General features: G+C 53.7%; 54 protein-coding genes and 1 tRNA gene (2 of these 55 cut by a window edge). 34 read left to right on the plus strand and 21 right to left on the minus strand.

Annotation, left to right across the window (positions count from 1 at the left end):
• The 5 genes from ABLW18_RS00590 to ABLW18_RS00610 form a co-directional block, all read left to right on the plus strand.
• A protein-coding gene (locus ABLW18_RS00590) for a substrate-binding domain-containing protein (RefSeq protein ID WP_347822962.1) crosses the window boundary here: on the plus strand, nt 1-59 show its final stretch. It extends 880 nt beyond the left edge of the window; only the last 59 of its 939 coding nucleotides appear in the window; the start codon falls outside the window, past its left edge; its stop codon occupies nt 57-59.
• A gap of 90 nt (nt 60-149) precedes the next feature.
• Nucleotides 150-1223: an ABC transporter permease gene (locus ABLW18_RS00595; RefSeq protein WP_347822963.1), complete on the plus strand. Its 1074-nt coding sequence runs from the start codon at nt 150-152 to the stop codon at nt 1221-1223.
• 15 nt (nt 1224-1238) lie between these two features.
• A complete protein-coding gene (locus tag ABLW18_RS00600; RefSeq protein ID WP_347822964.1) occupies nt 1239-2021 on the plus strand; it encodes an ATP-binding cassette domain-containing protein in 783 nt (260 codons plus the stop codon).
• On the plus strand, nt 2018-2221 hold the full coding sequence (locus ABLW18_RS00605) for a hypothetical protein (protein WP_347822965.1): 204 nt from the start codon (nt 2018-2020) through the stop codon (nt 2219-2221). Before ABLW18_RS00600 ends, ABLW18_RS00605 begins: the two co-directional genes overlap by 4 nt.
• A gap of 13 nt (nt 2222-2234) precedes the next feature.
• Nucleotides 2235-3233: a LacI family DNA-binding transcriptional regulator gene (locus tag ABLW18_RS00610; RefSeq protein WP_347822966.1), complete on the plus strand. Its 999-nt coding sequence runs from the start codon at nt 2235-2237 to the stop codon at nt 3231-3233.
• Between the two features lie 21 nt (nt 3234-3254).
• On the opposite strand, the gene ABLW18_RS00615 is transcribed toward ABLW18_RS00610, so the two are convergent.
• From ABLW18_RS00615 to ABLW18_RS00630, 4 genes are all read right to left on the minus strand, one after another.
• Entirely contained in the window at nt 3255-4409 is a 1155-nt protein-coding gene (locus ABLW18_RS00615) for a Gfo/Idh/MocA family oxidoreductase (RefSeq protein ID WP_347822967.1), read from the minus strand.
• An 11-nt stretch (nt 4410-4420) separates the two neighbouring features.
• A complete protein-coding gene (locus ABLW18_RS00620) occupies nt 4421-5308 on the minus strand; it encodes a TIM barrel protein (protein WP_347822968.1) in 888 nt (295 codons plus the stop codon).
• Between the two features lie 16 nt (nt 5309-5324).
• On the minus strand, nt 5325-6425 hold the full coding sequence (locus ABLW18_RS00625; RefSeq protein WP_347822969.1) for a Gfo/Idh/MocA family oxidoreductase: 1101 nt from the start codon (nt 6423-6425) through the stop codon (nt 5325-5327).
• Nucleotides 6426-6566: 141 nt separating this feature from the next.
• On the minus strand, nt 6567-7220 hold the full coding sequence (locus tag ABLW18_RS00630) for an alpha/beta hydrolase (RefSeq protein ID WP_347822970.1): 654 nt from the start codon (nt 7218-7220) through the stop codon (nt 6567-6569).
• Between the two features lie 180 nt (nt 7221-7400).
• Between ABLW18_RS00630 and ABLW18_RS00635 the strand changes: the two genes are divergently transcribed.
• The 8 genes from ABLW18_RS00635 to ABLW18_RS00670 all read left to right on the plus strand — a co-directional run bounded on the left by ABLW18_RS00635 (nt 7401) and on the right by ABLW18_RS00670 (nt 14781).
• Nucleotides 7401-7859 (plus strand): Rrf2 family transcriptional regulator, encoded by a 459-nt coding sequence (locus ABLW18_RS00635; protein WP_347822971.1) that lies wholly within the window; start codon nt 7401-7403, stop codon nt 7857-7859.
• Nucleotides 7859-8905, plus strand: coding sequence for a cysteine desulfurase family protein (locus ABLW18_RS00640; protein WP_347822972.1), 1047 nt, complete (start codon nt 7859-7861; stop codon nt 8903-8905). The genes ABLW18_RS00635 and ABLW18_RS00640 overlap by 1 nt, the downstream gene beginning before the upstream one ends.
• A 5-nt stretch (nt 8906-8910) precedes the next feature.
• Nucleotides 8911-10422, plus strand: a complete 1512-nt coding sequence (gene sufB, locus ABLW18_RS00645) for a Fe-S cluster assembly protein SufB (RefSeq protein WP_347822973.1) — start codon at nt 8911-8913, stop codon at nt 10420-10422.
• A gap of 61 nt (nt 10423-10483) precedes the next feature.
• Nucleotides 10484-11239 carry a Fe-S cluster assembly ATPase SufC gene (gene sufC, locus ABLW18_RS00650; RefSeq protein WP_347822974.1) on the plus strand — a complete coding sequence of 252 codons (756 nt, stop codon included), beginning with the start codon at nt 10484-10486 and terminating at the stop codon, nt 11237-11239.
• Nucleotides 11239-12504, plus strand: coding sequence for a SufD family Fe-S cluster assembly protein (locus ABLW18_RS00655; RefSeq protein WP_347822975.1), 1266 nt, complete (start codon nt 11239-11241; stop codon nt 12502-12504). The genes sufC and ABLW18_RS00655 overlap by 1 nt, the downstream gene beginning before the upstream one ends.
• A gap of 11 nt (nt 12505-12515) precedes the next feature.
• The gene (locus ABLW18_RS00660; protein ID WP_347822976.1) at nt 12516-12986 is read left to right on the plus strand and encodes a YIP1 family protein; all 471 of its coding nucleotides are present in this window, start codon (nt 12516-12518) and stop codon (nt 12984-12986) included.
• Nucleotides 12983-13561 (plus strand): hypothetical protein, encoded by a 579-nt coding sequence (locus ABLW18_RS00665; protein ID WP_347822977.1) that lies wholly within the window; start codon nt 12983-12985, stop codon nt 13559-13561. Before ABLW18_RS00660 ends, ABLW18_RS00665 begins: the two co-directional genes overlap by 4 nt.
• Nucleotides 13558-14781, plus strand: a complete 1224-nt coding sequence (locus ABLW18_RS00670) for a cysteine desulfurase (RefSeq protein ID WP_347822978.1) — start codon at nt 13558-13560, stop codon at nt 14779-14781. The genes ABLW18_RS00665 and ABLW18_RS00670 overlap by 4 nt, the downstream gene beginning before the upstream one ends.
• Nucleotides 14782-14827: 46 nt before the next feature.
• On the opposite strand, the gene ABLW18_RS00675 is transcribed toward ABLW18_RS00670, so the two are convergent.
• Nucleotides 14828-14901: transfer RNA gene (locus tag ABLW18_RS00675), tRNA-Gly, on the minus strand.
• A 58-nt stretch (nt 14902-14959) separates the two neighbouring features.
• Nucleotides 14960-16999, minus strand: a complete 2040-nt coding sequence (locus ABLW18_RS00680; RefSeq protein WP_347822979.1) for an ASKHA domain-containing protein — start codon at nt 16997-16999, stop codon at nt 14960-14962.
• 257 nt (nt 17000-17256) lie between these two features.
• Here ABLW18_RS00680 and guaB point away from each other — a divergent pair, with 257 nt between their 5' ends.
• The 5 genes from guaB to ABLW18_RS00705 all read left to right on the plus strand — a co-directional run bounded on the left by guaB (nt 17257) and on the right by ABLW18_RS00705 (nt 24575).
• The gene (gene guaB, locus ABLW18_RS00685; protein ID WP_347822980.1) at nt 17257-18708 is read left to right on the plus strand and encodes an IMP dehydrogenase; all 1452 of its coding nucleotides are present in this window, start codon (nt 17257-17259) and stop codon (nt 18706-18708) included.
• Nucleotides 18708-19865, plus strand: coding sequence for an RsmB/NOP family class I SAM-dependent RNA methyltransferase (locus ABLW18_RS00690; protein ID WP_347822981.1), 1158 nt, complete (start codon nt 18708-18710; stop codon nt 19863-19865). Before guaB ends, ABLW18_RS00690 begins: the two co-directional genes overlap by 1 nt.
• Nucleotides 19866-20380: 515 nt before the next feature.
• Nucleotides 20381-21469 (plus strand): recombinase RecA, encoded by a 1089-nt coding sequence (gene recA / locus ABLW18_RS00695; RefSeq protein ID WP_347822982.1) that lies wholly within the window; start codon nt 20381-20383, stop codon nt 21467-21469.
• Between the two features lie 147 nt (nt 21470-21616).
• A complete protein-coding gene (gene alaS, locus ABLW18_RS00700) occupies nt 21617-24277 on the plus strand; it encodes an alanine--tRNA ligase (RefSeq protein ID WP_347822983.1) in 2661 nt (886 codons plus the stop codon).
• A 7-nt stretch (nt 24278-24284) separates the two neighbouring features.
• Nucleotides 24285-24575, plus strand: a complete 291-nt coding sequence (locus ABLW18_RS00705; protein ID WP_347822984.1) for a DUF1330 domain-containing protein — start codon at nt 24285-24287, stop codon at nt 24573-24575.
• A gap of 74 nt (nt 24576-24649) precedes the next feature.
• Here ABLW18_RS00705 and typA read toward each other — a convergent pair whose 3' ends face one another.
• The 7 genes from typA to ABLW18_RS00740 all read right to left on the minus strand — a co-directional run bounded on the left by typA (nt 24650) and on the right by ABLW18_RS00740 (nt 32757).
• Entirely contained in the window at nt 24650-26467 is a 1818-nt protein-coding gene (typA, locus tag ABLW18_RS00710; RefSeq protein ID WP_347822985.1) for a translational GTPase TypA, read from the minus strand.
• A gap of 59 nt (nt 26468-26526) precedes the next feature.
• Nucleotides 26527-27861, minus strand: a complete 1335-nt coding sequence (locus tag ABLW18_RS00715) for a branched-chain amino acid ABC transporter permease (RefSeq protein WP_347822986.1) — start codon at nt 27859-27861, stop codon at nt 26527-26529.
• Nucleotides 27858-28871 carry a branched-chain amino acid ABC transporter permease gene (locus ABLW18_RS00720; protein ID WP_347822987.1) on the minus strand — a complete coding sequence of 338 codons (1014 nt, stop codon included), beginning with the start codon at nt 28869-28871 and terminating at the stop codon, nt 27858-27860. Before ABLW18_RS00720 ends, ABLW18_RS00715 begins: the two co-directional genes overlap by 4 nt.
• A gap of 3 nt (nt 28872-28874) precedes the next feature.
• Nucleotides 28875-29588 carry an ABC transporter ATP-binding protein gene (locus tag ABLW18_RS00725; protein ID WP_347822988.1) on the minus strand — a complete coding sequence of 238 codons (714 nt, stop codon included), beginning with the start codon at nt 29586-29588 and terminating at the stop codon, nt 28875-28877.
• A complete protein-coding gene (locus tag ABLW18_RS00730; RefSeq protein WP_347822989.1) occupies nt 29585-30364 on the minus strand; it encodes an ABC transporter ATP-binding protein in 780 nt (259 codons plus the stop codon). Before ABLW18_RS00730 ends, ABLW18_RS00725 begins: the two co-directional genes overlap by 4 nt.
• Before the next feature lie 75 nt (nt 30365-30439).
• Nucleotides 30440-31621 (minus strand): ABC transporter substrate-binding protein, encoded by a 1182-nt coding sequence (locus ABLW18_RS00735; RefSeq protein ID WP_347822990.1) that lies wholly within the window; start codon nt 31619-31621, stop codon nt 30440-30442.
• Between the two features lie 131 nt (nt 31622-31752).
• Nucleotides 31753-32757: a GlxA family transcriptional regulator gene (locus ABLW18_RS00740; RefSeq protein WP_347822991.1), complete on the minus strand. Its 1005-nt coding sequence runs from the start codon at nt 32755-32757 to the stop codon at nt 31753-31755.
• A 171-nt stretch (nt 32758-32928) separates the two neighbouring features.
• Between ABLW18_RS00740 and ABLW18_RS00745 the strand changes: the two genes are divergently transcribed.
• Entirely contained in the window at nt 32929-34299 is a 1371-nt protein-coding gene (locus ABLW18_RS00745) for a 3-deoxy-7-phosphoheptulonate synthase class II (protein WP_347822992.1), read from the plus strand.
• 2 nt (nt 34300-34301) lie between these two features.
• Here the strand turns inward: ABLW18_RS00745 and ABLW18_RS00750 are convergent, their stop codons facing one another.
• On the minus strand, nt 34302-34919 hold the full coding sequence (locus ABLW18_RS00750) for a PAS domain-containing protein (protein WP_347822993.1): 618 nt from the start codon (nt 34917-34919) through the stop codon (nt 34302-34304).
• A gap of 164 nt (nt 34920-35083) precedes the next feature.
• Here ABLW18_RS00750 and ABLW18_RS00755 point away from each other — a divergent pair, with 164 nt between their 5' ends.
• The 3 genes from ABLW18_RS00755 to ABLW18_RS00765 are packed head-to-tail and all read left to right on the plus strand — an operon-like array spanning nt 35084 to nt 37134.
• Nucleotides 35084-35965, plus strand: a complete 882-nt coding sequence (locus ABLW18_RS00755) for a YicC/YloC family endoribonuclease (RefSeq protein ID WP_347822994.1) — start codon at nt 35084-35086, stop codon at nt 35963-35965.
• Nucleotides 35955-36611 carry a guanylate kinase gene (gmk, locus tag ABLW18_RS00760; protein ID WP_347822995.1) on the plus strand — a complete coding sequence of 219 codons (657 nt, stop codon included), beginning with the start codon at nt 35955-35957 and terminating at the stop codon, nt 36609-36611. Before ABLW18_RS00755 ends, gmk begins: the two co-directional genes overlap by 11 nt.
• Nucleotides 36601-37134 carry a gamma carbonic anhydrase family protein gene (locus ABLW18_RS00765; RefSeq protein WP_347822996.1) on the plus strand — a complete coding sequence of 178 codons (534 nt, stop codon included), beginning with the start codon at nt 36601-36603 and terminating at the stop codon, nt 37132-37134. The genes gmk and ABLW18_RS00765 overlap by 11 nt, the downstream gene beginning before the upstream one ends.
• Nucleotides 37135-37354: 220 nt before the next feature.
• Here the strand turns inward: ABLW18_RS00765 and tsf are convergent, their stop codons facing one another.
• The 3 genes from tsf to ABLW18_RS00780 form a co-directional block, all read right to left on the minus strand.
• A complete protein-coding gene (gene tsf / locus ABLW18_RS00770) occupies nt 37355-38230 on the minus strand; it encodes a translation elongation factor Ts (protein ID WP_347822997.1) in 876 nt (291 codons plus the stop codon).
• A gap of 73 nt (nt 38231-38303) precedes the next feature.
• Nucleotides 38304-39095 (minus strand): 30S ribosomal protein S2, encoded by a 792-nt coding sequence (gene rpsB / locus ABLW18_RS00775; RefSeq protein ID WP_347822998.1) that lies wholly within the window; start codon nt 39093-39095, stop codon nt 38304-38306.
• Nucleotides 39096-39378: 283 nt separating this feature from the next.
• The gene (locus ABLW18_RS00780; RefSeq protein WP_044049894.1) at nt 39379-39585 is read right to left on the minus strand and encodes a cold-shock protein; all 207 of its coding nucleotides are present in this window, start codon (nt 39583-39585) and stop codon (nt 39379-39381) included.
• Between the two features lie 260 nt (nt 39586-39845).
• Here ABLW18_RS00780 and ABLW18_RS00785 point away from each other — a divergent pair, with 260 nt between their 5' ends.
• From ABLW18_RS00785 to ABLW18_RS00810, 6 genes are all read left to right on the plus strand, one after another.
• A complete protein-coding gene (locus ABLW18_RS00785) occupies nt 39846-40739 on the plus strand; it encodes a PfkB family carbohydrate kinase (RefSeq protein WP_347822999.1) in 894 nt (297 codons plus the stop codon).
• Nucleotides 40740-41666 carry a pseudouridine-5'-phosphate glycosidase gene (locus ABLW18_RS00790; RefSeq protein ID WP_347823237.1) on the plus strand — a complete coding sequence of 309 codons (927 nt, stop codon included), beginning with the start codon at nt 40740-40742 and terminating at the stop codon, nt 41664-41666.
• Nucleotides 41667-41740: 74 nt separating this feature from the next.
• Nucleotides 41741-42439, plus strand: coding sequence for a DUF502 domain-containing protein (locus ABLW18_RS00795; RefSeq protein ID WP_347823000.1), 699 nt, complete (start codon nt 41741-41743; stop codon nt 42437-42439).
• A 32-nt stretch (nt 42440-42471) separates the two neighbouring features.
• Entirely contained in the window at nt 42472-43041 is a 570-nt protein-coding gene (locus ABLW18_RS00800; RefSeq protein WP_347823001.1) for a LysE family transporter, read from the plus strand.
• Between the two features lie 210 nt (nt 43042-43251).
• Nucleotides 43252-45072, plus strand: a complete 1821-nt coding sequence (locus ABLW18_RS00805; RefSeq protein ID WP_347823002.1) for an extracellular solute-binding protein — start codon at nt 43252-43254, stop codon at nt 45070-45072.
• Nucleotides 45073-45103: 31 nt separating this feature from the next.
• Nucleotides 45104-45763, plus strand: a complete 660-nt coding sequence (locus tag ABLW18_RS00810) for an aquaporin (RefSeq protein WP_347823003.1) — start codon at nt 45104-45106, stop codon at nt 45761-45763.
• Here ABLW18_RS00810 and ABLW18_RS00815 read toward each other — a convergent pair.
• Nucleotides 45760-46383: an XRE family transcriptional regulator gene (locus ABLW18_RS00815; protein WP_271486067.1), complete on the minus strand. Its 624-nt coding sequence runs from the start codon at nt 46381-46383 to the stop codon at nt 45760-45762. The genes ABLW18_RS00810 and ABLW18_RS00815 overlap by 4 nt on opposite strands.
• A 64-nt stretch (nt 46384-46447) precedes the next feature.
• On the opposite strand from ABLW18_RS00815, the gene ABLW18_RS00820 reads away from it, so the two are divergent.
• From ABLW18_RS00820 to ABLW18_RS00830, 3 genes are read left to right on the plus strand one after another with little or no spacing between them, the layout of a single operon-like run.
• Nucleotides 46448-47293, plus strand: a complete 846-nt coding sequence (locus tag ABLW18_RS00820; protein WP_347823004.1) for a class I adenylate-forming enzyme family protein — start codon at nt 46448-46450, stop codon at nt 47291-47293.
• Nucleotides 47280-47945, plus strand: coding sequence for a hypothetical protein (locus tag ABLW18_RS00825; protein ID WP_347823005.1), 666 nt, complete (start codon nt 47280-47282; stop codon nt 47943-47945). Before ABLW18_RS00820 ends, ABLW18_RS00825 begins: the two co-directional genes overlap by 14 nt.
• A complete protein-coding gene (locus tag ABLW18_RS00830) occupies nt 47942-48583 on the plus strand; it encodes a DsbA family oxidoreductase (RefSeq protein ID WP_271486063.1) in 642 nt (213 codons plus the stop codon). The genes ABLW18_RS00825 and ABLW18_RS00830 overlap by 4 nt, the downstream gene beginning before the upstream one ends.
• Here ABLW18_RS00830 and mfd read toward each other — a convergent pair.
• On the minus strand, nt 48580-52020 hold the full coding sequence (gene mfd, locus ABLW18_RS00835) for a transcription-repair coupling factor (protein WP_347823006.1): 3441 nt from the start codon (nt 52018-52020) through the stop codon (nt 48580-48582). The two genes, ABLW18_RS00830 and mfd, sit on opposite strands and share 4 nt — an antisense overlap.
• Nucleotides 52021-52046: 26 nt before the next feature.
• The gene (locus ABLW18_RS00840; RefSeq protein WP_347823007.1) at nt 52047-52532 is read right to left on the minus strand and encodes a hypothetical protein; all 486 of its coding nucleotides are present in this window, start codon (nt 52530-52532) and stop codon (nt 52047-52049) included.
• A 97-nt stretch (nt 52533-52629) separates the two neighbouring features.
• Between ABLW18_RS00840 and hemB the strand changes: the two genes are divergently transcribed.
• From hemB to ABLW18_RS00855, 3 genes are all read left to right on the plus strand, one after another.
• Nucleotides 52630-53640 carry a porphobilinogen synthase gene (gene hemB, locus ABLW18_RS00845; protein WP_347823008.1) on the plus strand — a complete coding sequence of 337 codons (1011 nt, stop codon included), beginning with the start codon at nt 52630-52632 and terminating at the stop codon, nt 53638-53640.
• An 87-nt stretch (nt 53641-53727) separates the two neighbouring features.
• Nucleotides 53728-54285: a YSC84-related protein gene (locus tag ABLW18_RS00850; protein WP_347823009.1), complete on the plus strand. Its 558-nt coding sequence runs from the start codon at nt 53728-53730 to the stop codon at nt 54283-54285.
• Nucleotides 54286-54355: 70 nt separating this feature from the next.
• Entirely contained in the window at nt 54356-56833 is a 2478-nt protein-coding gene (locus ABLW18_RS00855) for a penicillin acylase family protein (RefSeq protein ID WP_347823010.1), read from the plus strand.
• Here the strand turns inward: ABLW18_RS00855 and hflX are convergent.
• Nucleotides 56793-57671: the 3' portion of a GTPase HflX gene (gene hflX, locus ABLW18_RS00860; protein ID WP_347823011.1), read on the minus strand. Its footprint extends 426 nt past the window's final position; 879 of the gene's 1305 nt are visible here — the last part of the coding sequence; the start codon falls outside the window, past its right edge — the gene reads right to left on this strand; its stop codon occupies nt 56793-56795. The genes ABLW18_RS00855 and hflX overlap by 41 nt on opposite strands.

The following is a 57671-nucleotide window of genomic DNA, read 5'->3' on the forward strand; positions in this document are numbered from 1 at the left end:
ACATTCCATTCGTACTGGTAACACCGGCGAATATGGGTGACTTCCTCGACAAAAACTAAGGTTTTGTGAGACGATAAACTCCGGTGGCGGCGCAGATCAAAATCTGCGCCGTCTTCACCATATTTGACCGTTCAACATGGGGCTTATTTATGTCAGACACCAGTCACGGCACCGGCGGACTTACATTCGACAAGACAAAGAAGTCTTGGCCAAGCGAATTGAATGTCCTGTTGGCATTGATCATTATCATAGTCATTTTTGAATTTTTGGGGCAGGTTCTGCCGTATATGAACGACCAAAGCTTTCTGTTCGATACCAAAGATCGGTTCGATTCCATATTCAACGAAGCACGTCTCAAGATCATTATCTTACAAGTTGCCATTATTGGCATCATTGCCCTCGGCGTATCGCAAGTGATTATTACCGGCGGTATTGACCTCAGCTCTGGGCCATTGGTGGCTGCGACGGCTATGATTGCCATGAGTTTTGGGCAGACGGAATTGGTCAATGGATTTGCCAACCCTAAAGCTTTGTTCGGCCCATGGGCTATGGATCTTCCGGTTGTTGTCCCGGTCGTGATTGGCCTGTCATTTGGGGCCTTTATCGGTGCCATTAATGGCACCTTTGTGTCCTATTTCAAAATCCCTCCCTTTATTGCCACTTTGGGCATGTTCTTGATCTGCCGCGGCATTGCGCTTTGGTGGTCCTCTGGAAATCCAATTTCTTTTCCAACGGCACAGTTTCAAGCGATCGGCGGTGGTATGATGCCGGTGTTTTGGTTTCTGTCTCTGGCCGTTATTTTTCATATCATCATGCGCTACACCGTGTATGGCAAACATACCTACGCAATTGGTTCCAACGAGGAAGCCGCGCGCATGTCGGGGATCAATGTCAAACGCCATAAAATTATGGTTTATATGATTGCGGCTATGTTGGCGGCCTTTGCCGGGATAGTGTTGAGCGCCAAAGCCTCCACCGCACAGGCCGGTATGGGTGAATTTTATGAGCTCTTCGCGATTGCTATGGCGGTAATTGGTGGCATCAGCCTCTCCGGTGGGCGGGGATCTATCATTGGTACGGTGCTTGGGGCCATGGTTCTGGGTGTTATACGCTCTGGCTTTACCTACATCAAATTGGACGGATCCTATCAGTTGATGGCCATGGGGGGAATCATCATCGCGGCGGTGATTTTAGACCAATATCGCCAACGCAATAAAGTTTAGTCAGGAGATCATAAAATGAGCGAAGACATTGTTCTAAAAGCGACAGACCTGACCAAACACTACGGAGGGGTCCATGCGCTAGAAGGCGCAAATTTTGAACTGCGCAAAGGTGAGCATGTCGCCATCATGGGGGACAACGGCGCTGGAAAATCCACCTTCGTGCGCCAGATCACCGGGGTTGAGCAACGCACGCGTGGTACCGTGGTGTTCGATGGCACAGAGGTGAATTTTTCCGGCCCAATCGAGGCGCGGGAATCTGGCATTGAAACGGTGTTTCAAACTTTGGCTTTGGCCGATCACTTGGATGTGCCCGACAATCTCTTTTTGGGACGGGAAAAAACAAAATGGAATTGGCTCGGTCCATTCCGCTTCCTGGACTATAAAGCCATGCGCCAAGACACACTCGCGGCCTTGGAAAAAACGGGAGTCAAAATCCCAAATATTCATAACACCATTGAGAAAATGTCTGGAGGGCAAAGGCAATGTGTAGCGATTGCCCGTACAGCCTCCTTTCATTCCAAATTGACCATCATGGACGAGCCGACCGCCGCGCTTGGCGTGCAAGAAACTGAGCAGGTGGAAAATATCATACGCCAATTAAAAGCGCAGGGTGAACCTTTGATCCTTGTCAGTCACAACATGCGGCAGGTTTTTGATTTGGCGGACCGCATCGTGGTGTTTCGCCGCGGACGGATTTGCGCGAATTTGGATATAAAAACCGGTGATTATACCGGTGAGGACGTTGTGTCTTATATCACTGGTGCGAAAACAGGTGCCGAATATGAGGGTGCAGCTTGAAAAAACTGTTCAATCTGGAAGATCGCTTCTTCGCCCCGCTTTGGATTCGCGCTACGATTGTTGTGCTGCTTGCCTTTTGGACGATGGTTGAACTTTTCGCTGGGGCGCAGGGCTGGGCCGTATTCTTTGCCGCCTTGGCCGTATTTTCAGCTTGGCGCTTTGCCGTGATTGATTATACGAGCGAGGATGGTGGCGACTGAAGGCAGGGGATGAATGGCTGTAACTTTAAAAGATGTGGCGGAAATGGCGGGTGTGTCCCGTTCGGCCGTGTCTCGCACATTCACAGAAGGCGCCTCTGTCTCGAAAAAGGTTCGTTTAAAGGTGATAGAGGCCTCTCAAGCTTTGGGGTATAGCCCAAATGCTTTGGCTTCATCGCTCACCACTGGTCGGACCAAACTGATCGGAGTCATTTCCGACAACTTTCACAACCCTATTTTTTTGGAGGTCTTTGATCTGGTGACCAAGGGCTTGCAGGATCGCGGTTTGCGCCCCCTGCTGGTCAACCTCTCTGGTGAGGTGGATCCTGCCAATTCTGTCCGCATGCTCAAACAATATTCTGTCGATGGTGTGATTGTGGCCTCCTCCACCTTGCCGGTGAGCTTTGCTGAGGCCTTTGACAGCGCTGGCGTGCCAGTGGTGCATTGTTTTGGTCGCCATTCTGAGACGCCGCGCGTCAACACACTTGGCATCAATAATTTTGCTGCCGGGCAGCTGGCCGCTGAAACGCTTTTGGCGCGGGGCTATGAAAAAATTGCATTCATGGGTGGCCCAAAATCGGCGACGTCGACCCAAGATCGTTGCGACGGCTTTATCGCAGCCTTGCAGGCGCGCTCTGTCAACCATTCCATTTCCTATGCCAGCGCCTACTCCTTTGAGGCAGGGCGCGCAGAAATGCTCCGCTTGATTGAGGCCGGTCCGGCGCAGGCCTATTTTTGCGGCGATGATGTTTTGTCAATTGGTGCGCTGTCGGCGGCGCAAAGTTTTGGCCTGTCCGTGCCTCAGGACATTGGCTTTTTAGGTCTCAACGATATGAAAATGGCGCAATGGTCAAATATTAATCTCACAACGATTCACAATCCTATTGTTGAAGTTGTCGCAAAATCCGTGGATCTGGTGGTGCGCATACTGGCCAATCCCGATCAACCGCCACAAGCTGTGCTGTTCCTTGGTCATGTTGTTGAGCGCGGCAGTTTACGGCCCATTGCCCGTTAAGACTGGGCCGTAAACTTTTGTTTATCGGAACATCGGTGGGCGAGCGTCACACCAGGCGCCATCTTCCTTGCCCGATTGCGCCACCGCAAATACTGCTGCCATAGAGCGGAGGCCATCTTCGGCCCGTGGATATAGATCTGCAGCTGGATCAATGCTACGGTTCTCTTTGCGGGCCCAAATGGCTTCGGCGAGATCGGTATAAATATTGGCAAAGGCCAGCGGCATGCCTTCCGCATGTCCAATGGTCACACGGCTGGTGCGATCTGCTTCGGGCGATAGAGACGCCTCACCGCGTTCAATTACCTGCAAACGTTCACCCAACGGCATATAGTACAGCTGATTGGGCTGCTCTTGCGACCAACGCAAACCACCTTTTTCTCCAAACACTTGAATCCCCAGACCATGCTGACGCCCAATGGCGATCGAGGAGGTCCAAAGACGCCCCACTGTGCCGCCATCCATGCGAAAGTTGACCATCGCGTCATCTTCCAAAACCCGGACATCGATACATGAAACAGTATCAGCGCTCAATTTGGTCACATCCTGACCGGTAACAAAGGAGGCCATATGCAGCGCATGGATGCCGCAATCGGCAAATTGCGCCGAGACACCCGCCTGCGCCGGATCATAACGCCAGCGCACCCGTGGATTGTCCGCGTCAGCGGCATCAGCGTGGTGGCCATGGGCAAATTCCGCATTGACCAGACGAATTTTTCCCAGATCGCCGCGTGCAACCATCGCTTTCATGTGCCGCACGAGCGAGTAGCCTGAATAACCGTAGTTCACTGCGCAGATGTTACCGGTGGCTTGCGCAATTTTTACAATTTCTTCGCCTTCTTCCACGGTCATCGTCATGGGCTTTTCGCAAAGTACGTGAAACCCGCCTTCAAGAAAGGCTTTGGTGATCTCAAAATGCGTTGAATTGGGGGTGGCGATGGTGACGAGATCAATCGGATCGTCCTGCGCTTTTTCACCAGCCAACATGTCCTGCCAGCTGCCATAGGCGCGATCGCCCAGTCCCAGGCGGCGGCCATAGCCAATTCCCTCGTCTGGTCGATGATCCAATGCGCCAGCTGTGAATTCAAACAAGCCATCAAGCCGCGCGCCCAAGCGATGCGCTGGACCAATTTGGCTGCCTTCACCGCCGCCAACCATACCCCATTGTAGTTTTGTCATAACAGCTACCCTTAAAAACCGATGGATTGTAAATAAGCACGGTTGAGCCGCGCATCGTCGATGGGCGAGGTGTCACCGGCGGGATCGCAGTCTTGCTCTACTGTGCACCACCCATCAAAAGCGGCGTCGAGCAAGAGTTGGCGCACCGCTGGAAAATCCACATCGCCATCGCCAAGATTGCAGAAAATGCCCTGACCACAAGCGTCGTAGAAACCAGTGCGATTGGCGATGACACCGGCTTTAACTTGTGGATTAATGTCTTTGAAATGCATATAATTGATGCGTGAAATATGTTTTTTCATAAAGGCCACTGGATCAAACCCCGCATAGGAATGGTGGCCTGTATCAAAGCAAATGCCGAGGATTTTTTCGTCAACCTCATTGAGTAACCGCTCAATCTCGGGTTCAAAATCCATGAATCCCGCCGCATGGGCGTGGATGCCGACGGTGAGACCGTAGTCTTCGGTGCCCATTTTGGCGATATGTGCTATCCGCTCGCGATATGCGGTCCATTCGGCCTTATCCATTTGTTCTGCCTCATCGGCGCGGCCGGCTGTGGGGGCACGGCGCGGCGAGATGCTGTCGATGATAACCAGCCGCGTTGCACCATGGGCCGCAAGAGCTTTGCAGGTACGGACCGAGCCGTCCAATACATCCTCCCAAGCCTCGGGATCGTGAAACGCACGGAAAATCACGCCGCCGATCAACTCTTGGTTATATTCTGCCAAAGCTTCGGCCAAAATGGCCGGATCTTCGGGCATAAAGCCGACAGGGCCCAGTTCAATGCCCGTAAACCCCGCTTCGGCGTTCTCTTTGAGCACATGGCGCCAATCGGGATTGCGTGGGTCATCGGCGAATTCCACACCCCAAGAGCAGGGCGCATTACCTATTTTGATCATTAGATTGCCTCTTAACTTAATAATCCGCCACATTCACCCAGGCTTGTTTGGCGCTGGACGATAGGGCGGCGGTGACGATGCGATTGACTTCCATACCCTCTTCGAAGGTTGGCCATATCGAGCGGTTTTCGGCAATTGCCGTTAGAAAATCCTTAGCCTCAATGATGATTTGGTCCTGATAGCCTGTGCCATGGCCAGGCCCTTGGCAGAAGGGCAGATAGTCCGGATGGGCCGGACCTGTTAGGATTTTGCGAAAGCCGCGCTCTTCTTCCGGCCCTTCGGTGGTATAAAGCCAAAAGGCGTTTTGGTCTTCCTGATCAAAGCGAATATGGCCCTTCGTACCGTGAATTTCATAGGCGTAACCCATTTTTCGCCCGGTTGCGACGCGGCTGAAATATAAATGCCCCTGAGCGCCGCTGGTAAATTGGCACATCATTTGTGCGTGATCATCATTTGTGACGGGCGCGCCAGCGCGGGTTTTATGGATTGTTTCCACCGATGCGCTCAAGCGCTCTATCGGCCCCATCAAGGCACGGGCCGCGTTGATCATATGCGGCGCCAAATCGCCCATTGTCCCATTGGCAATCCCTTGGGCGCGCCAACCGCCTATTTCTGGATCTGCAAAGAAATCTTCGGTCATCTCACCGCGAAACCAGGTGATTTGACCAATGCGACCTTCAGCCACAAATTTACGAATTTGCTGACTGGCTGGGGTCCTGATATAATTGAAACCAACCATATTGGCCACGCCGGCCGCTGCGGCCGCCGCCACCATGGCGCGGCTTTGCTCCAATGACACACCCAGCGGCTTTTCACATAAAACCGGTTTTCTCAAAGCAAAGGCGGCAATGGCAATATCGTGATGGGTCGCCTGCGGGGAGGCGATTACAACTGCGTCAACGGCGGGATCGGCGACCAACTCTTGCCAATCATGAGTTGCCTTTTCAAAGCCATAGGCCTTGCGATAGCGCTCTGCGCTTTCGGGGCTGCTGGCACAGATTGAGATGAGTTCAGGGCGTAGGGCTGTATCAAAGACACTGGCGACCGATGCAAACGCAACCGAATGGGCTTTGCCCATATATCCGCCACCGATAACTCCAATGCCAATTTTACCCATGTCCCAACCTTTCAAATGGTTTTGCAACCGGTTGCAAAACACTGTTATCGCGGCGCCCTAGGCATCGTCAATAGGGCATATTTCGGCAAAGCATGCACGGTGTTGCGGGCCCGCCCTAAATGGCAGACCGAAGGGGCGATCTTACCGAGAGTTTTCTGTCAAGCGGCGTTTGACATAGGTTTGCACGGTTTCGATCATGGGATCCATGTGGGGATCCTCAAAGAAATGCCCCGCGCCCTCGACTTGTTCATGGGTGATAGTGATCCCTTTTTGCTCGTGCAGCTTACTAACCAATGAGACAGTATCAGCCGGCGGGGCCACGCGATCGGCCAGACCATTGATCATCAGGCCAGATGAGGGGCAGGGGGCCAGGAAGCTGAAGTCATACATATTGGCCGGTGGGCTGACGCTGACGAAACCGGTGATCTCTGGGCGGCGCATCAACAACTGCATCCCGATCCAAGCGCCGAAGCTGAAACCTGCGACCCAGCAATGTTTTGAATTCGTGTTCATCGACTGCAAATAATCCAATGCAGAGGCCGCATCGCTTAACTCGCCGACGCCAAGATCATATTCGCCTTGTGATCGACCGACCCCACGAAAATTGAACCGCAAAACCGTAAAGCCCATGTTGTAGAAGGCATAATGTAAATTATAGACAACTTTGTTATTCATCGTGCCGCCAAATTGTGGATGCGGATGCAACACAATGGCAATTGGGGCGTCTTTTGATTTTTGCGGGTGGTAACGGCCTTCGAGGCGGCCTTCTGGGCCTGGAAATATCACTTCGGGCATATCGTTCCTTTGGTGTGCTTTGGCTCTACTCTGGCTTGACCTGCTGTAAGTCTAAGATTAGAACCATTCTAAATCTTGTGCGGCGCGGCGCTGTATGACGTGGGTTACGCAACCGAGAAGCTGAGGTCAATTAATTTGAGCAAAATGGGCGAGAGAAGCCTCATGAAAGTGTGATTTGATATGAAACTTTCGACAAAAGGGCGGTATGGGATGGTGGCTTTAGCGGATTTGGCCTTTCTGGAGGCCGGTGAGCTAGCATCTTTGGCGGATATATCGCGCCGCCAAAATATTTCGCTGCCCTATCTTGAGCAGCTCTTTGTCAAACTGCGCCGGCAAAATTTGGTTGTCTCCGTCCGCGGCCCCAATGGGGGGTATCGTCTGGCACGCTTAGCCCATGACATTCGGGTGGTTGAAATTCTGGAAGCCGTGGATGAAACAGTGGATGCGCTGCAAACGGGGGCTGGTGCCTCCGGCGGTGTGTCGGGCAGCCGCGCGCAGAGTGTGACCAATCGCCTCTGGGAGGGTTTAAGCGCGCAGGTTTATGTCTATCTACATCAAACCCGCTTGTCCGATGTGGTGGCCAACACGCTGTCGCCATGTCCGGCTGTGCCAAATCTTTTTGAAGTGGTCGATGAGTGATGCGCCGTGTCTATCTAGATCACAACGCGACAAGCCCGCTGCGCCCTGAAGCAAGAGCGGCTATGCTCGCTGCGATGGATGCCCTAGGCAACCCATCATCGGTTCACTCCGAGGGGCGCGCGGCCAAAGCCATTGTGGAAAAAGCGCGCGGACAAATTTCTGAGGCCTTTGGTGTCGGTGCCCACGACATTGTGTTCACCGGTAGCGCAACGGAGGCCGCGGCCTTGGCGCTGAAGGATCGTGGCTTTCACGCGGGCGAAATAGAGCATGATGCCATCGCCGCCTGGGTGCAGCCAGATTTACCCCTAAAGGCAGGGCAGGTCTGTACTCCGGAGCCGGCACAGACCGCGCTGCAACTGGCCAATTCAGAAACGGGCATTGTGCAATCCCTACCGCAGGGATTGGGGTTTTGCGATATGACCCAGGGGTTCGGGAAACTCCCCTTAGCGTTTTCGTGGAGTGGTGTGGATATGGCCTGTGCTTCGGCCCATAAGCTGGGCGGGCCGAAAGGTGTTGGATGCTTATTATTGAAGCCTGGCGTTGAGGTGTCTGCGCAGGTACGCGGCGGCGGTCAGGAAATGGGTCGGCGCGCAGGCACGGAAAATATCATCGGCATTGCCGGTTTTGGTGCCGCCGCCGAGGCCAGTGCTCGCGATTTAAGTGACGGAAAATGGGCGGTTATCGAGAAACTTAGAAATATTCTAGAAAAGACACTGGAAGCCAGCGGAAAACCCCTTATTTTGATTGGAGATGACTCGAAGCGCTTGCCCAACACCGCCTGCTTTGCAGCCCCCGGATGGAAAGGCGAGACCCAGGTCATGCAAATGGACCTCGCGGGATTTGCAGTGTCGGCCGGTTCTGCTTGCTCGTCAGGCAAAGTCAAAGCCAGCCGCGTCCTGCGGGCGATGGGATATGATGAAGACGTAGCCAGTTCAGCGATCCGCGTATCGCTTGGGCTAGAGACCACTGAAGAGGATGTTCAGCAGTTTGCCAGGGTTTGGTTAGCTGCATATGAGCGGTTTTTGGCACGCAAAGCGGCCAGATAGGGAATATGATGGCGATGGATGATATTCAGGTCAAAGACGGTGTAGATGCCGAAACAGTTGAGGCGGTCAAGGCTCTCTCTGGCACCTATAAATATGGGTGGAATACCGAAATTGAGATGGATTACGCGCCCAAGGGTCTGTCCGAGGATATTGTGCGCTTGATCTCGTCCAAAAACGATGAACCAGAATGGATGTTGGGTTGGCGCCTCGCGGCCTACCGCCGTTGGCTAGAGCTGAAAGAGCCAGATTGGGCCATGGTCGATTATCCTACAATCGACTTTCAAGACCAATATTACTACGCCCGGCCCAAAAGCATGGAAAAAAAGCCAAAGTCCTTAGATGAGGTCGATCCTAAGCTCTTGGAAACCTATAAAAAACTGGGAATCCCGCTCAAGGAGCAGGCGCTTTTGGCAGGTGTTGAGGCGCCCGAGGGTGAGCGCCGCGTCGCTGTTGATGCGGTGTTTGACAGCGTATCAGTCGGCACAACCTTTCAAACCGAGCTGCGCAAAGCTGGGGTGATCTTCTGTTCGATCTCTGAAGCTATTCGTGAGCACCCGGAGCTGGTGCGTAAATATCTCGGCTCTGTCGTACCCGTCTCGGACAATTACTATGCCACGCTCAACTCAGCTGTCTTTTCCGATGGTTCCTTCGTGTATATCCCGCCGGGAGTACGCTGCCCAATGGAATTGTCGACCTATTTCCGAATCAATGCGGAAAACACAGGGCAATTTGAACGCACTTTGATTATTGCAGATAAAGAGTCCTATGTCAGCTACCTCGAAGGCTGCACGGCACCGCAGCGCGATGTGGCACAATTGCACGCAGCCGTTGTAGAGTTGGTTTTGCTCGATGATGCAGAAATCAAATATTCCACCGTGCAAAATTGGTTTCCCGGTGATGAAAACGGCAAGGGCGGGATTTACAACTTCGTGACCAAACGCGCCGACTGCCGTGGGGATCGCTCTAAGGTTATGTGGACCCAAGTGGAAACCGGCTCTGCGGTGACATGGAAATATCCTTCTTGCGTTTTGCGCGGCGATGACAGCCAGGGGGAGTTTTATTCCATCGCCATTGCCAACAATATGCAACAAGCTGATACGGGCACCAAAATGGTGCATTTGGGCAAGAATACCAAGTCTCGGATTGTCTCCAAAGGCATCAGCGCGGGCAAGGCACAAAATACCTACCGTGGATTAGTGTCCATGCATCCAAAGGCTAAAAGTAGCCGCAATTACACCCAATGTGACAGCCTTTTGATCGGTAATAAATGCGGCGCGCACACCGTGCCCTATATCGAGGTGAAAAATAATTCCTCTCGGGTTGAGCATGAGGCCACCACCTCAAAAGTCGATGATGACCAGCTCTTTTATTGCCGCTCACGCGGTATGGATGAGGAGGAGGCTGTAGCGCTTGTGGTCAATGGGTTTTGCAAAGAGGTGCTGCAAGCCCTGCCTATGGAATTTGCAATGGAAGCGCAGGCGCTGGTGGCGATTTCGCTTGAAGGCTCAGTCGGATAATAACATCGGCGCGTTCTGCGTCCAAACTCATAAGGGTCACAAGGGCTCACGGGAATATAAAATGCTAAATATCAAAAATCTACACGTTAAACTTGAGGAAGAAGACAAGCAAATCTTGAAGGGCGTAAACCTATCTTTGGAGCCTGGAAAAGTTCATGCGATTATGGGTCCAAATGGCTCAGGCAAATCGACCCTGTCCTATGTGCTGTCTGGTAAAGGCGGTTATGAAGTCACCGAAGGGGCTGCACAGCTGGAGGGTGTAGATATATTGGATATGGAAGCAGAAGAACGTGCGGCGGCCGGTCTGTTTCTGGCCTTTCAATATCCGGTTGAAATCCCTGGCGTCGGAAATATGACTTTTTTGCGCACCGCAGTGAACGCCCAGCGTAAATTGCGCAGCGAAGAGGAAATGAGCGCAGGCGAGTTCTTGAAAGTGGTTCGCGCCAAAGCGAAGGATTTGAAAATTGACGCAGAGATGCTCAAACGTTCTGTGAATGTTGGCTTTTCCGGCGGTGAAAAAAAGCGCAATGAGATTTTGCAAATGGCGATGCTTGAGCCGAAAATGTGCATCTTGGATGAAACAGACAGCGGCCTTGACGTGGATGCAATGAAACTTGTCTCCCAAGGTGTGAATGCTTTGCGGGACGAAAATCGGACCTTCCTCGTAATCACCCACTACCAAAGACTTTTGGACCATATCAAACCGGATGTGGTTCACATTATGGCCAATGGGCGCATCATCAAGACCGGCGGACCAGAGCTGGCGTTGGAAGTCGAACAAAATGGCTATGCGGACCTTCTGGAGGAGATCGCCTAATGGCTGCACCTTCACAGCAAAAGGTAAACACCCGCGCTCTGTGCGATGCGCCGCTCATTGAAAGCTCAGGCGTTTGGTCCAAAGAGGCACGCATGATGGCCTCTGCTCGGGCCCAGGCGTCAGGTTTACCGCAACGCCGGGATGAATATTGGAAATACACCCGTCCTGATGCCTTTGTTCATGCCGATGTGACGCTCCAAGCATCTCAACGCAGCAGCTTAGGTCTGTTCGACCAACGCGCCACAATTTCGGTTGCATTTGAAGACGGACAGATTCAGGCGGCGGCGCTTCCCAGCGCGGCTCATTGCACGCTAGAGAGCTTGTCATCTGCCTCTGGTTTAGACCTCCATTGGGCTCGGGATATTTACGGGCACTTGGAAGCGGCAGGACAGAAACCGGTTCAACGGAGCTTGGCGGCTGTGAACACCGCTGTTGCGCGGGAAGGGTTACTCGTAAATGTGACGGGCGCCGTCGCGGCCCCCATTCATATCCAAGCCACCTCCTCTGGCCAAAGCGACTCCACTATCCATCATGTGATCAAAGTGGCCCCTGGGGCAGAGGTCACCGTGATTGAAACGGGGCAATATGGGGCGCGGTCCAATATTGTTTTGGAGGTTGACGTCGCCGATGGAGGCCGTTTCCAGCACATCCGGGTGCAAGACGGCAATGAGCGTCACATGCTAACGCATATTTTTGGCAAGATCGGCGCAGAGGCGGTCTTTAAGACTTTCACGCTCACTGCGGGTGGTCAATTGACCCGTAACGAATGCGTTTTGCAGCTCCTGGGCGACGACGCTTCTGTGTCCGTGGCCGGAGCCTGTTTGGGTGATGGTGATTTTCACCACGATGATACCGTGTTCATCACCCATGATGCCGTGAATTGCGAAAGCCGCCAGGTGTTTAAGAAGGTCTTACGCAATGGCGCGGTCGGTGTGTTCCAGGGCAAAATATTGGTGAAAGCCGGGGCGCAAAAAACCGATGGCTATCAGATCAGCCAATCTTTGTTGTTGGATGATGACAGCCAGTTTTTGGCAAAACCTGAGCTTGAAATCTATGCCGATGACGTGGCCTGTTCGCATGGCTCCACCTCCGGGGCGATTGATGTGCAAGCGTTGTTCTACCTGCGCTCGCGAGGGGTGCCCGAGGCCAAGGCCATAGATCTTTTGACCTTGTCTTTTGTGGCTGAAGCAATTGAAGAGATTGAAGATTCGGATTTGGCGCAGGACATTCTCGATCATTTGACCAACACAATGTCGGCTCAGTAGCGCGCATGGCTATGACACGGGATATTGTGGAAGCGCATTTGCGCCCACGGCGTGTTATGGCCCGGCTCTTGGCCATGGGCCTGCGCGAAGATCGGGCTTTAGCGATGCTGATGGGCTCTTGCCTTTTGTTGTTCATGTCGCAATGGCCCTACCGGGCTCGGCAGGCCCATGAGACGGGCGGCACACTGACCGACACCATCCAGCACGATGCGGTGGGTTTGATCTTTGTCCTGCCGCTTTTGGCCTATGGCTTGGCTGCGCTATTGCGCCTGGTGACCCGCGCCATAGGCGCGGCAGCAGATTTCTATTCTGCGCGATTGGCGCTATTTTGGGCACTTTTGGCCAGTACCCCGGCGGTCGTTTTGGCCGGAATGACCAAAGGGTTCATCGGGCCAGGACCGGCCCATACCGCCGTGGGCGCGATATGGCTGGTAATTTTTCTTTGGATCTTAATCAACTCTCTTATTGAGGCAGAACAATGAACCCGTTTCTTGCACTTTTGCGGTTAAGTCTAACCAATCCAACAGCCGCAGGGCAGATGTTGGTCAACCTACGCCTTAACCTCAGCACGGCTTTTACCGCCTTTGCACTTGTTATCATCGCAGCTGTGCTAATAATGTTCATCCTATCCGAGTTCCAGGGTATGACAGTCCTGCCGGGCTTTGTTCCACTTACACCATGGGGTTTGACAGCGCTTATGGGGGGCGGCACCCTTGGCCTCGTCTGCTGTATTTGGCTGATATCTCGGGCCTTTAGCCAAAATGGGCGGTTCGCCGATGGGTTACTGGTATTTGCTTGGATCCAAGTGCTGCAAATTTTGCTGCACATCGCTCAGTCAGTGCTGATGGTGATTTCTATAACCATGGCCGGGCTTATTGGCCTATTCGCCACGTTTTTGATGTTTTGGATCTTATTCGGCTTGATGAGTGCTTGGCTTGAGTTGGGTTCCATGCTCAAGGCAGCCCTCTGCTTTGTTCTTGGTTTGGTTGCGCTGTCTTTGGGTGGTGCATTTCTTTTGGTATTGCTCGGATTTTCTTCGGGGCAGGTGGCGCTATGAGTTTTGATGTATCCCGTATTCGTGCAGATTTTCCGATCCTGTCTCGGCAGGTGAACAATAAGCCTTTGGTCTATCTCGACAATGGCGCCTCGGCGCAAAAACCACAGGTGGTGATCGACGCTATCACCCAGGCTTATAGCTCTGAATATGCAAATGTTCACAGGGGTTTGCACTACCTATCTAACCTTGCAACTGACAAATATGAAGCCGTTCGCGGCAAGCTCGCGCGATTTTTAAACGCGGCCTCAGAGGAGCATATCATCCTCAACTCGGGCACCACCGAAGGCATCAATCTGGTGGCCTATGGCTGGGCAATGCCGCGCTTTGAGGCGGGCGATGAAATCGTACTGTCGATTATGGAGCATCACGCCAATATTATCCCGTGGCATTTTTTGCGCGAGAGACTGGGCGTGAAGCTGACTTGGGTGGATGTGGATATGAACGGTGATCTGGATCCCGAGGCTGTCATTGCCGCCATTGGGCCCAAGACAAAACTGGTGGCTATTACCCAGATGTCGAATGTGTTGGGCACGGTGGTCGATGTGAAATCCATCACCCAAGAGGCTCAAGCACGCGGCGTTGCGGTTTTGGTGGATGGATCGCAAGCGGCGGTCCATATGGCGGTCGACGTGCAGGATATCGGGTGTGACTTCTATGCTATCACAGGGCATAAACTGTACGGTCCAAGCGGTTCTGGTGCAATTTACATCAAACCTGAACGCATGGCTGAAATGCGTCCCTTCATGGGTGGTGGCGATATGATCCGCGATGTTGGCCGTGAAGAGGTCACTTATAACACGCCTCCCATGATGTTTGAGGCCGGAACGCCAGGCATTGTTCAGCAAATCGGCCTTGGTGTGGCTGTGGACTATATGATGGAAATCGGCATGGAAGAAATTTCCGCCCATGAAGCCTCTATCGGCGCCTATGCCCGGCAAAGGCTCGACGGGCTCAATTGGTTAAACGTTCAAGGACAATCTGTCGGCAAGGGCGCTATTTTTTCCTTCACCCTCGACGGCGCGGCCCATGCCCATGACATCTCAACGGTCTTGGATAAAAAGGGCATTGCCGTGCGGGCAGGGCAACATTGCGCGCAACCCCTCATGGATCACCTATCGGTCAATGCCACCTGCCGAGCCAGCTTCGCGATGTATAACACAAAGGCGGAGGTGGATGCTTTGGTTGAGGGTTTAGAGTTTTGCCACGAGCTTTTTGGATAACGCCAAAAGCCTTCAATCCTTAAAATACCCTACATCTGCGCAAATTTGGAGCGGGTAACGGGAATTGAACCCGTAACTCAAGCTTGGGAAGCTCGCGTGATACCTTTTCACCATACCCGCGCTACGCCGATGCCTAGTGACTTCATGACAAGGGGTCAAGCTGCGATCGGCGTCGGGCTTATCGCCTCCTGCGCCGGCGCCCAGCCGAGGCGCTATCTCCACCGCCAGTGTTGAAATTTACATTCGGCAAAGGCACAGCAGATTTGAGCGTTGTGAATGGGTCATCTGAATTGGGAATTGCCGAGGCATTGACAAAATGCTCCTGAAACCGTGGTTCAATCGCGGTTTCAATTTTTTCAATCTGCCGTACGGTCTGTTCGATGGCAGCCCGCTGTGCTGTGTCAATCAATGCAATGCGTGCGCCTGATCCCGCGGCATTTCCTGCAGAGGTTACCCGGTCAAAGGGCACATCGGGGATCATTCCCAAAACCAGCGCGTGTTTGGGCGAAATATGAGCCCCAAAGGCGCCGGCCAGCACAACACGATCCACTTTATCTACGCCGAACTTATCCATCAGGAGCCTTGCGCCGGAATATAGGGCGGCTTTGGCCATTTGTATGGCGCGGATATCGGGATTTGTGACCGTGATTTTCGGCCCCCCTTCAGCGGTGCCCTCATACATCACATAGCTATGGGTGCGCCCGTCTAACACGCAGCGCGCTGTGCCGGTTTGCTCTGCCGAGCCAATAAGCCCGGATGGGTCCAAAATTCCAGCGATACGCATTTCTGCAATAGCTTCAATGATGCCCGAGCCACAAATGCCAGTGATGCCGCTGCTTTTAATGACCTCCCAAAAACCGTCCTCATCAGACCAAAGCTCACAGCCGATCACCCGGAAACGCGGCTCTTTAGATATCGGATCAATTTCAACCTTTTCGATGGCTCCCGGTGCGGCACGCTGGCCGGAGCTGATTTGCGCCCCCTCGAAGGCCGGGCCTGTGGGAGAAGAGCAGGCGAGCACCTTTTCCCGGTTGCCCAGCAAAATTTCCGCATTTGTCCCAACATCCACGACCAGTACCAAATCTTTTGAGAGGTTTGGGGCTTCGGACAAAGCAACCGCGGCTGCATCTGCGCCCACATGGCCCGCAATGCAAGGTAAAATATAGGCGCGGGCGCTGGGATGGATGTTGATGTCCAACTGATGAGCAAATAGGCGCAGGGCGTTTGAGGTGGCCAAAGCAAAGGGCGCTTGCCCCAGCTCAAAGGGGTCAATCCCTAAGAAAAGATGGTGCATGACGGGATTGCAAACGAAGACCGCATCCATGATCAAGCTCTTATCTATCTCCGCCTCTGCCGAGATTTGGGTAAACAACGCGTCCATCCCGTCACGCACCGCCCGGGTCATTTCCTGATCCCCGCCCGAGTTCATCATCGCATAGCTGACCCGGCTCATCAGGTCTTCGCCAAATCGAATTTGCGGGTTCATCAATCCAGAGGAGGCGACAACCTCACCGGTGCGCAGATCACACAGATGGGCGGCGATTGTGGTCGATCCAAGATCAACGGCCATGCCATAGACCGTGCCCTCATAAAGTCCCGGCCACAAATGAATGATCTGAGGATCGTCGCCCGCATCGGCATGGTGGACGGCGCAGGTCACCTTCCAACCGCCTTTGCGCAAAATTGGCTGCATCTTTGGCAATATGCTGAAATCTGCCTGTACATTTTCAAGCTGCCATTGGCTTTCCAAGGCGGCCACCAAACGCTCCAAATCCCCTGACGGGTTGTGCATATCGGGTTCTTCCACCTCGACATAATAAATCCGGGTTGAAGGATTAAGTGTAATGTCGAGCACTTCTGCGCGTTTGCGTACCACTTGCTTGTGCACCTGGCTTTCGGGCGGCACATCAATAACGATATCGCCCTGAACTGTCGCTTGGCAGCCAAGCCGGCGACCGTCAATCAAGCCGCGTTTGTCTTTGTAGCGTTGCTCAACCGCGTTCCAGTTAGACAGCGCGCCTGCGGCGACTGTGACCCCGTGTTTGGAAAATTCACCATAGCCTGGCGTGATCTGGCATTTGGAGCAAATGCCGCGACCGCCGCAGACCGAGTCGAGATCCACGCCCAATTGCCGCGCTGCAGTAAGGATAGGTGTGCCGGTTTCGAAACGTCCACGTTTGCCTGAGGGGGTGAACAGCACCAGATGCTCTTGTGTCATGGGAAACCTTTAAAGAAGAACTTGTGCTCAACTTACTGCGCTTCGGCGAAGGGTAAAGAGCTGGAACGGCCGAAAATGGTCATTCCGCGGCACATCAGGTAAAATCAAATCAAGAGAACCTCAAATCGGGAAACAAAACGCCCAGGGCTTGTGCCATGATAGCGCGAATGGGTATAAATTGAGCCACCCCCCTTTCGGTTTGTGTTTACCCATGCGATAGGAAAGCGCCAAGTGATACCTGCTCTAGGAGGACTCCCATGGAGATTCGCGAGGCTTTAACTTTTGACGATGTTTTATTGGTTCCGGCGCAAAGTTCGATCTTGCCCTCGACGGCGGATACCCGCACACAGGTTACCAAGTCCATTAGCTTGAACATTCCGCTCCTATCATCAGCCATGGATACGGTCACAGAAGCGCGCATGGCGATTGCTATGGCGCAATCGGGCGGTATGGGGGTCATCCACCGAAATCTAGACCTTGACGAGCAGGCACGGCAAGTCCGGCGGGTGAAGCGATTTGAAAGCGGCATTGTCTATAACCCTGTAACCCTGACACCTGAGCAAACCCTCGCTGATGCGAAAGCCTTGCAAGACCGTTACCGGGTGACTGGGTTTCCTGTGGTGCAGGATGACCGTGTGGTCGGCATAGTGACCAACCGCGATATGCGCTTTGCCACGGATCCCAAAACATCTGTCTTCGAGATGATGTCGACTGAAAACCTTGCGATCCTGCAAGAACCCGCAGACGCGCTTGAAGCCAAGCAATTGATGGCAGCGCGCCGGATTGAAAAGCTGCTGGTGACGGATAGGGCCGGTAAATTGACCGGCCTGTTGACGTTGAAAGATCTTGAGCAAGCCGTGCTGAACCCAAGCGCTTGTAAGGATGACCTTGGACGCCTGCGCGTAGCCGCGGCCAGCACCGTTGGAGATGCAGGTTTTGAGCGGACGATGGCGCTGATTGAGGCTGGCGCAGATATGGTTGTGATCGACACTGCACATGGGCACTCCGAAGGGGTGGCTTTGGCGGTGGCGCGGGCGAAGGAAGTGGCTGGCACAACGCAAATTATAGCGGGTAACGTGGCCACTGCGGCAGCGACCACCACTTTGATTGAAGCGGGGGCGGATGCGATTAAAGTTGGTATAGGTCCTGGCTCCATCTGCACCACGCGGATGGTTGCGGGCGTTGGTGTGCCGCAATTGACCGCTATTATGGACTGCGCAGGCGCGGCGCTTCCGCACGACATACCAGTGATCGCTGATGGAGGCATTAAATTTTCGGGCGATTTTGCCAAAGCCATTGCGGCCGGCGCGTCCTGTGCCATGGTCGGCTCCATGATTGCCGGAACCGATGAAAGCCCTGGAGAGGTCATCTTGTATCAAGGCCGTAGCTTCAAATCCTATCGCGGAATGGGGTCTTTGGGCGCTATGGCGCGGGGCTCTGCGGATCGGTATTTCCAAAAAGATGCTGCCAGCGATAAGCTGGTGCCTGAAGGGATTGAAGGTCAAGTGCCCTATAAGGGCTCCGCAGGAACCGTGTTGCACCAATTGGTGGGTGGTCTGCGCGCAGCCATGGGCTATACAGGCTGCGCGAATGTGGATCAGATGCGCAATAACTGTCAGTTTGTGAAAATTACCGGCGCAGGATTGAAGGAAAGTCATGTCCATGACGTTCAAATCACCCGCGAAAGCCCGAACTATCGGGTGGGCTGATGACACCCGGCGCCCGTGTAGCGGCACATATTGATATTTTAGAGGCTATTCTGTCTGGCGTTCCGGCGGAAAAGGCTCTGACAAATTGGGCACGGGGCAATCGGTTTGCAGGATCAAAAGATCGGGCTGCCGTGCGAGATTTGGCATTCCAGGCGCTGCGGTGCCGCCGGTCCGCTGGAGCCTGGCCGGAGCCACAATCGGCGCGTGCCTGGGCCATTGGGGCGCTGCGCGCCAATGGATCGGATCCAAATGAGTTTTTTACCGGAATAGCGCATGCGCCCGCCGCACTTCAGGCCGAAGATGTTGCGTCACTTCCCACAGATCGCGATCGTTTGGACCTACAAGATTGGGTGATCGATCGATTAACCAAGGAATATGGTGCAGCGAAAACCGCTGAGATTGGCGCGGTCCTGCGGCATCGCGCGCCGATCACCCTGCGTGTAAATGTACAAAAGACGACCCGCGCCCAGCTCCAAGCGGAATTGGCCAAGGCGGAGATTGAAACCAGTCCCAATCCGGCCTCCGACACGGCGCTGACGATCTTGAGCAATCCCCGCCGCGCCGTACTTCAGTCTTGTTTTCAGCAGGGTTGGTTTGAACTGCAAGACGCGGCATCTCAGGCTGTGGCAGATGCAATTGTGCTCAATGGGCGGATATTGGATTATTGCGCGGGAGGTGGTGGCAAGTCCTTGGCACTTGCCGCGCGCAGTGGGTTGAAAATATTTGCTCATGATATTTCCGCCGCGCGCATGTCGGAAATTGCGCCGCGCGCGTCACGTGGCGGCCATGACATTGAGGTCATCTCACCGCAAGATTTGGCACCAGCGGCAAAATTTGACACGGTGGTATGCGATTTACCCTGTTCTGGCAGCGGCGCCTGGCGCCGATCTCCGGAAAGTAAATGGAGCCTGACACCAAAAGATCTTGAGTGCTATATACGCCTCCAACGTGACATCATTGCCAAAGCGATCACGCATTTGGCACCAAATGGATATCTCGCGTTAATCACTTGCTCTATCTTTGCGGCTGAAAACCATGAGCAGCGGCAATTTGTCAGCGATAATTTCCCTGATTTGACCTTTTGCAGCACAACACAATATTTGCCCAGTGCGACGCAAGATGGGCTCTATTTGGTTGCCTTTAAGAAAGATATTTAAGCGGGATTGTCTTACATTGTATACTGCACAAATTGATCGAAGCTCATATGGCATGTCGACGTCGGCAATCCCGCCATCGAATTGCGGGCCCAATACCGACACCAGCTGCGCAGCCACCTTATAGGTTAGCGGATAAGCGCGAAGGTTTCAGTATCTTGCACTGTGGTGAGCTGCAATAGAGGGCGCACAAAGCGATTATACCGATAGAGCGGTAAGTGCTTTAATTTTGGAGGATTTCCGAATCTACCATTGGCCTCGGATCCCAAAGCCACTTCCGAAGCAATTGATCCGGTTTTAGGCACGGTTCGGAGCACAAGGTTATAGCGCAAAAATATCAGCAATAATCTATTAAAATCAGAAGTTTTTGATCAATATTTAAAAGTTTTGCTCAGAATGAAAGCCTGATTTGTAGAAAAATCTTGATTTGTTCTTGTTTTGGTCCGATAAAAAGAACAAGAAGAGAACATTACATCATTGTCCCCCCGTCTTGGGTGTGGAATAAGGAGCGTGAAACAATGGCAACGGCAGATTTACTCACAATGGCACCAAAAACAGGCGACCGTCAAAAGGCGCTAGACAGCGCTTTGGCACAAATCGAACGTCAGTTCGGCAAAGGTTCAATCATGACACTCGGCGAGGGCGCGGTTATCGCCGGGATTGAGGCAACCTCTACAGGCTCAATCGGCCTTGATATTGCTCTTGGTATTGGCGGTTTGCCCAAAGGGCGGATCATTGAAATCTACGGCCCAGAGTCCTCAGGCAAAACAACTTTGACCCTGCATTGCGTGGCGGAGGAACAGAAAAAGGGCGGCGTCTGTGCATTTGTAGACGCTGAACATGCGCTTGATCCTCTATATGCTCGAAAACTTGGCGTAAATTTGGAAGAGCTGCTAATCTCACAACCCGACACGGGCGAGCAGGCTTTGGAAATCACTGATACTTTGGTGCGGTCGGGCGCAGTTTCCATGGTAGTGGTTGATTCTGTTGCAGCTCTGACACCGAAGTCGGAGTTGGAAGGTGATATGGGTGATGCACAGGTTGGTGCACAAGCCCGGTTAATGAGCCAAGCTATGCGTAAACTGACCGGTAGTATTAGTAAATCCAACTGTATGGTCATTTTCATCAACCAAATTCGGATGAAGATTGGCGTTATGTTTGGAAGCCCGGAAACCACAACCGGCGGCAATGCGTTGAAATTTTACTCGTCCGTGCGATTGGATATTCGTCGGATCGGTGCTTTGAAGGACCGTGACGAGGTTGTCGGCAATGCAACCCGGGTCAAAGTAGTGAAAAACAAAGTCGCCCCGCCCTTTAAACAGGTAGAATTTGACATCATGTATGGGGAGGGCATCTCCAAAATGGGCGAGCTGATTGATCTGGGCGTCAAAGGTGGCTTTGTTGAGAAATCTGGCAGTTGGTATAGCTATGGTGATGAACGCATTGGCCAAGGCCGTGAAAATGCCAAGGTCTTTTTAAGTGAAAACAAAGATATGGCCTATGATATTGAAGCAAAAATTCGCGAAGCTCATGGGTTGAAGTTTGAACGACCCAATGATGTGGACGCGCCGCGTTCCAACGATGAAGACAATGTGATCGATCTCTAGGAACCTGACTGCCCTGGGCGCTAAAAAAATATCAAACAAAACACCCCGGTGCATGATACGCTGGGGTGTTTTGCTTTGCCGTGGACACTTGTGGAAAGGAAAGGTAAGTCTTCTGGCAACCCCAATTTACAAGGTTTTTGCGAAGAAATGCCCACGCTCAATGATATCCGCTCCACGTTTTTGAACTATTTTGACCGCCAGGGTCACCGCGTTTTGCCATCTAGCCCTCTGGTCCCGCGCAATGATCCAACATTGATGTTTGCCAACTCTGGCATGGTGCAGTTCAAAAATCTCTTCACAGGCGTTGAAACGCGCGATTACACGCGGGCCACCACCGCACAAAAATGCGTACGCGCCGGCGGCAAACATAATGATCTGGACAACGTGGGCTATACCGCGCGCCATCACACCTTTTTTGAGATGATGGGCAATTTCAGCTTTGGGGATTATTTCAAAGAAGACGCCATTCTCTTTGCTTGGGAGGTCATCACAAAAGAGCTCTGCATCCCTAAGGAAAAACTGGTCGTCACCGTCTATCATGATGATGATGAGGCGGTCGCGCTTTGGAAAAAAATTGGTGGCTTTTCGGATGATAAAATTATCCGCATCGCCACGGACGATAATTTTTGGATGATGGGGCCGACGGGTCCTTGCGGCCCAAGTTCAGAGATCTTCTATGATCATGGGGATCACATCTGGGGCGGGCCTCCCGGCAGTCCAGAAGAAGATGGCGATCGATTTGTCGAAATCTGGAACCTCGTATTTATGCAATACGAGCAATTTGAGGATGGCACGCGAAAAGCCTTGGCCGCACAATCCATCGACACTGGAATGGGCATCGAGCGCGTTGCGGCATTGTTGCAAGGAACGAATGACAATTACGCGACCGATCTGGTGCGCAATCTGATCGAAGCCTCAGCGCAGGCCACCTCTTCAGATCCCGACGGTCCGCATAAGACCCATCATCGGGTCATTGCCGACCACCTGCGCTCGACATCCTTCCTGATTGCCGACGGGGTTTTACCGTCAAAAGATGGCCGTGGTTATGTGCTGCGGCGGATCATGCGCCGCGCGATGCGTCATGGACATTTGATCGGTGCTGCCGGTCCTCTGATGCATCGTCTGGTGCCGACTTTGGTTCAGCAAATGGGCGCTGCCTATCCTGAATTGGTGCAGGCGCAATCGATGATCGAAGAAACGCTTTTGCAGGAAGAAACTCGGTTTCGTACCACACTGGATCGCGGGTTGCGACTTTTGGAAGATGAGGTCACCGGTCTGCCCCAGGGGGGTGCTCTGCCCGGTGCAACAGCCTTTAAACTTTACGATACATTTGGCTTCCCGCTCGATCTGACACAAGACGCGCTACGCGAAAAGGGTCTCTCGGTCGATACTGATGGGTTTGACAGTGCGATGGCCGCTCAAAAAGCCAAAGCGCGTGCCGCTTGGGCTGGCTCGGGCGAAATGGCCGATGATACGATTTGGTTTGATGTTCTGGACAACCATGGTGCAACTGATTTCCTTGGCTATGACACGGAACAAGCCGAAGGTCAGATCGTGGCCTTGGTGCAGGATGGCGCGCAAGTGGACCGGGTTGACGCAGGGGCTGCCGTGCAAATCGTGCTCAACCAAACACCGTTCTATGCGGAAAGCGGCGGTCAGATTGGTGACCGCGGCGAGATTTTTACAGAGAGCGGGTCTTTAGAGGTCACGGATTGCCGCAAGACTGCGGACCTGTTCATTCACGTGGCCAAAGTCACCAAAGGCTTTGTCAAATTGGGGCAGGCGGCACAACTCGCAGTCGCGTCGGAACGCCGCGCACGTATTCGCGCAAATCACTCGGCCACCCATCTTCTGCATGAAGCTCTGCGCCGCACACTCGGTGAGCACGTTGCACAACGTGGGTCACTCAATGCCGACGATCGGCTGCGGTTTGATTTCAGCCATGGGCAAGCGTTGACAGCCACGCAGGTCCAGCAGGTGCAAAGTGAAGTGAATGCTTTTATCCGACAAAATAGCACGGTTGAAACCCGCATTATGACCCCGGACGATGCGCGTGCCCTGGGTGCGCAAGCTCTCTTTGGTGAAAAATATGGTGAGGAAGTACGCGTAGTCTCGATGGGCCATTTGCCCGGCTCTGGAAAAGGAGCAGTCCAAGACACCTACAGCCTGGAGCTTTGCGGGGGCACCCATGTGCGCCAAACTGGCGATATCGGCGGGTTTGTCTTGCTAAGCGATGGGGCCTCCTCGTCCGGTGTGCGGCGTATTGAGGCGCTGACAGCGGCAGGGGCAGAAAGTTTCGTTCAACACCAAATGGCGGCAATGACCGCCGCTGCGAATGTTTTGAAGGTCCAACCCACAGAGGTTGCAGATCGCGCACAACAGCTGCTCGAGGAACGCAAAGCATTGCAGAACGAAGTGGCCAGCTTGCGCCGCGATCTCGCTCTGTCTGGTGGCGCAGAAGCCAAGGCAGTCGAGCCAATTTCCATCGGTGGCAAAGCCTTCCTTGCACAGGTTTTGCAAGGGGTGACAGGCCGTGATTTGCCGGCTTTGGTGGATGCACATAAAGCAAAGATGGGCTCTGGTGTGGTTTTGCTGATCGCCGATGCGGATGGTAAGGCAGCGGTCGCCGCGGGCGTTACGGGCGATTTGACCGAACAGATTTCAGCGGTGGATATCGTTAAAACTGTTGTCGCGACCCTTGGCGGTAAAGGCGGCGGCGGCCGGGCTGACATGGCTCAGGGCGGCGCAAAATCGACAGAATATTCTGACACCGCCATTTTAGCCGTCAAGGCACTTTTAGAGGAGTAAAGACAAGATGCCAAAAGCTCTGTGGATCGCTCATGTCAACGTTTTAGATGCAGATAAGCTGGCCGCCTATGCCAGCGCCGCCACGCCCGTGATCACAGCTCACGGGGGGGTGTTTCTGGCCCGCGGTGGTGCCTATGAGCAGTTGGAGGGCCAGGATCATACGCGCAACGTCGTGGCGCAGTTTCCCAGCCTGCAGGCCGCCCATGAGTGCTACCACTCCGAAGGTTATCAGGCTGCGATTAAGTTAGGGAAAGGCGGATTCCAGCGCTCATTGATGATTGTGGAGACCATCGACTGATCGCGGATGCCACATGGCTCGTGGATTAAGATGAAGAGGGATGCAAATCAAACTCTGCATCCCTGTTTTAATGTTTACGCGCTGCGTGAGGCGCGTTTGCGCTCATGCGGATCCAGGTGGATCTTGCGCAACCGAATGGCATTAGGCGTAACTTCGACCAGCTCATCGTTGTCAATATAGGCGATGGCCTCTTCCAATGACATTTTGACTGGTGTGGTGAGACGCACGGCTTCATCAGTGCCGCTGGCTCGAACGTTTGTTAGCTTTTTACCTTTAAGCGGGTTTACCTCAAGATCGTTCTCGCGGTTGTGCTCACCAATGACCATACCTTGGTAGACATCTTCTTGGCTGCCAATAAAGAACTTGCCTCGATCTTCTAGATTGAAGATGGCATAGGGGACGGAAACCCCGTTTTCCATCGAAATCAAAACGCCCGCTCTACGGCCTGGGATGGCACCCTTATGCGGAGCCCAGTTGTGAAACACGCGGTTCAAAACGCCCGTTCCACGGGTATCCGTCATGAATTCTCCTTGATAGCCGATCAGGCCTCGGGACGGCACATGCGCGATGATTCGCGTCTTGCCCACACCCGCGGATTTCATCTCTGCCAACTCACCCTTGCGAAAACCCGTCAGCTTTTCAATCACAACACCAGAATATTCTTCATCTACATCGACGGTCACTTCTTCGATGGGCTCAAGGCGTTGGCCCTCTTCTTCTTTGAACAAAACCCGCGGGCGGCTGATTGACAGCTCAAAACCCTCGCGGCGCATGTTCTCGATTAGAACACCCATTTGCAGCTCGCCGCGACCCGCAACCTCGAAGGCCTCGCCGCTTGGTGTATCTGTGACACGGATCGCCACATTGGTCTCCGCCTCTTCCATCAAGCGCTTGCGGATCACCCGGCTTTGCACTTTCTTGCCGTCACGGCCCGCGAGAGGGCTGTCATTGATCCCAAATGACACCGAAATGGTGGGCGGGTCAATCGGCAAGGAGGGCAGGGCCTCGTTGATCTCAGGCGCACAGATCGTGTCCGCAACAGTGGCTTTTGTCATGCCGGCCAGGGACACGATATCGCCAGCTACGGCCTCATCAATCGCTTGCTGCGCCAGGCCACGGAACGCGAGAATTTTTGTGCAGCGGAACTGCTCAATCTTGCTGCCGTCCCGAGACAGAGCCTTCACCGAATCTCCAGCTTTGAGGCGACCAGTTTCCACGCGCCCTGTCAAAATTCGACCAATAAACGGATCCGCTCCAAGTGTGGTGGCCAGCATGGAAAAAGGCTCATGGGTTTTTTCAGCCTGTTTGGGGGATTTCACATGGCGCACGATCAGCTCGAATAAGGCAGAAAGGTCCTTGCGTGGCCCGTCCAGCTCCCCATCTGCCCAGCCTGCGCGACCAGACGCATAGAGTACCGGGAAGTCCAATTGCGCCTCATTGGCATCCAATGACGCAAAAAGGTCAAAACATTCATCCAAGGCCCGGTCGGGTTCGCCATCGGGTTTGTCGACCTTATTGACCACCACAATCGGGTTCAAACCGAGGGCCAGCGCTTTGGAGGTGACAAACTTCGTCTGTGGCATTGGACCTTCGGCCGCGTCCACCAACAAGACGACGCCGTCAACCATAGACAGGATGCGTTCCACCTCGCCGCCGAAATCCGCATGGCCCGGTGTATCAACTATGTTGATCCGTGTGCCCTTCCATTCCACCGATGTCGCTTTGGCCAGAATGGTGATGCCCCGCTCGCGTTCCAGGTCATTGCTGTCCATCGCCCGTTCGGTGGTGGCTTGATTTTCTCGGTAGGTTCCAGATTGCTTTAACAGCTCATCCACCAAAGTGGTCTTGCCGTGGTCGACGTGTGCGATGATCGCGATATTACGAAGGTCCATTGGGTGCCTCTTCCTTGCTCACCGCGCCGCCTATACTGCGGCGCGGCGAAAGGAAAGAGCTACTTTTCAGGGATCAAGCCCTTCGGCGCAAATCGGAGCACCAAGATCAATATAAGTCCCATGGTTAAGAGCCGCATATGGGCGACGGAGTCGAGCAGATGCAGGCGCAAGCCATTGTCCTCTGCCATGCCTGCGGTCAGGATCTGCATTAATATTGCGCCCATAGGTTCGACTTGCACCCATAGGAAAAAGATTAAAAACCCGCCTAAGACCGATCCGAAATTATTGCCGGATCCCCCCACAATGACCATCACCCAAACCAAAAAGGTGAAGCGGAGCGGTTGGTAGGAGGAGGGGGTCAACTGGCTGTCGAGCGTGGTCATCATCGCGCCGGCCACACCGCAAATCGCGGAACCTAAGATGAATATTTGCAGATGCCGCGACGTTACATTTTTTCCCATCGCTTCAGCGGCATCCTCATTGTCACGAATGGCCCGCATCATCCGGCCCCAAGGGCTGGCGAGGGCGAGCTGTGCGAGAATGAGAATAATCACCAAAACAATCGAAAACAGCCCCGCGTATCCGAGCTTCACAACAATCGAAGAGGTGGTGACCGTATCAAGCCCAAGTGCTGTGGTGCGTTCAATAAAACGCGCGCTTTCTTGCAGCTCAATCTCATAGGGCACCGGGCGGGGCAGGCCGATCACATTCTTCACACCGCGCGACAGCCAATCTTCGTTTTTCATCACAGCAATGATGATTTCCGAGATCCCAAGCGTGGCAATCGCGAGATAATCTGAACGCAGGCTTAGAGCGGTCTTGCCAATCAACCAGGCGACACCCGCCGCCAACAAGCCGCCGACGGGCCAGGAGATCAACGCCATGAAGCCCCAATCTTTGTAGTTCGCGCCGCCAAAATTCAACCCACCAAGATAGCCCGTACCTGCTGCATCAACAGATTCGACGGCCGCTACACCGCCGTCAAAGACCGCGCGAAAGATGAAAAAGCCGCCAATCAAAATAGCGATGGTTGTTAAGGTTCTCGCGCGTCCTGCTGCCATCCGAATTTGCGCCAAGATTGCCCCGGTCACAGTGGCGGCGCCCAGGATCAAGCCTAAAATGACATGCAGACCGCCGGCGGCCCAGGCCTCGGTTGTCGGGGGCATTGAGATCAAAACCGCCGCAAGACCGCCGAGCGCCACAAACCCCATGATGCCAACATTAAACAGGCCGGCAAATCCCCATTGTAAGTTAACCCCCAGCGCCATGATCGCAGACACCAATCCCATATTGAGGATGAACAGCGCCGTGTTCCAGCTTTGAACAAAACCCGTGCCGAGGATAAGGCAGGCCACCAAAAAGAACAGACCGATATTTTTATAATTGATGGTCATACGGATTTCCCCTTAAACAATCCGGTCGGACGGAACAGCAATACTATGATCAAGATGGTAAAACTCACAGCAAACTTGTAATCGGTAGAGAGTATCTGGACCAACGTGTCGGGCTCGAAACGATCCGGCAGAAGGTAGCCCAGAACCTTTTTAAGCGGGTAAGTGATCAGAACCTCTGAGAAAGCAATAACAAAGCCGCCCGCAATAGCTCCCAGCGGATTTCCCAAGCCTCCCACCACAGCCGCAGCAAAAATTGGCAACAGAAGTTGCAAGTAGATGAAGGGCTTAAAAGATTTATCTAATCCATAAAGCGCGCCGGCTGTTGCGGCCAGACCGGCAACGATGAGCCATGTCACAGTTACCACTCGGTCAGGGTTGATGCCGGAGAGCAGTGCCAAATCTTCATTGTCCGAGAAGGCGCGCATGGATTTGCCCGTGCGGGTCCTGTTGAGAAACCAAAACAATACGATGACCACAATTATGGCCGTGACGATGGTGATTCCTTGGGTTGTTTTAAAAGCCAAGCCCTCTGAAAGGCCGGTGAATTTTTTAAATTCCCGCGCCGATATGATAAATCGTTCACCGTCGGAGAACCTTTGATCGTTTGGCCCAATGATAAAACGCACCAAACCGTTCATCACAAACATCACGCCCATGGAGACGATGACCAAGATCACCGGCGCCGCTTTTCGTTGTCTGTAGAACCGATAGACCAGCCGGTCTGTGGTGAGCAACAAAGCGGCAGTGGCGGCGATGCCAAAGGGAATGGCCAAAAGCGCTGTTGGCAGCGGCCCCAGAGAGATTCCCCAGCCTTGAAACAGCCAGGTCACGAGAATCGTCACCATAGCGCCAAAAGCCATCGTGTCCCCATGGGCAAAATTTGAAAACCGTAAGATGCCATAAATCAATGTCACACCCAGCGCGCCGAGGGCCAATTGACTCCCGTAGGCGAGGGCTGGGATCAGAACATAATTGGACAGCACGACCAGTGCATTTAAAAGATCAACCATCGACTAGCCCCCCAAGAATGATTTGCGCACATCTGGGTCGGCCAAAAGTGCCGCGCCTGTGTCGGTGAAACGATTTGTGCCTTGCACGAGCACATAGCCACGATCTGCGACCTCCAGCGCCTGGCGGGCATTCTGCTCAACCATTAAGATCGAGATACCTGTGCGGGCAACTTCGATGATCCGGTCAAACAGCTCATCCATAACAATAGGTGACACGCCAGCTGTGGGTTCATCCAGCATCAGAACTTTGGGTTGCGTCATCAAAGCCCGGCCAACGGCGACCTGCTGGCGTTGCCCGCCAGACAGCTCGCCGGCCGCCTGTTTGCGTTTGTCGCGCAGAATGGGAAAGAGATCAAAAATCTGCTCCATCGTGACGCGAATATCATCGCGGCGCAGGAAGGCCCCCATTTCCAAATTCTCCTCAACCGTCAGGGAAGTAAAAATATTAGATGTTTGAGGCACAAAGGCCATGCCCTTGGCCACACGGTCTTGCGGCGTCAGATCGGTGATGTCCTCACCATCCAAACGCACAGACCCCTTTTGAAGGTTAAGCATGCCAAAAACTGCTTTCATCGCAGTGGATTTTCCGGCGCCGTTAGGACCCACGATCACGGCAATCTCACCGGGGTTCACTGCAATGGTGCACTCATGCAAGATATCAGCGCCCCGGCCATAGCCGCCGGTCATGGACTCGCCGATTAAGAAGGGTTCGGTCATTCTGCTGCGCCTTTATTTTTCAGTCCGGTGCCAAGATAAGCTTCAATCACCTGCTCATTGGCTTTGATCTCGTCAATTGTACCCTCAGCCAGCACCTTGCCCTCTGCCATGACAATAACGGGGTCGCATAAGCGGCCAATGAAAGCCATGTCATGCTCAATCATGCAAAACGTGTAGCCCCGCTCTTTGTTGAGCCGCATAATAGCATCGCCAATGGTGTTGAGGAGCGTGCGATTGACCCCCGCGCCAACTTCATCAAGAAACACAATACGCGCATCCACCATCATGGTGCGGCCCAGCTCAAGTAGTTTTTTCTGACCTCCAGAGAGGTTACCAGCTTTCTCATCACGCAGATGATCCACGGTCAAAAATTCCAAAACCTCATCGGCCTTCGCTTGCAGCGCGCGCTCCTCATTCGCGATGCGCTTGCGTCCAAACCACGTGTTCCAAAGGGTTTCTCCAGATTGACCGCCGGGCACCATCATCAGGTTCTCGCGGACTGTCATAGAGCTAAATTCATGGGCGATTTGGAAGGTGCGCAGCAGCCCTTTGTGAAACAATTCATGCGGAGCCATGCCGGAAATATCGTCGCCCGCCATTGTAACCCGGCCGGATGTGGGCGGCAAAACACCTGCGATCACGTTGAATAAGGTGGTTTTGCCAGCACCATTTGGGCCGACCAAACCAGTGATAGAGCCCTCACGTATTTCCAGTGACGCTCCATCTACGGCGCGAAACCCGCCAAAATGGCGATGCAAGTTTTCAACCTTGATCATGCCAAGTCTCCAATAGTCATTTCATGCAAACAGCCCCGCTATGAAACGGGGCTGTTGTTAATCATGGGGCTGTATTTAGCGGTATTTAACAGTGATTTCAGCACCGCCCTCATAGCCAACCTGACGGTAGTTACCAGCTGACTCGCCGCCACCGATTAGCTCAACTGCTGTTGCGCCCACGTAGTCAATGTCGATGCCTGCGGCAACGGCCTGCAGGGCCATGCCAAGCTGACCTGGTTCAATTTTCAAACCAGGCGCGTTTGCCACTTCCATGACTTTTTCCTTATACGCTGCTGGATCCGAGGAGCCGGCAGCTTGCATGGCCAACATAATCAAAGCCGTTGCGTCATATGATTCTGCTGCGAATGGCGATGTGCCATCAAAGTCATCGCCAGCCATTGCTGCGAAGATACCGGCGCCCGCGCTGTCTGTGCCGGGCACCTGACCGCTGGAGCCATCGAGGTCAGAACCGAAATTCTCAACCAATTTTGCGGAAATCATGCCGTCTGGGAAGTGGAATGTGTCAAAGGCGCCTGAATCCAAAGCAGCACGGACGATACCGGAGCCACCTTGATCGACATAACCTGCCACGACCAAACGGTCGCCACCAGCTGCCGCCAAAGCACCGATCTCAGCAGAGTAGTCTGCCTTGCCATCTTCATGGGCGGCGTTGATTGTTACAGTCCCACCGGCCGCTTCAAATGCTGCTTGGAAGCTGTCGGCCAAACCTTTGCCGTAGTCGTTATTGGTATAGGTGACAGCAACAGAGTTGATGCCTGCTTCCAACAGGACGTCTGTCATCACAACACCTTGACGCGCATCAGAAGGCGCGGTGCGGAAGAACAAACCATTATCTTCTGCTGTGGACAGGGCAGGGGATGTGGCGGATGGTGAAATCATCACCATACCGTTGGCCAAGGCCACGTTGGACAAAATAGCACCGGTCACGCCAGAGCAGTCGGCGCCCATGATGCCTTTGACACCATCGGAGGTGATCAAACGCTCGGCGACAGCTGTCGCTGCGCCCGCATCAATACAGGTCGAGTCGCCGCGCACAGAGGTTACGGTTGAGCCGCCAAGCAGTGCACCGCTGGCGGTCGCTTCTGCCATGGCCATTTCAGCCGCGGCGCCCATCTGTGGGGTGAGCGATTCAATTGGACCGGTGAACCCTAAGATCACACCAATTTTAATATCTTCCGCAGACACAGCACCCGCGGATAATGCAACAGCCGTAGTGGCCAGCAGCAGTTTTCTCATAACATTCTCCCGTTTGGTTGTTTTTATTGTGCTCGACGATAGAAGGGCTGCTGCCAAAAAGGAAGCGATTCTTCATGCATTTCTTGCATCCTATGGATGAATTTACCTCGCGCGTGCTGCGAAATGTTGCCTCAATACGCCAGGCGCGACGATTGCGCGCCGCGTTCTCGGTAAGGGGTGGTATCATAATGAGCCCGGTAGCATTTCGAAAAATGTGAGGGCGAGGCAAAGCCGCAGGCCAAAGCAACATTGATCACCGACATATCGGTTTGCATCAACAGATTGCGCGCTTTTTGCAAACGCAACTCCATATAATAGCGCTTTGGCGAACGGTTGAGATAGCGACGAAACAAACGCTCAAGCTGCCGGGTCGACATATTAACATCGCGGGCCAAGAGAGAAGGGCTGATAGGCTCTTCAATATTTAGCTCCATTTTTTGGATGACTTGGCTTAATTTCGGATGACGCACGCCAATGCGCGTCGGAATTGAAAGTCGCTGCGTGTCTTGATCGGTGCGAATGGAGGAATAGATCAGCTGGTCGGCCACCGAGTTGGCCAAATCCTCACCATGATCCTGCGCAATCAGTTTCAGCATAAGATCAATGGAGGAAGTGCCGCCAGCAGTGGTAATACGATTGCCATCCACCACAAAGACTGATTTTGTCAGTTCGACGTCCTCAAACTCCTCAACAAAACTGTCTTGATTTTCCCAATGGATCGTGGCCCGTTTTCCATCAAGCAGCCCCGCTTTCGCAAGCGTATAACCCGCGGTGCATAGCCCTGCCATCAAGGGCCCACGACGCGACTCGCGGCGCAGCCAATTGACGACTTTCTTGGAGGAGGCGCTTTTGATGCTCACGCCACCGCAGACCATGACGGTGTCGTCGCGCAACACCTCAATCAACTCATCCTGGACGACAAATTTGATCCCTGCTGAGCAGTGTACGGGGGCGCCATTCTCAGACATCAAAGTCCAAGTATACAGCTCTCGGCCCGACATGCGATTTGCGATCCGCAAAGATTCGACCGCTGCGGAAAAGCACAACATCGTAAACTCTTCGAGCAGCACGAAAACAAAGCGCCGCGGCTTGGCTGGCGCTTCAATCGTTCCTTCGAGTTGATCAAATATATCCATACGGGTTACCCTTCACCGTGCCCCGATCTGGGCAACACGGCCCCCTTTGACCTTGATGATAAACTAGGTCAAGACTCTATTGCTATGAGGCACATTTTGCGGTGGTTTATCAACAAAAATCACGATAAACTCCTCTGCGATAACGCTAACACAATACCGGAGCACATACCTATGACCAGCTGGCAAAAATCTGATTGGCGCAATAAGCCGAGAGTTCAGATGCCCGACTATACGGATGAAGCAGCCTTGGCTGCGGCTGAACAGCAGTTGCGGCAATATCCTCCGCTGGTCTTTGCGGGCGAAGCGCGCGCTCTGCGTAAGCAATTGGCCGCGGTCAGTCGCGGTGAAGCGTTTTTGCTGCAGGGCGGTGATTGCGCTGAAAGCTTTAAAGAGTTTTCCGCTGACAACATCCGCGACACGTTTAAAGTGATGTTGCAGATGGCCATGGTATTGACCTATGGCGCAAAAGTGCCTGTGGTAAAAGTTGGGCGGATGGCCGGCCAATTTGCCAAACCACGTTCTGCGGCCACCGAAACCCAGAATGGTATCGAATTGCCGAGCTATCGTGGTGACATTATCAACGACCTGGACTTCACGCCTGAGGCGCGCATCCCCAACCCGCAAAAAATGCTGCAAGCCTATACGCAGGCGGCGGCAACTTTGAACCTTCTGCGCGCGTTCTCGAAGGGCGGTTACGCCGATATCCATCAGGTACATTCGTGGACGCTCGGGTTTACCGAATCGCAAAAGGCGTCGGCCTATCGTGAAATGGCGAACTGTATCTCGGATGCATTGGACTTCATGGAGGCGGCTGGCCTGACCTCTGAGAAAAACGCCGAGCTCAGCTCTGTTGATTTTTACACCTCCCATGAGGCGCTTTTGCTAGAGTATGAAGAGGCTTTATGCCGATTGGACAGCACAAGCGGGACCTATGTGGCCGGATCTGGACATATGGTGTGGATTGGCGATCGGACACGCCAACCCGATGGCGCCCATGTAGAATTCTGCCGGGGTGTGCAAAATCCGATAGGACTTAAATGTGGCCCGACAACAACAGCGGAAGACCTCAAGGTTCTGATGGAGAAGCTAAACCCGGAGAATGAAGCAGGGCGTTTGACTCTCATTGCACGCTTTGGTGCCGGCGCTGTGGGGGATCACTTGCCGCGGTTGATCGAAACGGTCAAGCAAGAAGGCGCGAATGTGGTTTGGACCTGTGATGCGATGCATGGCAACACCATCAAATCCTCTTCCGGTTATAAAACTCGGCCATTTGAGAGCGTATTGCGTGAAGTACAAGAATTTTTCGCCATCCATCGGGCGGAAGACACTGTGCCGGGTGGCGTGCATTTTGAGATGACGGGACAAGACGTGACCGAATGCACCGGCGGCGTGCGGGCTGTGACGGATGAGAATTTGTCAGATCGTTACCACACTGCCTGTGATCCGCGATTGAACGCCTCACAGTCGTTAGAATTGGCGTTTTTGGTCGCTGAAGAGTTGAGCCAAACCAACAAAACCCGCGCGGCGCGTCTGGCCGTCTAGGTTCAACTGACCAATTTAAGATAGGGGCGCGCAGGGTTCTGTGCGCCCTTTTTGCCTCCCATACAGAGCACAAGCGGCTCGTGTTCTTTGGGGCGCGGGCACGGTCGCCGTGCATAATAAACTGGCTCCAGCTCAAAAAATGGCGCTGTGTGTTGGAGGTCCTCGCCGCAAAATTGGCCACCCGCGAAATCCAGCGTTGCCAATGCCCGGCGACACTGTCTCCACCGGTCCAAGAGTGGCAGCACTGCGTCTTGACAAAAGCTCTGCGATAATAGGGTGACGCTCATAGGGGATTGCCGGGCGAAAACCTGTGAAACCAGACGTTCGAACCGTAATTTAATGGCTGGAGCGCAAAGCTTGTCGAGCGTTTGACCGCGGCTGTTGTAGCCCAGCAGCTGGGTCACCTCCGCGCTGGCGATGCAAATAACACATCGGTTCGTGTCAGACAGGCCAATAACACAGGTGTCAGATAGGAAGGGGCCGAGCAAGTGACAGGGGAGTGACGGCCAAAGGGGAATTTGAGCCGCCCGACACCGGGCTTGCCACAGGCTATAAAGCGCGCGCTGGACACGGTGTTGGATGAACTCTGGCAGAATGGTCCTATCAATCGATAACTGCATGCGTCCTCATTGCCCACCGTTACACCGGCAAGACTGTGGTTAAGGTTCTGATAACCACGTTTTCAACAGTTTGGTAAAAAGAGCGTTAAAAATTTCAGTCAAATTTAACATTTTATTGGAGAAATATTTAACGTAGACAGTATAGGTCTACTTGGGAGGGTGGCATGTTAACATCAATGACGGGCATGGCCTCCATGAGTGGCGCGTCGGGTCCCTATGACTGGTCCATGGAGCTGCGCAGTGTAAACAATAAAGGATTGGACATTCGCACGCGTGTGCCTGAGTGGTTGACTGGTTTTGATCAAATTGCACGCAAGACCATCTCATCTCAGGTTGCGCGCGGATCATTGCAATTTTCACTGAAAATTTCCCATGGGATCGAACAGGGCCAGCGGCAAATAGATCTGGATAGATTGGAGCAAATATTGTCCAATGCGGCTGTTTTGGCGGAGCGTGCCGCGACAAAAGGCGTATCGGTTGCACCACTGAGCCTGTCTGACATCGCTGCGCAAAATGGATTCGTAAATGTAGAAGCCAATGAAGCGGCCCAGCAAGACGTCATACAGGTTATGTCTGGGTATCTGCCAGAGCTGCTTGCGCAATTTCAAACCACCCGAAAAGCCGAAGGTGCAGCCTTGCATCGAGTTCTTACCGACAGTCTGATGCAGACAGAAAAGCTAATCACCCAAGCGCAAGACACATTGGCGGGCCGAGCAGAAAACTTTGAAGACAATTTCAGGGCTGTTTTGGCGCGTCTAAAACAAGACGTTGATCCCGAGCGTTTGGCGCAAGAAATGGCTATTTTAGCGGTGAAAAGTGATGTCACCGAGGAAATTGACCGTCTGCAGGCCCATGTGGCAGCGGCGCAACTCTTGCTGTCGTCCGAGCTGCCGTCTGGAAGGAAATTTGATTTTCTGATGCAAGAGTTTAATCGTGAGGCCAATACCCTGTGCTCCAAGTCAGGCTCAGCGGCTTTGACGGCCATTGGACTTGAAATGAAGGTCTTGATAGATCAAATGCGCGAGCAAGTGCAAAATGTGGAGTGAAACAATGCGGCGTGGCCTGTTAATAATTTTGTCATCACCGTCTGGAGCAGGTAAATCCACACTTGCGAGACGGCTGATGTGTTGGGACACCTCTCTGGCGTTCTCGGTTTCAGCAACAACCCGTGCCATGCGCAAAGGAGAGGTGGACGGAAAAGATTACTTTTTCGTTGATGAAACGGATTTCAAACGCCAAGTCCGCGACGGTGAAATGCTGGAACACGCCCATGTTTTCGGCAAGTTTTATGGATCGCCCAAAGGGCCTGTAGAAGCGGCCATCGCCAAGGGCCAGGACGTCCTATTTGACATTGATTGGCAAGGCGCGCAGCAGATTTCGAACTCCGCATTGCAAGAGCATGTGCTGTCAATTTTCATCCTGCCACCCTCTATCACAGAACTTAAACGCCGACTTGAGGGTAGGGGACAAGACACCGCAGAAACCATTGCCAAGCGCATGCAAAAGAGCTGGGATGAGATAAGCCATTGGTCTGGTTACGATTACGTCCTGATCAACGATGATCTCGATGCCACGGAAGAAAAGTTGAAAACCATTGTCACAACAGAGCGCCTGCGCCGGAGCCAACAGCCCGGTCTGGTCGAACATGTCCGTGCGTTGCAAACCGAATTTGAGATGAGCAATGATTTATAAATTATTGGAAAATATTCCAAAATTTCCTAAAAATTCTGATTTCTGGGTGGCTCCAGATGCCAATGTGATCGGAAAAGTGCGCCTTATGGCTGGCGCTTCGGTCTGGTTTGGCGCGACGCTGCGTGGGGATAATGAGTGGATTGACCTTGGGACAGGTTCAAATGTGCAAGAAAATTCTGTGCTGCATACCGATATTGGCTATCCGCTCAGCATCGGTCACAATTGCACCATTGGGCATAACGCAATTTTGCACGGCTGTACGATCGGCGATCAAAGTCTGATTGGTATGGGCGCCATTGTATTGAACGGCGCTCAGATTGGCCGCAACTGCTTGATCGGCGCAGGCGCTTTAATCACCGAAGGCAAAATTATTCCTGACAATTCTCTGGTGGTGGGCGCGCCAGGCAAGGTCGTGCGGAGTTTGACCGAAGCGGAGATCGAAGGTCTCCGAGACTCTGCTGTGGGCTATCAAAATAATATGCGGCGTTTTGCCAAGGGTTTAACGGCAATTCCTGATGTGTGATCGTGTAAAGTGTTGCTGATCGCTTAGCATATATTTAACATAATATAGATTATGCAATTTATATATGCGCCAGAAAGCTTATCTACGCGTCTCGCCTCACAGAATGACCGCAAAATATTGTGTGCATCGGGATCAACGTAATATCACCCGCCTGTCCAGATCGCCCTAAAAGCAAAAAGGCGTCCCAAGGGACGCCTTTCAAATGCCGGTTCGGGGTGTATTAACCCTTCATTGTCTTTGCAACTTCGGCGGCGAAATCTTCCACCACCTTCTCAATGCCCTCGCCCACTTCAAGGCGCACAAAACCTGTGACCTCAACGCCGGCTTCCTTGGCAGCTGCTTCAACCGTCAGATCGGGATTAACTACAAAAGCTTGACCCATCAACGTGGACTCGGCCATGAATTTTTTCATCCGGCCCACGATCATCTTGTCAATCACAGCTTCAGGCTTGCCGCTCTCGCGGGCAATATCCATCTGAATTTGCTTTTCTTTTTCCACAACGGCCGGATCCAAAGAGGCTTCATTCAGCGCAGCAGGATTGGCCGCGGCGATATGCATAGCCACCTGTTTGCCGAATGCCTCATTGTCACCAGACAGACCAACCAAAACGCCGATCTTACCCATACCCTCTGTCGCGGCATTGTGCACATAGGAAACAACAGTCTCGGCCGAAACCGTCGCCATGCGGCGCAAAGACATATTTTCGCCAATGGTGGCAATCGCATCTGTGATCAGATCAGCCACAGGCTTGCCGTCCACAACAGTCGCAGCCAAGCCTTCTGTGCTGTCTGCGGATAAGCCAGCTGTTGCGATTTTCGCAACCATCGCTTGGAAATCTGCGTTTTTGCCGACGAAATCAGTCTCTGAGTTCACCTCAACCGCAACACCCTTGCCCGCTTGAACGGCCACAGCCACAAGTCCCTCAGCCGCAGTCCGACCGGATTTTTTTGCAGCTTTGGCCAGACCTTTGGTGCGCAGCCAATCCATTGCCGCTTCCATATCGCCATCGTTTTCGGTCAATGCTTTTTTGGCATCCATCATGCCTGCGCCGGATTTCTCGCGCATTTCTTTCACCATTGCAGCAGTAATCGCCATAATCGTGTTCCTTTTCCTATAAGAGAATCTCGGCTGCGGTTTCCAGCAACCGATGTAAACTTCCAATCTGGGCTTAAGCCTCAGCGGCTGGAGCGTCTTCTGCGGCGGCTTCAACAAGAGTCTCTTCCGCGACAGCCTCTTCCATAGAGCCGAGATCAACGCCAGCGGCGCCGAGCTGTGCGGACATGCCTTCCAAGGCTGCGCGCGCGGCGAGATCGCAGTAAAGTGCAATTGCACGTGCCGCGTCGTCATTGCCGGGAATGACGTAGTCAATGCCATCGGGTGGGCAGTTTGTATCCACAACAGCCACCACTGGAATGCCCAGCTTTTTCGCCTCTGCAATGGCCAGATCTTCTTTGTTCACGTCGATGACGAACAACAGATCAGGAACACCGCCCATTTCACGAATGCCGCCCAAAGAGGCTTGCAATTTAGCTTGGTCACGTTCCATGCCCAAACGCTCTTTTTTGGTCAAACCGGCAAAACCCGTTTCCATTTTCTCATCAATGTCTTTCAGACGGCTGATGGATTTGGATACGGTTTGCCAGTTGGTCAGCGTGCCACCAAGCCAACGGTGATTCATGTAGTATTGCGCACATTTCTCAGCGGCTTCTGCAACTGGGTTTTGTGCTTGACGCTTTGTGCCAACAAACAAGATACGGCCGCCTTTTGCGACGGTGTCTTGAATGGCTTTCAAAGCTGCATCGAGCATTGGAACGGTCTGTGTCAGATCCATGATGTGGATGCCGTTACGCTCCCCATAGATAAATTGACCCATACGTGGGTTCCAGCGTTGTGTTTGGTGCCCAAAGTGCACCCCAGCTTCCAAGAGCTGACGCATTGTGAAATCTGCGGCCATTGCCATTTCCTTTCCGGTTTATGCCTCGGCGGGGATGTCAGAGATTGCTCTCAACCGGCGGACTTTTGAGGATTTCTCCCTCAAAGGCCCAAACCCCACCTGCGAAGTAGGGCTGCTTTAATTGCCCCCCTGCCCCTTGGCAAGCGAAAAGCGGCGTAAATTAAGCATATTCAGCCGTGTTTTGCGCGATTTGTGGCCTTTGAGGGTAAAAAAGCAAAAAGGGCGCGCCATTTTTCGGCACGCCCTTTATAAATTTCAAAGATATCGGCTCCCAATCGGATGCCGGCCCTTAAGCCAAAGCGATGTTTGTCGCGCTTTCGCGGCCGTCACGGCCAGGTTCGATATCGAATGTTACTTTTTGGTCATCATTCAAGCCAGTCAAGCCTGCGCGCTCAACAGCAGAGATGTGTACAAATACATCTTTAGAGCCGCCATCGGGAGCGATAAAGCCGAAGCCTTTTGAAGTGTTAAACCATTTGACGGTGCCAGTAGCCATCGTCGTTCTCCTTGTTTGATCTGCCCGCGGAATGCAGCAGTGTGGCTAAGTCAGTGCTAGATCGAAAGACTGAGCCGTAAGGAGCAGTTATGCCGATAGATGTAACGTCGCATGGGTTCTTTAGGATATTTTTAACAAAATAGCAAGCTCTTACTCACGCCCCTGCTTGGCACATTTGTTAAACCACGAAAAGCGAGGCCTGCTGCGCCCGAATGCGCAAAAGAACTTGTCTCTCATAGATCAGTTTGCCACAAACCCATATGACGCAGAGTCCAGATATATTGTGCATCGGTTCGGTGCTGTGGGATGTCATTGGCCGCTCAACCCGTGCCATGCAAGCCGGGTCCGATGTGCCGGGCCGTATTACGCGGTTGCCGGGCGGTGTCGCCATGAATATTGCGATGACTTTAAAGCGATTTGATCTGCATCCGGCACTTTTGTCCGTGGTTGGACAAGATCTTGATGGGCAGGAATTGATTGCGGCCGCAGAAGTTCTGGGGCTCAATACCGAGTATCTCTACCGCTCCCAAGACCTACCGACCGACCGCTATATGGCCATTGAGGGCAGCAACGGCCTAATTGCGGCGATTGCGGATGCCCATTCACTTGAAGCGGCGGGAGACAAGATATTGCGGCCGCTGGCTGACGGACGTCTGGGACGGGCTGAGCAGCCATTTCATGGCTTGATTGCACTTGATGGCAATCTGACCGTGGGGCTTTTGGCGCAGATCGCCGCTTCCCCGCTGTTTGCCCGAGCCGATTTGCGGATCGCGCCGGCCTCTCCGGGCAAGGCGGAGCGATTGTTGCCGCTGCTTGGGCACCCGGGCGCAACGCTTTATGTCAATGTTGAAGAATCGGAGTTGATTTTGGGGCGTGACTTCAGCGACGCGGCCGAAGCGGCCTCGGCATTGGTGGCGCGTGGTGCCAATCGCGCAGTTGTGACCCATGGCCCTAAAGCCGCCGCTAAGGCCGATGGCGACGGCTGCGTTCTGGCCCTGCCGCCTGCTGTTTTGGCCAGCCGTGTCACAGGTGCAGGCGACACATTTATGGCCGCACATATCGCCGCAGAGCTGCGCGGTGCAGGTGCACTGCAGGCGCTGCAAGCCGCCTCAAATGCAGCCGCAGCCTATGTTTTAGGAAAATCAGAGGGATAGATTATGCAACTGACCTATAGCGCCGAGATTGAGGCTATTCGGACCGATGCTGGATTTTCCAAGCCGGTGGTGGCGCTGGAGAGCACGATCATCACCCATGGCATGCCCTATCCGCAAAACTTGGAAGTGGCACGGGCGGTTGAGCAAGAGGTGCGAGACGCAGGCGCCGTTCCGGCAACCATCGCAGTCCTGAACGGTTCGCTGCATATCGGGCTGGATCCGGAGCAATTGACAGATTTGGCACAGGCGCGCGATGTCGCCAAAGTATCGCGCGCAGATATGGCCTTTGTTATGGCACAGGGCAAAAGCGGCGCCACCACGGTGGCCGCCACGATGATTGCAGCGCAGGCGGCTGGCATTGAGGTGTTCGCAACTGGAGGCATTGGTGGGGTGCACCGCGGCGCAGAGCTCACCTTTGACATTTCGGCAGATCTGCGCGAATTGGCGCTCACCGATACTATCGTCGTGGCCGCCGGGGCCAAAGCCATTTTAGATATCCCCAAAACCATGGAAGTCCTCGAAACCTATGGGGTTCCTGTGATCGCCTACGGTCAAGATGTCATGCCGGCCTTTTGGTCGCAACAAAGTGATATCCCTGCCCCGCTGCACTGCGATACACCTCAGCAGATTGCAGCCAGCTTCAGAACGCGCCAAGCCTTGGGCCTGAGTGGCGGTCAATTGATTGCCAATCCAGTTTCCAAGAGCGATGAAATTAGCGCTGAAGAGATAGGCCCGATGATAGAGTTAGCCCTGCACGAGGCCCACGCGCAGCGCATCAGTGCCAAAGCGGTTACGCCGTTTTTGCTCAACCGCATTTTTGAGCTGACCGAGGGAAAATCTCTGCAAACCAATGTTGCTTTGGTGAAAAATAATGCACGGCTGGCCGCTCAGATCGCCAAATCGTGCTGGGAGTTGCCAAAATCATGAAGCGGCACGCAAAAAATCTTGTAACACAAGAGTGTGCTGGCTAAACCACGGGCGACAGGAACATAGGACAATCCATGGAAACGCCACCGGATCACAGACAGAGACGTCAAGGTTGGATGGGCGCAATGCGCTCAAATTTTTTTACCGGGCTGGTGATTATCGCGCCTATTGGGCTCACGGCTTGGTTGATTTGGTCGGTCGTGGGCTGGATCGACGCGCGGGTTTGGGCGATTGTTCCCGACAGCTATCAACCCGATCGCTATATCCAAACACTTTTCAATATTCACCTGAGCGACCAGTATGATATTCGCGGATTTGGTCTTATTGTCTTTTTGTTGTTCACCTTCTTCGTGGGCTGGCTCGGCAAAGGCTTCGTAGGTAGGTCTTTGCTGCGCTGGGCCGAAGGTTTGGTCCGGCACATGCCCGTGGTGCGCACGATCTACAGCGGCGTCAAGCAAATCGCAGAAACAGTCTTTAACCAAAAAAATAGCAGCTTCGATCGCGCGTGTTTAATTGAATATCCACGCAAGGGGATCTGGGTAATCGGCTTCGTCGCCACCACGGCCCGCGGCGAAATTGCCAACCACGCGCCTGATGGCGATCAATTGGTCTCGGTTTTCGTGCCGACAACGCCCAATCCAACCTCTGGTTTTCTTTTGTTTGTCCCAAGCAAGGATATCAAGGAACTGCAGATGTCTGTCGAGGATGCCGCAAAGCTGGTTATATCGGCGGGGCTGGTCTATCCGGAAGACGCCGCGCCAACCACTGAATGACACAGGCTTTTTTCACTGGTTTCATCACTCTGATGTCGCTGATTCTGGCGGTGGGTGCTCAAAATGTATTTATCCTGCGTCAGGGTATTCTCCGTCGGCATGTTTTGCCTCTTTGCCTCTTTGCCGCTGCAAGCGATGCGCTCCTCATTTGGACCGGGGTGGTTGGCTTTGCGATTGTGGCGCAACTGGCACCGGGTATCGCCCATCTTATGACATGGGGTGGCGCATTGTTTTTGGGCGCCTACGGCGTCCTGCGTTTCCGCGCGGCCTATCTTGGGGACTATTGTTTGGAGCTTGGCGAAGGACGGCAGAGTCTTAAAAAGACCCTGATCACACTGGCCGGTTTCACCTTTCTAAATCCGCATGTCTATCTCGACACAATAGGTCTCATCGGTGCTGTATCCGCACAATACGACGCAGACAGCCTGCGGTATGCCTATGCGATCGGTGCCAGCGTCGGCTCATTGGTGTTTTTCTGCGCCTTGGGATTCGGGGCCAGACTCTTGGCGCCGATTATGGGATCCAGCACGGCCTGGCGGGTGCTGGATATTTTGGTTGGCCTAACTATGTGGGCGATCGCAGCAGTGTTGCTGAGCTCTTGAGCCGGGCCATCGTGCCAGTGGGCAAAAAAAACGCCAGCACGAAGCTGGCGTTAAGTTATTGAGGCAGGTTTCATACAGGCAAGAAACCTATCGAGCAGTACGAAGACTATAAACAATCTGTTTAACGGCTCCAAGCTAAAAGTTTGAAAATCTAATATTCCCGCGCTAGCCTGTGGCCACAGCGCGGCAAAATCAAAGGACCGGCCCCCAATGCTACATGGACAAGAGATCAATTCAAAACTTATTGGAGCGGTTTTTGCCGCTGCATTTCTATTGGCCAATTTGGCGGCCGCAGACCCACAGCATGGCATAGCTATGTATGGTGACCCCGCATTACCACATGATTTTGTGTCCCTCCCTTATGCGAACCCAAATGCCCCCAAGGGCGGAACCATTGTGTCCGCAGAAGGCGGCACCTTCACTTCACTCAATCCGCATGTCCGCAAGGGCTCTGTGCCTTGGCAGCTGCGATTTCTGGCCTATGAGAGTTTGATGGGCCGTTCCTATGACGAGCCTTTCACCCTTTACACGCTTCTGGCCGAATCGATTGAGACCGATGAGACCCGCCGCTGGGTCGAATTTTCGCTACATCCAGAGGCCCGATTCTCTGATGGCAGCCCAGTGACCGTTGAGGATGTTATTTGGTCCTATGAAACATTGGGCACCATTGGCCATCCGCGCTACCATGGGCTTTGGAAGAAAATCGAAACGGTAACCCAGACCGGACCACGCAGGGTGAAATTCACCTTTGCGGCTGAGGATCGTGAGTTGGCTCTCTTGGTGGGACTGAGACCAATTTTGAAAAAAGCACAATGGGAGACGGCAGATTTCGAGAACTCCGGCCTTGATATCATCCCCATTTCCAGTGCCCCCTATGTCATTCGCGATTTTGACCCGGGCAACTATGTTCGCCTCATGCGCAACCCAAAGTATTGGGGCAAGGATATTGGGTTTCGGCGTGGCACAAATAACTTTGATGAAATCAGATTGGATTTTTACACCGATGGATCGGTACAGTTTGAAGCATTTAAAGCGGGCGAATCTTCCTCATTTCGAGAGTTGAACGCAGAACGCTGGGAAACCTCTTACGATTTTGAGGCCGTCCAGACGGGGAACATCGTTAAATCGATAATTCCCCACCAGCGCCCAAGCGGCATCACGGGGTTTGTGATGAACACGCGCAAGCCTAAGTTCGCAGATTGGCGCGTGCGCGAGGCTTTGATCGCGGCGTTTAACTTTGAATTCATCAACCAAGCCAATACCGGCGGCCGCCAAGAGCGGATCACCTCCTATTTCTCAAACTCGGTACTGTCGATGGATGCGGGACCGGCCAAGGGCCGGGTACGAGAGATGTTGGAGCCTTATGCAGACAGCCTACTGCCCGGCACGATTGAGGGCTACCGCTTGCCGCAATCGGATGGCAGTGCACGAAACCGCAAGAACATTCGCGCAGCTGATGCTTTGCTGTCTCAAGCGGGCTGGACTGTGCAAAACGGTCTGCGCCGCAACGCCGAGGGCTTGCCCTTTGAGATCAACGTGACCTTGAAACAAGGTGACACCGAAAGCCAATCAATGATGGATATTTATCAACAAGCGCTTGAACGCTTGGGGATCACCCTCATAACCGAGGTGCTGGATTCGGCGCAATATAAAGAACGCGCGCAAGTCTATGACTTTGATATGGCCTATTATCGGCGTGGCTTGTCGCTCAGCCCCGGCAATGAGCAAATGCTATATTGGGGCAGCTACGGGGTGGACCAACCCGGCACCCGCAATTGGATGGGCATGAACTCGCCCGCCGCCGAGGCGATGATCGCAAAATTGGTCGGCTCAAGCAGTCGAGAAAAGTTTCTCGCAGCCGCGAAAGCGCTGGACCGAATTTTAACCGCCGGTCGTTATGTTATTCCAATTCACACGAGTTCTTTCAGCAGATTGGCCCATGTCAAAGAAATCAAATATCCCGAACGCCTACCGATGTATGGCGATTGGATTGGATTTCTGCCGGATGTTTGGTGGTATGAAGCGCAATAAGCGCTGGGGTAGATATTGGAGTAGATCCACAATGAGAAATGCGGTTCTTGCGGAGTTTTTGGGGACAGGTTTTCTATTAGTTTCAGTGGTCGGCAGCGGAATCATGGCTGAGACTCTGGCTGGTGGAAATATTGCTTTGGCGCTATTGGCCAATGCCATTGCAACGGGCTGTATGCTCTATTGCATCATCACCCTATTTGGTGCGGTCTCTGGCGCGCATTTCAACCCCATTGTCTCCCTGGCCTTTGTGTTGCGCGGCGAAATGCCAATCACGCGGGCCTGCGCCTTCATGTCAGCGCAGATTTTTGGCGCAATAACGGGGGTGATCTTGACCCATGCAATGTTTGACCAAAGTTTGTTTCAACTGTCGCAAACCCCGCGGAGTGGTGGGCCGCTTTGGGTGTCCGAAATTTTTGCAAGTTTCGGGCTGCTGCTGATCGTTTTCGGCGGTTTGGCACAAAACTCCAAAGCTATTGCCACAATGGTCGCGCTTTATATCACAGGAGCATATTGGTTCACCGCCTCCACCAGCTTTGCCAACCCTGCGGTCTCCATCGCGCGGGCGCTGTCAGATACCTTTGCAGGCATTGATCCGGCCCATGTGCCAATGTTTATCCTATGCCAAATGATCGGAATGGCCCTGGCGCTTTGGGCCGTAAGGGCAGTATTTAACACCGAAACAGGCGGTTAACCAAGCGAGGTGACCCATAAAATTGTCGCATCTTCCGCGCTTTGCGTCACAACATTATGCCCCATAGAGGCATCGTAGTAGGCGCTATCGCCCCGGCGCATCTCAATCGGTTCGTAGAACTCCGTATATAGCTTAACCACCCCGGTCAGCACATAGAGGAATTCCTCACCATCATGACGCACCCAGCCATCGAATTCTTCCATCGACCGGGCGTGTACCACGGCGCGATAGGGCAACATGCGTTTCTTTGACAGGGAATTGGCTAAAAGCTCATGCTCATATGTGGCGGTGACATGGCTTTGCCCCTCGCCCGCTTTGGTATGGGCCAGGCGGCCGTTGATTTGATTGTTGACCGGTGGGGTAAAGAGCTGTGGCACGGAAATTTCCAAGCCAATGGCAAGCTTTTTTAACGCATCATAGGTCGGAGACATTTGCCCATTTTCGATTTTTGATAGGGTGCTGCGGGCCAGACCTGCTTGGCTCGCGGCTTGCTCTAACGTCCAATTGCGCGCTTTGCGCAATTCGCGCACGCGCAACCCAAGGTTGAGAGGCAATCCATCTTCAGAATTGCCATTTTCACGGGCGATTTGGATAATCGAACTGGGATCATTTTTTGTCATAGGCCCGTCATAAACTGCCCGCACAAGGCTTGCAACCTGGGGTGACGCGCGCTAGCCGAAGCCTATGGATGCTTTGATTGACCTTTCTCCTGCGCCCCCCTGCCCCCAGAACTTCAATCTGGCGGCCTATGTCCTGGCTGCCGCAAATAATACGCCCGGCAAGGTTGCTTTGACCGTCTATGAGGCGGGTGTTGCGCGCAAATACAGCTATGCGCAACTGGCGCGGGCAGTATTTGGCGTGGCCACAGGTCTGCGCCAGGCGGGGATTGCCGCCGGAGACCGTGTTTTGCTGCGCATCGGCAATACTGTCGATTTTCCCGTCTGCTTTTTGGCCCTTGCGGCGCTAGATGCTGTTGCGATGCCATGTTCAATCGCGTTAACGGACCGCGAGGTGCGAGTGCTGCTGGGCAAAACCCAGCCCAAAGCCATGATTTGTGACCCAAGCCATGGCTTGGCGGGGTTTGACGGGCTGACATTGCAGACCCCGCAGCTGCAGGCATTTCAAAATCTTCCCCCGGCCCGGCCGATCCTGGGTGATCCCAATCGCCCCGGCTATATCATCTTCACCTCCGGCACATCCGGCCAGCCGCGCGCCGTTCTGCATGCTCATCGCGCAGTTTGGGCGCGCAGGATGATGTGGACTGGCTGGTATGAGCTGACGCCGCAAGATGTCATGATGCACGCCGGTGCCTTTAATTGGACCTATACATTGGGAACGGGATTGATGGACCCTTGGGCAATTGGAGCCAGTGCTGTCATCCCCAACACGCAAGAGCCCGCCGAATTGTGGCAGATTATGCAGGCGGAAGAGGCGAGCATCTTTGCCGCTGCCCCTGGAATTTACCGCCGGTTGCTGCAACAGTCTTTTGTGCAGCCGCCTCGCCTTACGCCACGGTTTGAGCGCCGGTGATGTGCTGCCGCGGTCGGTGCGCCAAAGCTGGCAAGACCGCACCCAAACCCCGATTTGCGAAGCCTTTGGCATGACCGAATGCTCTACGTTTCTATCGGCGACGCCATCTGCGCCCGAGCATCTTGCCGTGCAACCCGGCCGCAAGATTGCCATCTTTGACGGTGATGACCTGGCCGAGCGTGGACAGATCGGGACCATCTCAGTCGATGGGCGGGATCCGGGCTTGATGCTTGGTTATATTGAGGATGCGGCGATCAACTTGCCCCTGAAAAACGGCTGGTATCACACGGCCGATCAAGGGCAGATGTATGCGGATGGTCGGATTGGCTTTGCCGGGCGCAGCGGGGATATTCTCAATGCCGGTGGTTACCGCGTCGCGCCTCGAGAAATTGAGCAAGTGTTAGAGGCCTGCCCCGGTGTGCAAGAGGTTGGTGTCACCGAAGTTGAGGTGCGCCCGGATGTTTTTGTCATCGCCGCTTTCGTTGTGGTTGAGGACCCCTGCGATCTTGCGCAGATCGACGCACTGGCCGCGCGGGATTTAGCACGCTACAAACAACCTCGCATCGTGCAAAAAGTGCCTGCCTTGCCGCGCAACCCAAATGGGAAATTAATCCGGGCCGCCCTGCCCCAATTGTGGAACTCTGAGTTATGATTAAGCTTGATATCATGTCTGATCCGATTTGCCCCTGGTGCTATATCGGCAAAACCCATCTTGAAAAGGCGCTGGCTGAACACCCAGATCACCCCTTCACGGTGGAATGGCATCCTTTCCAGCTCAATCCAGATATGCCGGCTGAGGGTATGGACCGCCGCGTCTATTTAGAGCGCAAATTTGGCGGCAAAGAGGCCGCGATCAAAGTTTATTCTCAAATTGAGCAAACCGCGGAAGCGCTGGGGCTGCCCATCGATTTTGCCGCCATGAAGCGCACCCCCAATACCATAGATGCCCATCGCCTTATTCATTGGGCCGGGTTGGAGCAAAAGCAAAATGCGGTGGTGGATGCGCTGTTTCAAGCCTATTTCTGCATGGGTATCGACATCGGCAACCGCGAGGCGTTGTGCGACATTGCCGAGGTGATTGGCCTGGAACGAGATGTCATCGCCCGGCTTTTGTCGAGCGATGCCGACCGCGCGATGATCCAAGAGCGTGACGCCCATAGTCGAAAAATGGGCATCACGGCTGTGCCGACATTCATTATTGCCAATCAACATGCTGTGCCTGGCGCGCAACCGCCAGAGGTCTGGACGTCCATCATTTCTGAGCTTCAGGGGCAATTGGCCGAAACCTAGGCTTTGCGTTTCGCTTCTGCGGCCACAAGCGTGGCAAGATCCTTGGCAATGGCGAAGGCGCCTTTGATTTTGTCGGATGTACGGCCCCAATCTCGGCGCACAACAACCTTGTTGTCACGGATTTTTGCAAGACCGCGTTGATCTTCCAAGAAAGCCACCAAACCGCCGGGCGAGGCAAATTTATCATTGTGAAACTGTATGGTCGCCCCTTTTGGCCCGCCGTCCAGTTTGGCGATCCCGGCTTTGCGGCACATGGCTTTAATGCGCACGATGAGCATCAACGTATTGACCTCTTTGGGCAGAGGCCCAAACCGGTCGATCAGCTCGGCTGCGAAGCCTTCCAGCTCAACTTTTGTCGCAAGAGACGACAACCGACGATACAAGCCCAAGCGCACATCCAGATCCGGCACATAGGCCGCAGGGATCAGGACGGACACCCCAAGGTTTATTTGCGGCGCCCATTGGTCATTATCCAGATTGGCTTCGGTCTCGCCCGACCTGATCTTGGCAATCGCGTCTTCCAGCATTTGCTGATAGAGTTCATAGCCCACGTCCCGCATTTGACCTGATTGCTCTTCGCCTAAAAGATTGCCGGCGCCGCGAATGTCCAAATCTTGGCTGGCGAGAGTGAAGCCCGCCCCCAAAGAATCCAGTGAGCCCAAGACTCGCAGGCGTTTTTCGGCGGTGGGCGTGAGTTTGGCACGCGGTTTGGTGGTCAAATAGGCAAAGGCCCGCGTTTTGGAGCGCCCGACCCGACCACGGATTTGATAAAGTTGTGACAGGCCGAACATATCTGCGCGGTAAATAATCATCGTATTGGCAGTGGGAATATCCAGACCAGATTCCACGATGGTTGTGGCCAAAAGCACATCATATTTGCCGTCGTAAAATGCATTCATCTTATCATCTAATTCGCCCGCCGGCATCTGCCCATGTCCCACAACGACCGAAACTTCCGGCACATGCTCGCGCAAAAATGCCTCCATGTCGGGGATATCTTGAATGCGCGGCACCACAAAAAAGCTTTGCCCGCCGCGATAATGCTCGCGCAATAGCGCCTCTCTCAGGGTGATGGTGTCAAACTCGCTGACATAGGTTCGAATGGCCAGCCGATCGATGGGCGGTGTGCCAATGATGGATAGGTCTCGTACACCGGTCAAAGACAATTGCAAGGTCCGTGGGATAGGTGTGGCCGTCAGAGTGAGCACATGCACGTCAGAGCGCAATTGTTTGAGCTTTTCCTTATGCCCCACGCCGAAGCGTTGTTCCTCGTCAATGACCAAGAGCCCAAGGTTTTTGAAACGAACCTGATCTGCGAGCACCGCATGGGTTCCGATCACAATATCGACTGTGCCGCGGGCCAGCCCGTCTCGGGTTTCATTGGCCTCTTTGGCCGAGACAAAACGCGACAGTTGCCGGATCTCGAGCGGAAAGCCGCGAAACCGCTCGGCAAAGCTTTTCGCGTGTTGACGCGCAAGAAGCGTCGTCGGTGCGACCACGGCCACTTGCAAACCACTACAGGCCGCCACAAATGCCGCCCGCATCGCAACTTCAGTTTTGCCAAACCCAACATCGCCACAAATCAACCGATCCATCGGGCGGCCGGTGCCCAGATCTTCTATCACATCAGAAATGGCGTTCAATTGGTCGTCGGTTTCTTGATACGGAAAACGTGCACAAAAACTGTCCCACATGCCCAAAGGTGGATCTACCAGCGGCGCTTTGCGCAACGCACGTTCGGCTGCCACACGAATGAGCTTTTCTGCCATTTCACGGATGCGTTCTTTGAGGCGCGCTTTCTTTGCTTGCCACGCGCCGCCGCCCAAACGATCCAAAAGGCCTTCGTCATGGCCATAGCGTGACAAAAGCTCAATGTTTTCCACCGGCAAATAGAGTTTGGAATTTTCGGCATATTCGAGCAGCAGGCATTCATGATCGGCACCCGCTGCACTGATAATCTCCAGAGCTTTGAACCGTCCCACCCCGTGATCCACATGCACCACCAAATCGCCCGGGCTCAAACTTTGAGTTTCGGTGAGGAAATTGTCGGCCCGTTTGCGCTTTTTCGTGCTGCGCACCAAACGATCACCCAGAATATCCTGCTCAGAGATCACCAGGAGATCATCGGTTTCAAAGCCATGTTCCAGCGGCGAGACCGCCAGATATGTGCCGGCGCCGCGCAGGCCTTTTATATTGCTGATCTCAATCAGCTCCCCATGCCCCTCATCTTGCAACAGGCCCGACAGTCGCTCTCGGGCGCCCGTCGAGTAGGACGTAATCACTACAGGCCTGGCGGCGCGCTTGTTCTTAATATGGTCAGAGACCGCACCAAAGAGGCTCAGGGCCTCGTTCTGACGCTCAGGCGCAAAATTGCGGCCAAGCCGCGCGCCCGCATCCAGGACATTCAACCCCGTCGGTTGGGGCAAAACCGATAGGGCAACCTGCCGCCGCCCTGCCAAGGCCTCCTGCCAGGCGGAATCATTGAGATAAAGCAATTCTGGCGGCGCGGGTTTGTAGACCGTATCTAAACGCCCCTTTTGCGTGAATGCGGTTTTGCGCGCATCATATTGATCTGCAATGGTGTCCCAGCGGGCCAAGCGCGCTGGGGTCGATTGATCATCCAGAATAACCGTCGCATCGGGCAAGTAGTCAAACAGCGTGTCCATTTCTTCGTAAAAGAACGGCAGCCAATGCTCCACCCCTTGATGCTTTCGGCCGGCTGAAATGGCCTCATAGAGCGGATCATCGGTGCCTGCGGCGCCAAACTCAATGCGGTAGTTTTGTCGAAACCGCCGAATTGAGGCCTCATCTAGGATCACTTCTGACACGGGGGACAATTCAACCTTCTCAAGCGATTTCACTGTGCGCTGCGTTGCCGGATCAAATTGGCGAATGCCGTCTAGCGTATCGCCAAAAAAATCCAGACGGATTGGTTCAGACAGGCTGGGTGGGAAAATGTCGATAATGCCCCCCCGGATAGAATAATCTCCCGGCTCCATAACGGTTGGCGTTTGCGTGAAACCCATGCGCACCAGAAAAGCCCGCAGGGCTTGTTCGTCCACGCGGCTGAGCACCCAGGCGCGAAAGACCGCCGACTCAAGTGTCGCGCGCGCAGGCACGCGCTGGCTGGCGGCCGAAAGCGTGGTCAAGACAACATAGGACTTGGGCATTTGCGCAAGAAAACTGGCCAGGCTCGACATGCGCTGGGCACTGATATCAGCATTCGGCGATACGCGGTCAAACGGCAGACAGTCCCAAGCGGGAAAATGAAAGACGGGCAGCTCAGGGGCAAAAAACTCCAAAGCGGCCCGCATCGCCTGTAGACGATGGGCATCGCGCGCGACATGGATGACCCCGCTCTGCTGCGCTTCTTTGCTTACAATGGTCGCGTCAAAGCCCTCGGGGGCGCCGCTCATCAAGATGTAGTTGGATGTCATATCAGCCTGTCAAACCTTTTGTCTTATCAGTGTGTCAAGACCTCGAACCCGTGGCCAAATACCCCGGCGCAGAAAATAGCCGCGGCGCCTGTGGCATAGATCTTTAGATGCAGCTTTTTCAGATCTTTGATCGATGGCTCAAGCTCCTGATGATCAGCGCATATGGTCTGCGCCGTGCGATAACCCAATCGGAAAATCACCAATTCTGGGAGGATCAAAAGACTAGCGGCGGCACAGAGTTCAATCTGGTAGACAAACCCCAACATGAAGAGCACCGATACCAAAAACGACAGGGCGACCACAACGGCGAGCGGCGCTTGCTGGGCTGTATCAACCCTGCGTCGGGCGCGCCACTTTACAATCGTAAAAAGCTGCCCCCTGTCTTTGGATTGAAGGCAATCAACAGGCACTCCAAGGACTTGAGCACCATGCCAAAACCATTGCAACACAATAAGGGACCAAAACCATCCGCTGCCAAAGGCATCCCATGAAAGAAGTTCAATGAGGCTCATTAAGGGTCACTTGAATTTGGAATTTGCATTTTTTCTCTGCTACACCTAAGCCGATCAGAAGAAAACCCAAACTATCTATGTAAATGAGGTTCCAGTCATGGCGTGTTTTCAAAACCAAGCCCCCTTTCCTGCCCTGCGTCCTCGGCGGCTGCGGGCCTACCCTGCACTGCGGGCGATGGTGCGCGAAACAAATCTCAGCCCCGATGATTTGATTTGGCCCATCTTTGTCATGGCGGGAGAAGATAGCCACGAACCCGTGAGCTCTATGCCTGGTGTCAGTCGCCATACGGTTGATCGGTTGCCCGCTTTGGCGGCGACGGCCCATAGGCTCGGCATTCCTGCAATCTGCATTTTTCCATATACCGACCCGGCATTAAAAACCGAAGATTGCAAAGAGGCTTGGAATCCTGACAACCTGTCCAATCGGGCCATTCGAGCGATCAAAGATGCTGTTCCTGACGTCATGGTCATGACAGATATTGCGCTAGATCCTTATAATATCAACGGCCACGATGGCATCGTGCGGGACGGTGAGATCATTAACGACGAAACTGTGGCCGCTCTGGTCAAAATGGGCGTGGCACAGGCCCAATCGGGTGCCGATATTCTTGGACCGTCTGATATGATGGATGGGCGCATCGGTGCTTTGCGTACCATGTTGGAGCAAAACTCCTTCCAAAACGTCAGCATATTGAGCTATTCTGCCAAGTTTTCTTCAGCTTTTTATGGTCCATTCCGCGATGCCGTTGGGGCCACGGGTGCGCTCACGGGCGACAAAAATACCTATCAAATAGATCCGGCAAACAGCGACGAAGCCCTGCGGATGATCGCGCGGGATTTGTCTGAAGGGGCAGATATGGTCATGGTCAAACCCGGCATGCCCTATTTGGATATTTGCCATCGGGTGAAGAGCGAATTTGGCGTTCCCACATTCGCCTATCAGGTGTCTGGAGAATATGCGATGCTGCAGGCGGCGGTGCAAAATGGTTGGCTTGATGGGCGCCGGGTCATGTTCGAGAGCCTCATGGCTTTTAAACGTGCCGGATGTGACGGGATTTTGACCTATTTTGCGCCAGAGGTTGCCGAAATCTTAAACGCCGCAAAGTGAACCTGGGGACCCTAGTGACAGCCATCGGGAATTGGTGTAAATTTGAAAGCAGATCCGAAAAATCGGACAGATACAGGTGGAGCTCCCATGACACAGACAACACGACGCAATTTCTCACTTGGCCTTCTTGCCCTCGGCAGCACAACGGCCTGTTCAAATGCAATCGGGTCCAATAAGGCACCGCAAATTGACGTGGCCGTAGAGACAAGTTTGCAGGTGATGTTTGACACCTACCCCGGCACCCAGCAATTGGCCAAGAACGCGACCGGCATGTTGGTCATGCCTTTGATTACCGAAGCCGGTTTTGGCTTGGGTGGCAGTTTTGGCCGTGGTGCACTGAAGGTTGGAGATTCCAACGTGGATTACTATTCTGCGGCAGGGGCCAGCGCAGGGTTGCAAGTTGGCGCGCAGCAATATTCACATGTTCTATTTTTCATGACCGATGACGCATTGGCCGGGTTTAGATCGTCACCGGGCTGGGTAGCCGGAGCAAATGTTGAATATGCATACCGCGATCAAGGCGACTCCTTCGCAGCCGACACTACCACCACGTTTAATCCCGTGATTGCAGTGGTCTTCGCACAGGCTGGGCTGCGCCTCGGCGCCACCCTTGAAGGGACAAAATATACGCGGATAATACCATAAAATTTTGATAATAAATAACATTAAGTCCGAAATGCAGGGCGATTCGCCAAGCTGCCAGTGAAAGTACCCTATGGATCGCATATTTGTATGGCTCATGCGTCTCATTCTCAGCCTGGCTGTCCTAGGAGCCTTGTTTTTTGCTTTCAGCTGGTATGTGTTGTCGAGATCCCTGCCGGAATACACCAAGACCGTGCAGCTCGAGCAGCTTATTGCCCCGGTCGAAATTGTGCGCGATACCGCCAATGTGCCGCATATTTTTGGCAAAAATGATCACGACACGCTGTTTGCCTTGGGCTATGCCCATGCCCAAGATCGTCTGTGGCAAATGACAATGCTGCGTCGAACGGCGCAGGGGCGGCTCTCAGAACTTTTTGGCGAGGCCACTCTACCGATTGATATGACAGTGCGGCGCTTGGCTATCTATAGTGCCGCCCGTCAATCTCTGTCGGCTCTTCGGCCTGATACGCTTGCGAAACTGGATGCCTATGCTCTTGGGGTAAACGCCAGGCTCAGTGAAATAAATGAGAGTGCGCTGGGGCGTGGAGCGCCTGAATTTTTTATATTTTACAACGCGATATCGCCCTGGACTGCAGCCGATAGCCTGGCGATTGTCAAGCTCATGGGGATTCAGCTCTCCAGTCATATGCAACAAGAAGTGCTGCGTGCGCGGGCGTCTTTGATCATAGATGGTGATCGCATTAAGGATTTACTTCCTGATATGCCGGGCAATAGCCAAGCTGATCTAATCGATTTTACGCGGCTATTTCCAGATCTATCACCCATTAAAACCTCATTGTCACGATCGCGCTCAGCCCTCTCGCCGTTCAAACCCATAGCCCTTGCGGGGGCATCGAATGCTTGGGCTGCCCTGCCCGGACGCAGTGCCTCACGCGGGACGCTTCTGGCCAATGATCCACATCTCGAACTCACCGCGCCCTCAATTTGGTATCTTGCGCGGCTTGAGCTCTCGACGGGCGGCGTCATTGGTGGCACCATTCCCGGCCTCCCATTGGTTTTGGTTGGACGCTCGGCAAAACTTGGCTGGGGACTAACCAGCTCAAATCTCGATGATACGGATGTTTTTATCGAAAAGCTTAACCCACTGGATCCGAGTGAATATAAAACACCAAAGGGCTACAAACGCTTTGTGAAAAAACAAAGCATTGTTCGGATTAAAGACAAATCACCCGTCACGTTGGAAATGTTCTGGACCGAAAATGGCCCGGTTTTGCCTGGAAGCCACGCCAACCTCGAAACTGTGACCCCTGCCGGTCACGTCACATCGGTGGCTTGGACGCTCCTTTCCAGCCAGGACACATCCGTAGAAGCTGGCTTTGATCTGATGGCCGCGCAATCGGTGCAGGAAGGTTTGGTCGCATCGCGCGGTTTTGTGGCCCCAAGTCAGATACTCACTTTGGCAGATTCCAAACAGATTGCGATGCGCACCATAGGTGCCTTACCCAAACGCGATCCGCGCCATCAATCCAAAGGCCGCCTCCCAAGCGCCGGCTGGCTGGCGCAAAACCGCTGGCAGGGCGTGTTCGATCCATCAGTAAATCCTGTTTTTCTAAACCCCGCCAGTGGTATTTTGGGCCATACCAACAATAAATATACCGACCGCAGCTTTCCTGAACACATCAGTTTTGACTGGGGTGACAGTCAAAGGGTTCAGCGAATGACGCGCCTGTTGCAAACCCGAGAGGCCCATACCCGCGACAGTTTCATAGAAGCGCAATTGGACAGCGTATCACCCGCCGCGCGCACGCTTCTTCCGCTAATTGGAGAAGAGCTTTGGTATCAATCACAATCCGAGCCAACCGATAGCCCGGCCAGCAGACGTCAAACCGCCTTGGATCTTTTGGCAAATTGGAACGGTGAGATGAACGAACACCTACCAGAGCCCTTGATCTACGCCGCCTGGCTTCGTGCCTTGCATAAGCGTCTCATAGTCGATGAGCTTGGCCCGTTGCATGAGGCCTTCACCCATGCGGAGCCGCTCTTCATTGAGCGGGTTTTTCGCGATGTGGCAGGAGCCGGTATTTGGTGTGACGTGGTGCAATCGCGCAAGGTGGAGAGCTGCGCTAAGATGTCTCGTTTGGCTTTGGATGATGCGCTTGCCGAATTGGTCGAGACCTACGGCAGCGAAATCACTGCGCTGCGTTGGGGCGAGGCGCATCAAGCCACACATGATCACCCTGTTTTGGGCGATGTTCCAATCTTGAAGTGGTTTGTAAACATTCGGCAATCGACCTCTGGTGGAGACCATACCCTACAACGCGGCAAAACCAGCGGCACCGGGCCAAACCCCTATCTTAACGTCCATGCAGGCGGCTATCGTGGGGTCTATGATTTTGCCGATCCGGACAGCTCTGTTTTTATCATTTCAACCGGACAAAGCGGTCATCCCCTGTCGCGGCATTACGACAATCTGGGCGAATTATGGCGCCGCGGGGAATATGTGCCCATGACATTGGATGAAACTTTGGCCCGCGCTGGTGCAACCGGCCTTACGACCCTGACACCAATTTTGGACCAAACAGATCGCTAAAGGCCTTCTTTTGCCGTGCTGTCCATGAGATTGACAGCGAAAAACCCTCTTGAGTTTGTTGCTCCGCGCTGACCAATCCTTGCTCGAACAACCAGGCCCGCGCGCGACCTTCCTCAAAGCCAAGTGAAAGCTTTGATTGGGTTTGATCAGGTGTCAACCGTCTCGATACAGCGTCCAAAAATTCAGGCACACCTGCGCCGCTCAACGCTGAGGTGATATAGACATTATCCGCCCGCTCCGCCGCATTTTGCAGCGCTTCTAAGGCGCTCGGGCCCAAGATATCGCTTTTGTTCCACATCTCGATGCGCGGCACGTCGCGGTCCAGGCCCAAAGTCTCTAGAATCGTGTTCACATCCTGCGCTTGCTCGGCGGTTTCGGGATGGGCGATGTCGCGCACATGTACCACCAATTGCGCAGCGGTCACCTCCTCCAATGTCGCACGGAAGGAGGCCACGAGCTCGGTCGGAAGATCAGAAATAAAACCCACCGTGTCTGATAAGATCACATCCATGCCACTGGGCAATTTCACCGCACGCATCGTGGGATCAAGCGTGGCGAAGAGCATATCTTTGGCCAAGACCTTGGCCCCGGTCATATAGTTGAACAATGTGGATTTGCCGGCATTGGTATAGCCCACAAGCGCCACGATCGGATAAGGCACCTTCGCCCGTGCCGATCGGTGCAACTCACGGGTTTTTACCACTTTATCGAGTTGTTTTTGCAACCGCACCAATTGTATATCAATAGCCCGCCGATCCGATTCAATCTGCGTCTCGCCTGGTCCGCCCACGAAACCAAGCCCGCCCCGTTGGCGCTCCAAATGGGTCCAAGCGCGCAC

This window comes from uncultured Planktomarina sp., from assembly GCA_943788425.1.
Taxonomy (GTDB): Bacteria; Pseudomonadota; Alphaproteobacteria; order Rhodobacterales; family Rhodobacteraceae; genus Planktomarina.

Bases quoted from the DNA above. Each gene is read 5' to 3' on its own strand.
- ABLW18_RS00690 (WP_347822981.1), top strand. From the start codon at position 18,708: ATGACACCCGGCGCCCGTGTAGCGGCACATATTGATATTTTAGAGGCT.
- typA (WP_347822985.1), bottom strand. From the start codon at position 26,467: ATGGACCTTCGTAATATCGCGATCATCGCACACGTCGACCACGGCAAG.
- ABLW18_RS00660 (WP_347822976.1), top strand. From the start codon at position 12,516: ATGACACGGGATATTGTGGAAGCGCATTTGCGCCCACGGCGTGTTATG.
- ABLW18_RS00705 (WP_347822984.1), top strand. From the start codon at position 24,285: ATGCCAAAAGCTCTGTGGATCGCTCATGTCAACGTTTTAGATGCAGAT.
- ABLW18_RS00630 (WP_347822970.1), bottom strand. From the start codon at position 7,220: ATGCCCGAAGTGATATTTCCAGGCCCAGAAGGCCGCCTCGAAGGCCGT.
- ABLW18_RS00640 (WP_347822972.1), top strand. From the start codon at position 7,859: ATGCGCCGTGTCTATCTAGATCACAACGCGACAAGCCCGCTGCGCCCT.
- ABLW18_RS00755 (WP_347822994.1), top strand. From the start codon at position 35,084: ATGTTAACATCAATGACGGGCATGGCCTCCATGAGTGGCGCGTCGGGT.
- rpsB (WP_347822998.1), bottom strand. From the start codon at position 39,095: ATGGCAATGGCCGCAGATTTCACAATGCGTCAGCTCTTGGAAGCTGGG.
- ABLW18_RS00740 (WP_347822991.1), bottom strand. From the start codon at position 32,757: ATGGATATATTTGATCAACTCGAAGGAACGATTGAAGCGCCAGCCAAG.
- ABLW18_RS00715 (WP_347822986.1), bottom strand. From the start codon at position 27,861: ATGACCATCAATTATAAAAATATCGGTCTGTTCTTTTTGGTGGCCTGC.
- ABLW18_RS00820 (WP_347823004.1), top strand. From the start codon at position 46,448: ATGGATGCTTTGATTGACCTTTCTCCTGCGCCCCCCTGCCCCCAGAAC.
- ABLW18_RS00635 (WP_347822971.1), top strand. From the start codon at position 7,401: ATGAAACTTTCGACAAAAGGGCGGTATGGGATGGTGGCTTTAGCGGAT.
- ABLW18_RS00840 (WP_347823007.1), bottom strand. From the start codon at position 52,532: ATGAGCCTCATTGAACTTCTTTCATGGGATGCCTTTGGCAGCGGATGG.
- gmk (WP_347822995.1), top strand. From the start codon at position 35,955: ATGTGGAGTGAAACAATGCGGCGTGGCCTGTTAATAATTTTGTCATCA.
- ABLW18_RS00725 (WP_347822988.1), bottom strand. From the start codon at position 29,588: ATGACCGAACCCTTCTTAATCGGCGAGTCCATGACCGGCGGCTATGGC.
- ABLW18_RS00625 (WP_347822969.1), bottom strand. From the start codon at position 6,425: ATGGGTAAAATTGGCATTGGAGTTATCGGTGGCGGATATATGGGCAAA.
- ABLW18_RS00620 (WP_347822968.1), bottom strand. From the start codon at position 5,308: ATGATCAAAATAGGTAATGCGCCCTGCTCTTGGGGTGTGGAATTCGCC.
- ABLW18_RS00765 (WP_347822996.1), top strand. From the start codon at position 36,601: ATGATTTATAAATTATTGGAAAATATTCCAAAATTTCCTAAAAATTCT.
- ABLW18_RS00610 (WP_347822966.1), top strand. From the start codon at position 2,235: ATGGCTGTAACTTTAAAAGATGTGGCGGAAATGGCGGGTGTGTCCCGT.
- recA (WP_347822982.1), top strand. From the start codon at position 20,381: ATGGCAACGGCAGATTTACTCACAATGGCACCAAAAACAGGCGACCGT.
- ABLW18_RS00800 (WP_347823001.1), top strand. From the start codon at position 42,472: ATGTCGCTGATTCTGGCGGTGGGTGCTCAAAATGTATTTATCCTGCGT.
- ABLW18_RS00780 (WP_044049894.1), bottom strand. From the start codon at position 39,585: ATGGCTACTGGCACCGTCAAATGGTTTAACACTTCAAAAGGCTTCGGC.
- ABLW18_RS00795 (WP_347823000.1), top strand. From the start codon at position 41,741: ATGGAAACGCCACCGGATCACAGACAGAGACGTCAAGGTTGGATGGGC.
- ABLW18_RS00670 (WP_347822978.1), top strand. From the start codon at position 13,558: ATGAGTTTTGATGTATCCCGTATTCGTGCAGATTTTCCGATCCTGTCT.
- ABLW18_RS00745 (WP_347822992.1), top strand. From the start codon at position 32,929: ATGACCAGCTGGCAAAAATCTGATTGGCGCAATAAGCCGAGAGTTCAG.
- sufC (WP_347822974.1), top strand. From the start codon at position 10,484: ATGCTAAATATCAAAAATCTACACGTTAAACTTGAGGAAGAAGACAAG.
- guaB (WP_347822980.1), top strand. From the start codon at position 17,257: ATGGAGATTCGCGAGGCTTTAACTTTTGACGATGTTTTATTGGTTCCG.
- hemB (WP_347823008.1), top strand. From the start codon at position 52,630: ATGGCGTGTTTTCAAAACCAAGCCCCCTTTCCTGCCCTGCGTCCTCGG.
- ABLW18_RS00595 (WP_347822963.1), top strand. From the start codon at position 150: ATGTCAGACACCAGTCACGGCACCGGCGGACTTACATTCGACAAGACA.
- ABLW18_RS00655 (WP_347822975.1), top strand. From the start codon at position 11,239: ATGGCTGCACCTTCACAGCAAAAGGTAAACACCCGCGCTCTGTGCGAT.
- ABLW18_RS00855 (WP_347823010.1), top strand. From the start codon at position 54,356: ATGGATCGCATATTTGTATGGCTCATGCGTCTCATTCTCAGCCTGGCT.
- ABLW18_RS00615 (WP_347822967.1), bottom strand. From the start codon at position 4,409: ATGACAAAACTACAATGGGGTATGGTTGGCGGCGGTGAAGGCAGCCAA.
- ABLW18_RS00665 (WP_347822977.1), top strand. From the start codon at position 12,983: ATGAACCCGTTTCTTGCACTTTTGCGGTTAAGTCTAACCAATCCAACA.
- ABLW18_RS00785 (WP_347822999.1), top strand. From the start codon at position 39,846: ATGACGCAGAGTCCAGATATATTGTGCATCGGTTCGGTGCTGTGGGAT.
- ABLW18_RS00810 (WP_347823003.1), top strand. From the start codon at position 45,104: ATGAGAAATGCGGTTCTTGCGGAGTTTTTGGGGACAGGTTTTCTATTA.
- ABLW18_RS00680 (WP_347822979.1), bottom strand. From the start codon at position 16,999: ATGACACAAGAGCATCTGGTGCTGTTCACCCCCTCAGGCAAACGTGGA.
- mfd (WP_347823006.1), bottom strand. From the start codon at position 52,020: ATGACATCCAACTACATCTTGATGAGCGGCGCCCCCGAGGGCTTTGAC.
- ABLW18_RS00600 (WP_347822964.1), top strand. From the start codon at position 1,239: ATGAGCGAAGACATTGTTCTAAAAGCGACAGACCTGACCAAACACTAC.
- sufB (WP_347822973.1), top strand. From the start codon at position 8,911: ATGATGGCGATGGATGATATTCAGGTCAAAGACGGTGTAGATGCCGAA.
- ABLW18_RS00720 (WP_347822987.1), bottom strand. From the start codon at position 28,871: ATGGTTGATCTTTTAAATGCACTGGTCGTGCTGTCCAATTATGTTCTG.
- ABLW18_RS00730 (WP_347822989.1), bottom strand. From the start codon at position 30,364: ATGATCAAGGTTGAAAACTTGCATCGCCATTTTGGCGGGTTTCGCGCC.
- ABLW18_RS00815 (WP_271486067.1), bottom strand. From the start codon at position 46,383: ATGACAAAAAATGATCCCAGTTCGATTATCCAAATCGCCCGTGAAAAT.
- ABLW18_RS00830 (WP_271486063.1), top strand. From the start codon at position 47,942: ATGATTAAGCTTGATATCATGTCTGATCCGATTTGCCCCTGGTGCTAT.
- alaS (WP_347822983.1), top strand. From the start codon at position 21,617: ATGCCCACGCTCAATGATATCCGCTCCACGTTTTTGAACTATTTTGAC.
- ABLW18_RS00805 (WP_347823002.1), top strand. From the start codon at position 43,252: ATGCTACATGGACAAGAGATCAATTCAAAACTTATTGGAGCGGTTTTT.
- ABLW18_RS00735 (WP_347822990.1), bottom strand. From the start codon at position 31,621: ATGAGAAAACTGCTGCTGGCCACTACGGCTGTTGCATTATCCGCGGGT.
- ABLW18_RS00850 (WP_347823009.1), top strand. From the start codon at position 53,728: ATGACACAGACAACACGACGCAATTTCTCACTTGGCCTTCTTGCCCTC.
- tsf (WP_347822997.1), bottom strand. From the start codon at position 38,230: ATGGCGATTACTGCTGCAATGGTGAAAGAAATGCGCGAGAAATCCGGC.
- ABLW18_RS00750 (WP_347822993.1), bottom strand. From the start codon at position 34,919: ATGCAGTTATCGATTGATAGGACCATTCTGCCAGAGTTCATCCAACAC.